This window comes from uncultured Thermosynechococcus sp. (genome assembly GCF_938074695.1).
GTDB lineage: Bacteria > Cyanobacteriota > Cyanobacteriia > Thermosynechococcales > Thermosynechococcaceae > Thermosynechococcus.
This window is the reverse complement of sequence record NZ_CALJEM010000035.1, coordinates 1-48,768: the sequence shown is the minus strand read 5'-3', so window position 1 is coordinate 48,768 and position 48,768 is coordinate 1. Positions and strand designations below refer to the sequence as shown.

46 protein-coding genes, 1 tRNA gene and 1 pseudogene are annotated in these 48,768 nt (G+C 53.8%); 19 read left to right on the top strand and 29 right to left on the bottom strand.

Going from position 1 to position 48,768, the window contains the following annotated elements; all coding sequences use genetic code 11:
* The coding region (gene rpe, locus Q0683_RS05950) for a ribulose-phosphate 3-epimerase (protein ID WP_298617427.1) at positions 1-649 on the bottom strand (649 nt) is incomplete at its 3' end.
* A gap of 196 nt (positions 650-845) precedes the next feature.
* Between rpe and Q0683_RS05945 the strand changes: the two genes are divergently transcribed.
* A complete protein-coding gene (locus tag Q0683_RS05945) occupies positions 846-1,526 on the top strand; it encodes a hypothetical protein (RefSeq protein ID WP_298976773.1) in 681 nt (226 codons plus the stop codon).
* Between the two features lie 2 nt (positions 1,527-1,528).
* Here the strand turns inward: Q0683_RS05945 and miaE are convergent, their stop codons facing one another.
* From miaE to Q0683_RS05925, 4 genes are all read right to left on the bottom strand, one after another.
* Positions 1,529-2,116 (bottom strand): tRNA-(ms[2]io[6]A)-hydroxylase, encoded by a 588-nt coding sequence (miaE, locus tag Q0683_RS05940; protein ID WP_298616390.1) that lies wholly within the window; start codon positions 2,114-2,116, stop codon positions 1,529-1,531.
* A gap of 1 nt (position 2,117) precedes the next feature.
* A complete protein-coding gene (locus tag Q0683_RS05935; RefSeq protein WP_298616392.1) occupies positions 2,118-2,609 on the bottom strand; it encodes a universal stress protein in 492 nt (163 codons plus the stop codon).
* A gap of 180 nt (positions 2,610-2,789) precedes the next feature.
* Positions 2,790-3,467: a bifunctional demethylmenaquinone methyltransferase/2-methoxy-6-polyprenyl-1,4-benzoquinol methylase UbiE gene (gene ubiE, locus Q0683_RS05930; protein WP_298616395.1), complete on the bottom strand. Its 678-nt coding sequence runs from the start codon at positions 3,465-3,467 to the stop codon at positions 2,790-2,792.
* 115 nt (positions 3,468-3,582) lie between these two features.
* Positions 3,583-8,229 (bottom strand): translocation/assembly module TamB domain-containing protein, encoded by a 4,647-nt coding sequence (locus Q0683_RS05925; RefSeq protein ID WP_298976769.1) that lies wholly within the window; start codon positions 8,227-8,229, stop codon positions 3,583-3,585.
* A gap of 224 nt (positions 8,230-8,453) precedes the next feature.
* Between Q0683_RS05925 and Q0683_RS05920 the strand changes: the two genes are divergently transcribed.
* Positions 8,454-9,173, top strand: a complete 720-nt coding sequence (locus Q0683_RS05920) for an SDR family oxidoreductase (RefSeq protein ID WP_298617423.1) — start codon at positions 8,454-8,456, stop codon at positions 9,171-9,173.
* A 50-nt stretch (positions 9,174-9,223) separates the two neighbouring features.
* Here Q0683_RS05920 and clpX read toward each other — a convergent pair whose 3' ends face one another.
* The 3 genes from clpX to tig all read right to left on the bottom strand — a co-directional run bounded on the left by clpX (position 9,224) and on the right by tig (position 12,780).
* A complete protein-coding gene (gene clpX / locus Q0683_RS05915; RefSeq protein WP_298616402.1) occupies positions 9,224-10,534 on the bottom strand; it encodes an ATP-dependent protease ATP-binding subunit ClpX in 1,311 nt (436 codons plus the stop codon).
* Positions 10,535-10,566: 32 nt separating this feature from the next.
* Positions 10,567-11,256: an ATP-dependent Clp endopeptidase proteolytic subunit ClpP gene (clpP, locus tag Q0683_RS05910; RefSeq protein ID WP_298616405.1), complete on the bottom strand. Its 690-nt coding sequence runs from the start codon at positions 11,254-11,256 to the stop codon at positions 10,567-10,569.
* An 84-nt stretch (positions 11,257-11,340) separates the two neighbouring features.
* Positions 11,341-12,780, bottom strand: a complete 1,440-nt coding sequence (gene tig, locus Q0683_RS05905) for a trigger factor (RefSeq protein WP_298976776.1) — start codon at positions 12,778-12,780, stop codon at positions 11,341-11,343.
* A 302-nt stretch (positions 12,781-13,082) separates the two neighbouring features.
* Between tig and Q0683_RS05900 the strand changes: the two are divergent.
* A pseudogene (locus Q0683_RS05900) lies at positions 13,083-13,285 on the top strand (hypothetical protein); the annotation flags it as partial.
* Positions 13,286-13,339: 54 nt separating this feature from the next.
* Positions 13,340-14,800: a glutamate--tRNA ligase gene (gene gltX, locus Q0683_RS05895; RefSeq protein ID WP_298616408.1), complete on the top strand. Its 1,461-nt coding sequence runs from the start codon at positions 13,340-13,342 to the stop codon at positions 14,798-14,800.
* 145 nt (positions 14,801-14,945) lie between these two features.
* Here the strand turns inward: gltX and cysK are convergent, their stop codons facing one another.
* Complete coding sequence (gene cysK / locus Q0683_RS05890; RefSeq protein ID WP_298616410.1) at positions 14,946-15,911, bottom strand: cysteine synthase A; 966 nt, start codon at positions 15,909-15,911, stop codon at positions 14,946-14,948.
* Between the two features lie 62 nt (positions 15,912-15,973).
* Positions 15,974-16,411 carry an Rrf2 family transcriptional regulator gene (locus tag Q0683_RS05885; RefSeq protein ID WP_298616414.1) on the bottom strand — a complete coding sequence of 146 codons (438 nt, stop codon included), beginning with the start codon at positions 16,409-16,411 and terminating at the stop codon, positions 15,974-15,976.
* Positions 16,412-16,606: 195 nt separating this feature from the next.
* On the opposite strand from Q0683_RS05885, the gene tsaD reads away from it, so the two are divergent.
* Complete coding sequence (gene tsaD / locus Q0683_RS05880; RefSeq protein ID WP_298616417.1) at positions 16,607-17,668, top strand: tRNA (adenosine(37)-N6)-threonylcarbamoyltransferase complex transferase subunit TsaD; 1,062 nt, start codon at positions 16,607-16,609, stop codon at positions 17,666-17,668.
* On the opposite strand, the gene Q0683_RS05875 is transcribed toward tsaD, so the two are convergent.
* Entirely contained in the window at positions 17,631-18,467 is an 837-nt protein-coding gene (locus Q0683_RS05875) for a metal ABC transporter permease (RefSeq protein ID WP_298976764.1), read from the bottom strand. The two genes, tsaD and Q0683_RS05875, sit on opposite strands and share 38 nt — an antisense overlap.
* Before the next feature lie 82 nt (positions 18,468-18,549).
* Between Q0683_RS05875 and ispE the strand changes: the two genes are divergently transcribed.
* Positions 18,550-19,485: a 4-(cytidine 5'-diphospho)-2-C-methyl-D-erythritol kinase gene (gene ispE, locus Q0683_RS05870; protein WP_298976761.1), complete on the top strand. Its 936-nt coding sequence runs from the start codon at positions 18,550-18,552 to the stop codon at positions 19,483-19,485.
* On the opposite strand, the gene Q0683_RS05865 is transcribed toward ispE, so the two are convergent.
* The 4 genes from Q0683_RS05865 to Q0683_RS05850 all read right to left on the bottom strand — a co-directional run bounded on the left by Q0683_RS05865 (position 19,482) and on the right by Q0683_RS05850 (position 22,585).
* A complete protein-coding gene (locus Q0683_RS05865) occupies positions 19,482-20,591 on the bottom strand; it encodes an RNA polymerase sigma factor, RpoD/SigA family (RefSeq protein WP_298976759.1) in 1,110 nt (369 codons plus the stop codon). The genes ispE and Q0683_RS05865 overlap by 4 nt on opposite strands.
* Positions 20,592-20,704: 113 nt before the next feature.
* Positions 20,705-21,289: a hypothetical protein gene (locus Q0683_RS05860; RefSeq protein ID WP_298616427.1), complete on the bottom strand. Its 585-nt coding sequence runs from the start codon at positions 21,287-21,289 to the stop codon at positions 20,705-20,707.
* 79 nt (positions 21,290-21,368) lie between these two features.
* Positions 21,369-22,079 (bottom strand): Crp/Fnr family transcriptional regulator, encoded by a 711-nt coding sequence (locus tag Q0683_RS05855; protein ID WP_298976757.1) that lies wholly within the window; start codon positions 22,077-22,079, stop codon positions 21,369-21,371.
* A gap of 8 nt (positions 22,080-22,087) precedes the next feature.
* Positions 22,088-22,585, bottom strand: a complete 498-nt coding sequence (locus Q0683_RS05850; RefSeq protein WP_298616432.1) for an HNH endonuclease — start codon at positions 22,583-22,585, stop codon at positions 22,088-22,090.
* A 146-nt stretch (positions 22,586-22,731) separates the two neighbouring features.
* On the opposite strand from Q0683_RS05850, the gene Q0683_RS05845 reads away from it, so the two are divergent.
* Entirely contained in the window at positions 22,732-23,271 is a 540-nt protein-coding gene (locus tag Q0683_RS05845) for a YqeG family HAD IIIA-type phosphatase (RefSeq protein ID WP_298616434.1), read from the top strand.
* Here Q0683_RS05845 and aroQ read toward each other — a convergent pair.
* From aroQ to sufR, 5 genes are all read right to left on the bottom strand, one after another.
* Entirely contained in the window at positions 23,268-23,714 is a 447-nt protein-coding gene (gene aroQ / locus Q0683_RS05840) for a type II 3-dehydroquinate dehydratase (RefSeq protein WP_298976754.1), read from the bottom strand. The genes Q0683_RS05845 and aroQ overlap by 4 nt on opposite strands.
* A gap of 49 nt (positions 23,715-23,763) precedes the next feature.
* A complete protein-coding gene (locus tag Q0683_RS05835) occupies positions 23,764-23,892 on the bottom strand; it encodes a hypothetical protein (protein WP_298616440.1) in 129 nt (42 codons plus the stop codon).
* Between the two features lie 125 nt (positions 23,893-24,017).
* Positions 24,018-24,350 carry a photosystem II reaction center protein Psb28 gene (gene psb28, locus Q0683_RS05830; RefSeq protein ID WP_298616442.1) on the bottom strand — a complete coding sequence of 111 codons (333 nt, stop codon included), beginning with the start codon at positions 24,348-24,350 and terminating at the stop codon, positions 24,018-24,020.
* A gap of 51 nt (positions 24,351-24,401) precedes the next feature.
* The gene (locus Q0683_RS05825; RefSeq protein WP_298976751.1) at positions 24,402-25,280 is read right to left on the bottom strand and encodes an alpha/beta fold hydrolase; all 879 of its coding nucleotides are present in this window, start codon (positions 25,278-25,280) and stop codon (positions 24,402-24,404) included.
* A gap of 1 nt (position 25,281) precedes the next feature.
* On the bottom strand, positions 25,282-25,941 hold the full coding sequence (gene sufR, locus Q0683_RS05820) for an iron-sulfur cluster biosynthesis transcriptional regulator SufR (RefSeq protein WP_298616447.1): 660 nt from the start codon (positions 25,939-25,941) through the stop codon (positions 25,282-25,284).
* Positions 25,942-26,071: 130 nt separating this feature from the next.
* Between sufR and sufB the strand changes: the two genes are divergently transcribed.
* Entirely contained in the window at positions 26,072-27,508 is a 1,437-nt protein-coding gene (gene sufB, locus Q0683_RS05815) for a Fe-S cluster assembly protein SufB (protein WP_298616450.1), read from the top strand.
* Positions 27,509-27,513: 5 nt separating this feature from the next.
* Here sufB and Q0683_RS05810 read toward each other — a convergent pair whose 3' ends face one another.
* The gene (locus Q0683_RS05810; RefSeq protein WP_298976748.1) at positions 27,514-28,422 is read right to left on the bottom strand and encodes a WD40 repeat domain-containing protein; all 909 of its coding nucleotides are present in this window, start codon (positions 28,420-28,422) and stop codon (positions 27,514-27,516) included.
* A gap of 256 nt (positions 28,423-28,678) precedes the next feature.
* Here Q0683_RS05810 and Q0683_RS05805 point away from each other — a divergent pair, with 256 nt between their 5' ends.
* The 3 genes from Q0683_RS05805 to Q0683_RS05795 are packed head-to-tail and all read left to right on the top strand — an operon-like array spanning position 28,679 to position 30,086.
* Complete coding sequence (locus Q0683_RS05805) at positions 28,679-29,116, top strand: thioesterase family protein (protein WP_298616456.1); 438 nt, start codon at positions 28,679-28,681, stop codon at positions 29,114-29,116.
* A 42-nt stretch (positions 29,117-29,158) separates the two neighbouring features.
* The gene (locus tag Q0683_RS05800) at positions 29,159-29,485 is read left to right on the top strand and encodes a 2Fe-2S iron-sulfur cluster-binding protein (RefSeq protein ID WP_298616459.1); all 327 of its coding nucleotides are present in this window, start codon (positions 29,159-29,161) and stop codon (positions 29,483-29,485) included.
* A gap of 4 nt (positions 29,486-29,489) precedes the next feature.
* On the top strand, positions 29,490-30,086 hold the full coding sequence (locus Q0683_RS05795) for a CPBP family intramembrane glutamic endopeptidase (RefSeq protein ID WP_298617419.1): 597 nt from the start codon (positions 29,490-29,492) through the stop codon (positions 30,084-30,086).
* Here the strand turns inward: Q0683_RS05795 and Q0683_RS05790 are convergent.
* The 5 genes from Q0683_RS05790 to Q0683_RS05770 form a co-directional block, all read right to left on the bottom strand.
* Positions 30,083-31,702: an HD family phosphohydrolase gene (locus Q0683_RS05790; protein WP_298976745.1), complete on the bottom strand. Its 1,620-nt coding sequence runs from the start codon at positions 31,700-31,702 to the stop codon at positions 30,083-30,085. The two genes, Q0683_RS05795 and Q0683_RS05790, sit on opposite strands and share 4 nt — an antisense overlap.
* 60 nt (positions 31,703-31,762) lie before the next feature.
* Positions 31,763-32,683 carry an NAD(+) kinase gene (locus Q0683_RS05785; protein WP_298614922.1) on the bottom strand — a complete coding sequence of 307 codons (921 nt, stop codon included), beginning with the start codon at positions 32,681-32,683 and terminating at the stop codon, positions 31,763-31,765.
* 4 nt (positions 32,684-32,687) lie between these two features.
* The gene (gene kaiC, locus Q0683_RS05780; protein ID WP_298614924.1) at positions 32,688-34,244 is read right to left on the bottom strand and encodes a circadian clock protein KaiC; all 1,557 of its coding nucleotides are present in this window, start codon (positions 34,242-34,244) and stop codon (positions 32,688-32,690) included.
* A gap of 76 nt (positions 34,245-34,320) precedes the next feature.
* The gene (gene kaiB, locus Q0683_RS05775; protein ID WP_298614926.1) at positions 34,321-34,647 is read right to left on the bottom strand and encodes a circadian clock protein KaiB; all 327 of its coding nucleotides are present in this window, start codon (positions 34,645-34,647) and stop codon (positions 34,321-34,323) included.
* A 5-nt stretch (positions 34,648-34,652) separates the two neighbouring features.
* A complete protein-coding gene (locus Q0683_RS05770; protein ID WP_298614928.1) occupies positions 34,653-35,504 on the bottom strand; it encodes a circadian clock protein KaiA in 852 nt (283 codons plus the stop codon).
* Between the two features lie 113 nt (positions 35,505-35,617).
* Here Q0683_RS05770 and Q0683_RS05765 point away from each other — a divergent pair, with 113 nt between their 5' ends.
* Positions 35,618-37,744: a HAMP domain-containing sensor histidine kinase gene (locus Q0683_RS05765; RefSeq protein ID WP_298976742.1), complete on the top strand. Its 2,127-nt coding sequence runs from the start codon at positions 35,618-35,620 to the stop codon at positions 37,742-37,744.
* Here the strand turns inward: Q0683_RS05765 and hemL are convergent.
* Positions 37,735-39,033, bottom strand: a complete 1,299-nt coding sequence (hemL, locus tag Q0683_RS05760; protein WP_298614932.1) for a glutamate-1-semialdehyde 2,1-aminomutase — start codon at positions 39,031-39,033, stop codon at positions 37,735-37,737. The genes Q0683_RS05765 and hemL overlap by 10 nt on opposite strands.
* 235 nt (positions 39,034-39,268) lie before the next feature.
* Here hemL and Q0683_RS05755 point away from each other — a divergent pair, with 235 nt between their 5' ends.
* Together Q0683_RS05755 and Q0683_RS05750 are read left to right on the top strand one after the other, a co-directional pair.
* Complete coding sequence (locus Q0683_RS05755; protein ID WP_298614934.1) at positions 39,269-39,496, top strand: hypothetical protein; 228 nt, start codon at positions 39,269-39,271, stop codon at positions 39,494-39,496.
* A 14-nt stretch (positions 39,497-39,510) separates the two neighbouring features.
* Entirely contained in the window at positions 39,511-40,302 is a 792-nt protein-coding gene (locus Q0683_RS05750) for an A24 family peptidase (protein WP_298976739.1), read from the top strand.
* Here Q0683_RS05750 and Q0683_RS05745 read toward each other — a convergent pair.
* Positions 40,299-40,985, bottom strand: a complete 687-nt coding sequence (locus Q0683_RS05745; protein ID WP_298976737.1) for a hypothetical protein — start codon at positions 40,983-40,985, stop codon at positions 40,299-40,301. The two genes, Q0683_RS05750 and Q0683_RS05745, sit on opposite strands and share 4 nt — an antisense overlap.
* Positions 40,986-41,106: 121 nt before the next feature.
* Between Q0683_RS05745 and alaS the strand changes: the two genes are divergently transcribed.
* Genes alaS through Q0683_RS05730 form a run of 3 tightly spaced genes read left to right on the top strand, consistent with a single transcriptional unit; the run spans position 41,107 to position 47,558 of the window.
* On the top strand, positions 41,107-43,782 hold the full coding sequence (gene alaS, locus Q0683_RS05740; RefSeq protein WP_298614943.1) for an alanine--tRNA ligase: 2,676 nt from the start codon (positions 41,107-41,109) through the stop codon (positions 43,780-43,782).
* 44 nt (positions 43,783-43,826) lie between these two features.
* Complete coding sequence (locus tag Q0683_RS05735) at positions 43,827-45,062, top strand: LL-diaminopimelate aminotransferase (protein ID WP_298976733.1); 1,236 nt, start codon at positions 43,827-43,829, stop codon at positions 45,060-45,062.
* A gap of 3 nt (positions 45,063-45,065) precedes the next feature.
* Positions 45,066-47,558, top strand: a complete 2,493-nt coding sequence (locus Q0683_RS05730; RefSeq protein ID WP_298976731.1) for an O-antigen ligase family protein — start codon at positions 45,066-45,068, stop codon at positions 47,556-47,558.
* Position 47,559: 1 nt separating this feature from the next.
* On the opposite strand, the gene Q0683_RS05725 is transcribed toward Q0683_RS05730, so the two are convergent.
* Positions 47,560-47,633 (bottom strand) — tRNA-Met (locus tag Q0683_RS05725).
* Between the two features lie 196 nt (positions 47,634-47,829).
* On the opposite strand from Q0683_RS05725, the gene Q0683_RS05720 reads away from it, so the two are divergent.
* A complete protein-coding gene (locus tag Q0683_RS05720) occupies positions 47,830-48,435 on the top strand; it encodes a hypothetical protein (protein ID WP_298976729.1) in 606 nt (201 codons plus the stop codon).
* A gap of 18 nt (positions 48,436-48,453) precedes the next feature.
* Positions 48,454-48,711: a hypothetical protein gene (locus Q0683_RS05715; protein WP_298976727.1), complete on the top strand. Its 258-nt coding sequence runs from the start codon at positions 48,454-48,456 to the stop codon at positions 48,709-48,711.
* The last annotated feature ends 57 nt before the right edge of the window (positions 48,712-48,768 follow it).

Genomic DNA, 48,768 nt, shown 5'->3' with positions numbered 1-48,768 from the left:
CGGCGATCGCGGCAGCGTAATCAGGCGCCTTAAAGACGGCTGAGCCGGCCACGATGGCATTGGCACCCGCTTCAAGGACTTGCCAAGTATTGTCCGCCTTCAGACCACCATCCACCTCAATCCAAGGATCTAGGCCGCGCTCTTCGCACAATTGCCGTAGCCGTCGAATTTTCGGCAGCACTGCCGGGATAAACTTCTGACCCCCAAAGCCAGGATTGACACTCATAATCAGGACAAGGTCGCAGACATCGAGAACATACTCAATGAGGTCAAGGGGGCTAGAGGGATTGAGCACGACCCCCGCCTGTTTGCCCAGTTCGCGGATTTGGCACAGGGTTCGATGCAGGTGCGGTGAAGCATTATGTTCGGCGTGAACTGAGATAATATCGGCACCGGCCTTGGCAAAATCAGCGACGTATTTTTCTGGCTCGACAATCATTAAGTGCACATCGAGGGGCTTTTGGGTCAAGGGGCGAATCGCCTCAACAATCAATGGCCCAATCGTGATATTAGGAACAAAGCGACCATCCATCACATCCACATGAATCCAGTCGGCTCCCGCCCGATCCACTGCTTGAATTTCCTCACCCAGACGACTGAAATCAGCAGAGAGGATGGAGGGAGCAATCACGACGGGCTTAGCACTCATGATCAATTGATTCCGTAAATAACGTTACAGTCGTTCTTCAGTTTACCGAGCGATCGCCCCCACGGCAACTCTGCAACGCAAAGACCACTTTGGTAACTGCCTATGCATAGCCACTGCCAGCCGACGGTACATTTTATAGTAGGCAACAAAGAACACGTCTGCACCACCAGACCATCATCCAAAGGTGAGACACCAAATGTTCAAACAGCGCACCAAGATCATTACCATTGCAGCCGGGCTACTGGCCTCAGCAATGAGTGGCTGTGGCTTCATTGTCAGTGAAACAGAAATCACAACTCAACCCGATCAACCCGTTGCTCCCCCCGCAGCCGCTCCCACCCCCCCTGAACCCACCGAAACCAGCGCTGCCGGATTTGCGATTGCCGCCTTGACCCCACCCACCAACCCCAAAACCTACATTGAGGGGCTTGGGAATACTGGTCGCCCGAATCCCTTTGAACCTGTTCCACTACCAAATACGGCTGACGTTAAGAATAGCGGGAATGGTGGCACGGTTGAAGGGGGTGGCACCGGCACTTCTAGAACAGAGGGTAATGGTACAGGCGCTAGTGGTACCGCTAGCCGACCTACGCCCCCGCCGCCACCGCCTCCGCCCCCACCTGTTGATGCTCAAGCCGTGAAAGTTTTTGGTGTGGCTGCGGTGAAGGGTCGTCTCCAAGCGATTATTCGCTCACCCAAGGAGAATGTCACCCGCACTGTGCAGGTGGGGGATACGATCGCCGGCAATGTGATTGTGCGGGCGATTGATGCCTACGACACCACACCCGCAGTGATTTTGGAGCAATTTGGTCAAACCGTACGCCTCACGGTCGCTCAACCCACCACCGCCCAAGAGGCAACACCACCGGCCATCTAGGGCTAACTGTGAATCCGGGGCAAGGGGTAGAGTGTGCTGAGGATCTCACTTTCCAGGGCGGCCAACTGCTGCAATCGCTCTTGCACCACCTCTTGACCAAAGGATTCATAGGCCAAGTACCAATAGGTGCCGTAGTGGCGTGCCTCAGAGGTCACTAGGCTAGCAAAGAACTCCGCTAGTTCCCGATCTGGACAGTGCTGAGCCAACAGTTGTAACCGTTCATGGCTGCGGGCTTCAATCAACGCGCAGACCAATAGGGTATCCAAGAAGCGCTGGGGTTCCTGCTGACGGACAGCAGCATTCAAGCGAGAGGCATAGGGGGGTGCACTCAGGGGGGCAAGGGCAATGTGGCGGCGCTCTAGGTGTTGATTGACCTGGCGAAAATGCTCTAGTTCCTCTTGGGCAATATCGGTAAGGGCATCCACCAGAGGCTTGTGGGAAGGATAGCGAAACATGAGATTGATGGCGACGCCGGCAGCTTTGCGCTCACAGTGGGAGTGATCCAACAAAATCGTATCTAGGTGAGCGATCGCCTGCTCCACCCACTCAGAACGGGTAGGTTGGACAAGAAACTTAATGCGAACAGGCATCTCAATCACGGTGACGCTGGACAGTGAGCACAGAACAGGGGGCATTGTGGAGCACATAGTTGCTGACACTGCCGAGGAAAAATTCACTCAAGCCCTTGAGACCCCGCCGCCCCAGCACAATCAAATCGCTTTCCCAATCTTTGGCCAGATCACAAATCGCACGACCGGTATCTCCCAAGGCTTGCGTAAATTCTGTGGACACGCCCTTTTCATTGGCAATTTGGGTCAAGTTGCGCAGCATATCCAAGCCTTTTTGCTCAAAGTTTTCCCACTGCTCGGCATAGGCACGCATCACCTCTTCATGGAGTCCCACGTACACACCCGAAGCTAAAGGGGTGCTAAAAATCGGGTCAGGATAGGATTCACTAGTGGGCGAGAGGACATGAATCAGCATCATGCGAGCTTGGTAGTGCTGTGCCAAATCCAGTGCCGTTTGAAAAACCTGTTCTCCCAGTTCGCTGTCATCCACCGCAACGAGAATTTTTTTATACATCCTGCCCTCCATATGCCCTGCGGTTTACCTACAGCCTTTTTCACAGCTATTGAGCATGACTCAGAGCGACTTGCCCCCGTTCCTAAAAGCTGAGTATGCCTCGTGAACTGTATAGAAAAAGGCTGTACTTATAGCTTAGAGGATTCCCGGCGGGCTTAAGTCTAACATTTGTAACATGGATTACTTTTGTGCAATGGTAATCGCCATCAGTCCGCCGAGAAGGGGGTAGTGCGTCACCCGCTGAAAGCCCGCTTTTTGAATCAGGTCGCAGAGGGTAGGGGGAGTGGGGAAGGCCTGAATGCTCGGCCAGAGGTAGTCGTACTCTGCCGCCAAGCCGTACTGACGGGCAGTGGGCACTACCCACTGTTGCAAATACCACTGTTGAAATTGCTGGAGTGCAGGGGTTTGCGGATGGCTAAAATCCAAAATTGCTGCGCGCCCACCGGGAATAAGAAGTCGAAACATTTCGCTGAGGGCTTGGGGAATATCTGACACGTTGCGTAGCCCGTAGCCGATGGTGATGCCCTGAAAGGTTTGATCTGCACAGGGTACAGCTAGAGCATTCCCTTCAACCCATTCAATTTGGGAGTAATGGCAACTGCGCTGGCGGGCGATCGCCAGGGGTGCCTTCGCAAAATCCAATCCCACGACCCGCCCCTGCCGCCCCACTTGCCGTGCTAGGGCACGGGTTAAATCCCCCGTGCCACAGCAGAGATCTAAAGCCGCTGCCCCTTTAGGCAGTTCCAGCCAGTCCACAGCCATTTGTTTCCAGACATGGTGAAGGCCAAAGCTGAGTTGATCATTGAGGCGATCATAGATGGGGGCAATGCGCTCAAATAGGGCTTGAATTTCGGTCATGGCTTCAGAGGGGACAGCGGCAGCACCACTGCAACCGCATGTGCACTCATTGTGTCTTGCGTTTTTCCCTATGGTAAGCAAATCTGATGCCGCAGTGGAACTGCTCTGCTACCCCTTAAAAACGGTAGCGAAATTCAACAAAGCCTGTGCCCTCACCCCTGGTGCTCAGCTGCCCGCCAAGACGAATCTGCTCTGTCACCTGAAAGCCGAGGTTAAGCCGTGTCGGATCATTGGGGGCGGTTAGCAATTGCAAGAGGGAAACCGAGGTAAAACGATTCACTTGAAAACCAAGTTCAGCCCCTACGGCAAGGCTTGGGGCTTGGCTTTGGGCTTGGCGATCGGGGGGCACCACGGTCGGAAAAATCCGAAAGGAGGTGCGGTTACCCGTGGCCTGATCAATCAATGCCTGTAGGTTGTTGAAAAGAGCAGATCCGGCGAGACTGGCCACCACTGCTTCTCCTCCCACTTGGTTGAGATCTGCAATTGAGCCACCGCTCATCAAGGTGAGAAGTTCGGCCGTGCTGCGCGAAGGGGTACTGGATAGCTCAAGCACTGCGGGTAAATTCGTTTGGAGCTGACTGATACGACCCTTAAGGCGGGCAGTAATATGCACAGTATTCAGTGTCCCTAAACTGGTGGCCGTTACGGAACCCACATCGGAGAGTCGCGTCACGGTGCCGGGAGTATAAACTTCGGTGGCAGTGGCAGCAAGGGTGAGGTTGAGTTCGGGATCTAAGCCATTGGCGGGGGTAAAGAGCACATAGTTCTCCGCTCGCTGCTGCAGCAAAAAGAGGGTGGTGAACAAATTCAGTTGCCCTCCCGTGAGGCGAATTTTGCCGGCGGGCTGGAGACTGTCGAGACTGCCATTGAGGATCAAACTGCCATTGGCTGTGAGGTTGAGAACGGGCGATCGCGTCACGCGCAAGGAATCCGGAATGGTAATTTCCAAGTTATCAAAGGCTGGGGGTTCAAAGAGACGACTAAAAGGAGCAGCTAACCCATTGTCATTGGCAACACCATTGATAGCGCCCAAATCAAATCGGCCTTGGCTGAGTTGGACACTGCCCCCCAGATTGGGACTCAGGAGTGTATCTGTAATCACGAGTGTGCCATCTACTGTACCGCGATAGATATTGCCGGCATTGACTTGCAATTGTCTCAAGGACGCGGTGAGGGGTGTGGCAGCATCGAGATCATCTGAGGCCAAGGGAGTTTGAATGGGCAACACCCCTGCCATGGTAATTTGCCCTTGGCTAAAGAGACCTTGAATGCCATCCACCCGCAGGCGATCGCGATCGAAGCGGATCCGCGCACTGAGATTTGTTACTGGTTCCTCAAAGACGGGAGTTTTGATGACCGCATCGTCCACACTGAGGACGCCGTTTAGAAGGGGGTCTTCCCATGTTCCTCGCAATTCGACTTGGAAAAGACCTTTGCCCTGCTGCCATTGCACCTGATCCGTAAAGAGATTTATCAACGATAGTCCTTCATCTTTGACACTCACATCCAGCGCCAACTGCGGATCAACCACAGGTCGTGGATCAAGGGGATAGATCAGGGGAACTGAACCCGTAACTATTAGCGGCTCTGGAGTGTTAAAGCGGGCGATCGCCTGAAGGGCAAGCCGATTTTGGGCATAGCGGAAGGTGGCATTGGCAGCTTCAAGGGGACGCTGATTCAATCGCCCATCGGCAAGGGTCGCTTCACCAGTGAGAATAGGCCGCTGCCATGAGCCGGTCAACACCGCTTGGGCATTTACTTTACCTTCAACCTCTACCCCAGGAGGCAAAAGACTCCCCACAAGACTGACGGGAAATTGCTCAAGCCGCAATTGGGCATTTTGCCGGTTGCCGCCCACCGTCCCATTCATGTTGAGTTGGCCCCTGTTGGCCAAGAGATTGAGGCTCGTCAGCACCAGTTGATTTTGGGCAAAGCGACCGCGACTCAAAAACTGATCCAGGTGGTAATTTCCCCACTGCCAATCGGCTCCCTTGAGATCAAAACTGGCCACAAGACCCGACTGGGGAGTTTGACTGAGGTTGATTTGGCCATTAAAAGCCCCCTGAAGTTGATCCAAGGGGGGCAGCAGTTGTGGCCGCCGCACCAAAGCCGCTTGGGCTTGCAGCAGATCAATTTCAGCAAGGCGGCGAATTTGCGTGAGCAGCGAGACTTGGAGACCTTCTCCGGCCCTAGGGAGTCCCAAATCTGCCGCGGTGCCCCGAGCAGTGGGTTGGCCAATCCCAACAGCAGTGGCGAATCCCGTCAAATCCGCTAGATTGCCTTGGGCAATCGTCAACTGCGCCCCCCATCGTTGGGGCTGGAAATCTGCCGTCAATTGATAGCGACTCTGACCTTTTTCAAAGAGACCAGAGTGAATTGTCCAGCGATCGCGACTCAGACGAAATTGTGCCTGCAGGCGATCGCCCCGCCATGCCCCCACCCCCGGTCGCTCGACGGTAAAAGTGCCCTGCCCCCTCGTCCAATTTTGCAACTGTAGGCTGCCAGAGGCGACTCCGGCAAGAATGGCCTCGTTGGGGAATTCTGGAGGACGTAACCGCAGGGATTCTACAGGAAACTGCTGGAGACGCAAATCAAAGTTCTCCCCGTGGCGCTGGCCAATGAGTTGTGCCTGTTGCCGTTGAATGAGTAGGGAGTGGGGGAAACCATCGGCAGCCAAACGCAACGCCAAGCGATCGCCCCCCCCTTGAAGATTGAGGGTTGCCCCCTGTTGCCGGCTCAAAGCCAGTGTTCCCGCAAGCTGAGGAGCAAAGCGCCAACCATTCACAGCTAATCCTTGAGTGAACAGCGACCCCTGAAATTGGAGATTGTTGAGGCGTCCGGTCAGTTGACCTTGGAAGGAGGTGGTGCCCGCAAGGGTAAGGGGAACAGGTAAATTCGGTTTCAAGAAGGTGCTTAAGGTACTCAGGGGGAGATTTCTGGCTTGGATGCCCAATTGAATGTCCGTGGGTTCTAAAGCCGCTAAATCAACGCCAATCGTTCCTTGGGCACGAATGGCACCAAGGGTGGCTTCTTGGACTTGGAGTTGCTGACCATTCCAATGCACAGCGGCAGTGAGGGGAGCACCGCTGGGGGTTTGATCTACTTGGAAATTAGCTTTGGCTCGAATGGCTGGCAGCGTCAGCTGATCCACCCGCCCCTGGGCGATCGCTTGCCCACTGAGGCGACCCTGTAAATCCCTGTGAAATTGCCGCAGAGGAATACCCTCCGCCTGAGCCTGTAACTGCCACCGACCAGCGACGGCTTGCACTTGCCCCCGCAGACTTCCCCCCAGAAATTGCATTTGAAACTCAGGGATGAGCAGTTGCCTTTGCGTGAGACGGGCGGTGCCCTGCAGGGGATACTGGCTAGTAGGCAATTGAAATACCGCATTAGCCTGCCAGCTCTCTGGGCTGCGCAGATTGCCACCAAAGTCCAGTTGGGCAAAACCTTGCCCCAAGGAAACTGGCAAAACCACACCATAGCGGTGGGCGATTGCCTGCAAATTCACCTGCTGCGCCTGAGCTTGCCCACGAAACTCACCGCTGGGTTTTACCCCCACCCTTGCCCAGAGCTGTCCCCCCTCCGCCAGTCGGGCGCGACCTTCCATGACGCCGACCCCTTGCTCAAGGGAGGCGATAAAAGGTAACTGTACCTGCTGGAGTTTCAATCGATCCACTTGCAGGGGAGTGTGGCTGCGCAGCTCGCCCCTGATTTGAGGATTGGCGAGGTCACCCTGCACCCGCAGGCTGGGAATCTCCACCTGCCCCCTGAGAGAAACAGAGGGCGCCATCTGCAATGCCTTGAGGGTGGGAGCCAGATCAAATTTGGCCACTTGGGCATCAATGTTCCAGCCTTCTTCGGAACTCACTGTGCCTTTAGCCTGCCAGCGGAGATTGGCGATCGCCCCGCGCAAATAGTGGAGCTTGGCTTGATTCCCCTGCAATTGGACATGGGCTTGTAACGCCTTAATCTCTTGGGGCACAAAAGCGGTGTGCAGCTTGCCATCCCGTAGCCAAATTTGACCCGTGACTGCGGGAGTTTCTGGCAAGGGAAGCTTAACTCGCAACTGTCCCTCTAGGTGGCCGCCTTGAACCCGGATGGTCTCTGGCAAAATTTCATTGGCCAAGGTAAAGGGAACTTGCCGAAAGTCCAAGGCCAATTCCCCCGCCCCTTGAGCCTGATCCCACACCCCCTGCAACCGCCATTCGCCATCCCGCACCAGTTGTCCTGCGGCTTGACCTTTAAGGGCAAAGTTCTGGCGCTGCGGCCAGAGGGTGAAACGGCCATGGACTTGGCGCAGCAGGTAAGCCTGACGCTGAAAGGGTTGAATCAAGACAGAACCATCCTGCACCTTCACCGTGACCTGATTCAGTTGAAAAGGAGTGGATTCCGCTTCTGGCAGCTTCAATGGTGTGCGCCACCACCGCCCTTCGGCATCCTGAACCACAGTGAATTGCGGTTGATGTAGGGTTACCTCAATATTCAAGGGCTGATGAGTGATGAGTTGCCAAGGATTAAAGGACACGTCAATGTGGGAGACGGTAACACTGTCCTCGCTTTGAGGAGAGCTGGGAATGGCCGACAGACCAAAACGAATAAAATTTAGGCCAAACTGCTGCACATTACCAATTTTAACTGGGCGATTGAGGTGCTGTTGCAGTTTGTGGGAAATTCCAGCAGCCAGCTCATAGCTGATAAACCACCATGCCCCTAGTCCTGAGGCAACGGCAATCAGCACGACGTTTGCGATAGCAGCCTCCACAACTCTCCAACCTAGTTGACGGAGTAGGTCTAACCAATCACGAGAGGGGGGTGGTTGCTGCGTCATGAAGCCCGACTCCACTACAGCTGAACAAGAAGCCCAACAGCTTAATCCTAGTACACACAGAAAAGACCTATCTTTCTAATTTGAGGTTTCAGATACCGGTGGATTCTCATGGAGAACAGAAACGCTAAGATAAAAAATGAACGTAAAGAAATGTAACAATGAGTGTCTTAGCAGATCGTGTGGTGTTGGTGGTGGGCGCCACCGGTGGCATTGGCCAAGCAGTTGTTGAGGAACTGCAGGGCAGCGGCGCCCAGCTGGTATTGGCGGCACGCTCTAGCGATCGCCTGCAAGCTCTAGCAGGGCAACTTTCTCCTGCAACAAGGGTGCAAATTCAGCCCTGTGACATCACCCAGCCCGAGCAAGTCAGCCAATTGATGCAAGCTATTCGTAGGGAGCAGGGACGCCTCGATGTGTTGATCAATGCTGCCGGTGCTGGCCTTCTCAAGCCCTATCAAAAAATTACGGCAACTGACTTGGATCAGATGTTAGATCTGAACCTCAAGGGCTGTTTTTACACTACCCAGCAGGCCGCCGAATTAATGAAGGAGCAACAGCAGGGACATATCTGCACTGTGGTCGGCATTCTCGGTAAGCATTCCATGGCCTTGGCCTCCGCCTACTGTGCCGCTAAATTTGGGGTTGTGGGCTTCAGTAAGTGCATGGCCGAAGAACTCAAGCGCTACGGCATTCGCTTTAGTCTCTTCTACTTTGGCGGTGTGGATACCCCCTTTTGGGATGCCGTCAGCCTCAAAGTGGATCGCCAAAAACTCCTGCGCCCCGCCACCGTTGCCCGCTTTATCCGCGCTGCCCTAGAGACGGATGCCCATGCAGTTCCCCTTGAGCTGAGTTTGATGCCCGATAGCCACGTCTTCTTTTAAGTCTCTTAAGAGCTCCATAGATTTGGGCTGGAGGTGTGGGCGATCGCCCCTTACGCCGACAGGGTTGGCAGCGAAGAAGGATGTAAAAGTAACTCAGCTGTGGAGCGTTTTTGCACCATTTCGGGAGTGATGGTACACTCGCGCAGGTCTTTGCGGGAGGGCAATTCGTACATCACATCCAGCATGATCTCTTCGACAATGGCGCGCAGGGCACGAGCACCGGTCTTACGTCGGTAGGCTTCTTGGGCGATCGCTTCCACAGCAGCCGGTTCAAAGCGCAACTCGACACTGTCCATGCGCATGAGTTTTTGGTACTGCTTCAGGAGGGCATTTTGCGGCTGGGTGAGTATCTGAGCTAGGGCAGCCACATCTAGCGGCTCAAGGACGGCAACCACAGGAATACGGCCAATAAACTCTGGAATCATGCCGTACTTCACCAAGTCTTGGGGTTCCAGTTGCTTGAGAATATCTGCCGAGCGTTTTTCCTTGGGAAGAAGTTCGCCATCCCGGACAAAGCCCATCGCTTTTTTGCCCACCCGCTGCTCAATGGTTTTTTCTAAACCCACAAAGGCGCCACCACAAATAAAGAGGATATTGGTCGTATCAATCTGAATGCAGTCTTGGTAGGGATGCTTGCGTCCCCCTTGAGGGGGCACATTGGCGATCGTCCCCTCTAGCATTTTCAGTAGCGCCTGCTGTACCCCTTCCCCAGAAACATCACGGGTAATTGAGGGATTTTCACTTTTGCGGGCAATCTTATCAATCTCATCAATATAGACGATTCCCCGTTGTGCTTCTTCTACGTCCATATTGGCGGTTTGCAGCAACCGCAACAGGATATTTTCCACATCTTCCCCCACATAGCCCGCTTCCGTGAGGGTGGTGGCATCGGCAACGGCAAAGGGAACATCCAGGAGTTTCGCTAAGGTCTGAGCCAAGAGGGTCTTCCCCGACCCCGTTGGGCCAATGAGGAGGATGTTGGACTTTTGCAGTTCCACATTATCGTCGTCCCCCTGACCGCTATCCAAAAGGCTCAGGCGCTTGTAGTGGTTATAGACGGCAACCGAGAGGATTTTCTTGGCTTCGTGCTGCCCCACCACGTGCTTATCAAGAAATTCCTTGATTTGCCGAGGCTTGGGAACTTGGCTTAAGGGACGACTGCGGGGCGTGCTACGGGGCGATCGCGACGGTTTGGGGTCTCGACGGGGAGTAACGGTGGACAGCTCCTCATCGAGGATTTCATTACACAGTTCGACGCATTCATCACAGATATAAACCCCAGGGCCTGCGATAAGCTTGCGCACCTGTTCCTGTGACTTCCCACAGAAAGAGCACTTGAGGTGAGTATCATACTTGGCCATAGGGAACCTCTAGGGTTGCGCGTCGGGTGTACTTAGTGGCTAGGAAGGGTCTGCCGTGTTACCACTTGATCGATCAGACCGTAGGCCTTGGCCTCTTCAGCAGACATAAAGAAATCCCGCTCAGTATCGGCTTCAATGCGTTCAATGGGTTGCCCCGTATGCTGTGACAGAAGTTCATTGAGCTTGCGCTTGTGGTAGAGGATCTCCCGCGCTTGGATTTCAATATCCACCGCCTGACCTTGGGCACCCCCAAGAGGTTGGTGAATCATGATCCGAGCATGGGGCAGCGCCATCCGTTTGCCGGGGGTACCGCCAGACAGTAGAAAGGCACCCATACTTGCCGCCAAGCCAAAGCAGAGGGTACACACATCGGGGCGAATGTGCTTCATTGTGTCGTAAATCGCCATGCCCGCCGTCACCGAGCCACCGGGTGAGTTGATGTATAGGTAAATATCTTTTTCCGGATCCTCGGCATCTAGATAGAGAAGCTGCGCCACGATGGAGTCAGCAACCGCATCGTCAATGCCCCGGCGATCGCCGGCACCCCCACCGAGGAAAATAATTCGCTCGCGCAGCAGCCGCGAATAGATATCAAAGGCTCGCTCCCCCCGCCCCGACTGCTCAACCACCATCGGCACAATATTGGCATGGGTAGGCGGCAAGTTGAGCGCTGGAGAGCGCAAAATGGAACTCAGGGGATGGTCGTAACGCGATTGCAGCATAGTTGCCTAGAATAATGGTTCGTTTGTTATTAATTGTAACTAGCGGTTTGTCCCCGTAGGCATCCTCCCCTTCATTATGCCGAACTATTCTTGGGATGGGGGGGAACTCGCTTTTTTCGCAGAGGGTTTTTGCGCTTTAGATGGGGCTTCAGCCTCTGCCTGGGCCTCGGCAGGGGTATCTTCTGGGGCTTGAGTAGCTGTGTCGGACTTGGTTGGCTGAAATGTATTCTGCTCTAGGAGCCAGTTGAGGGCTTGCTCCTGCTGCACTTCATCGTAGGCCAATTCGCGAAGTCGTTCTGGATCCTTGACCGGTTGGTTCCCCAACGCTTCTTTGTAGTGGTTTAGTCGTTCCTCAACTGCTTCTGGACTGGGTTCAATGCCCTCTTGGCGGGCGATCGCCTTGAGTAATAGACGGGAGTGCACTTCCCTAGCTGCCCCCGGCTCCGCCTCTTGGCGCATTTTCTCGTAGAGTTCCTCAGTCATGATCTTGTTCAAATCAACGCCTTGGGACTGAACTTGCATCAGCGTTGTCCGCACTTTCACCTCTGCTTCTTTGCGAATCAGCGTTATCGGTAATTCCACCGGATTTTGGGCAATCAGGGTAGCGATGAGGGCAGCTTCTTTCGCTTTCTTATCTTGGTTTTCGGCACGCTCTCGATGATTTTGCTCAAGATGAGCTCGCAATTCTGCTATGGTGCTGAATTCACTGTGCTCAGCAGCAAAGGCATCGTCTAGGGGGGGTAGTTCCGGTACTTTAATTTCCAAAAGTTCAATCTCGGCACTTAACTGTTTGGGGGGTTGAGCCTTACCTTCCTCTGCCTCCTGGGGAACAGACACTGTCACCGTTTTCGCTTCACCAACACTCATGCCGACAATGGCAGCAGGAATCTCCTTGAGCAAAAAGGACTGCTCTTCATCCAGGGGCAGAGAGAGTTCCTCTGCCGACAGTTCCTTCACCACCTCCCCATTTTCATCTTTGGTTACCAGCTTCAGGGTGACCTCATCACCCCATTGCGCCGGCCGGTCTTCGATAGGAATGAGGGTGGCATGCTCCCGTTGATACCGCTGCAGGAGCTTCTCAACAGTTTCGGGATGGTAGGTGACAGGAGTGTACTCAATGGTTAGCCCTTTGTAGGTTGTGACTGTAACTTCGGGTTCGATATCAAAGGTGACGCTGAAGGAAAAGTTTTCGCCGGGCTGAAATTGATCCAGTAACTCTGTAATACTCCCTTCAATTGCGAGGTTACCTAGATAGGGGATATTGTTCTTTTCGACGGCGGTTTTGACGGTATCCTCAATCAGCTTTTCCATGACAACAGCGTGCAGCCGCTCTTTGCCAATCTGCTGCAATACAAGTTGGCGGGGGGCTTTGCCTTTGCGAAATCCAGGCACCTGCGTATGGCGAAGGAGATCGTTGACCACTTGGTTATACACCTGTTGAGAGTGTGTCCCCGAAACCTCAATCGTGGCGAGGAGTTGGCTATGGGAGCGGGGTTCAGTTGTCACGGAAATGATGTCAGTCACGTCAGTCAAGGTGATTCCCCTTCGCAAATGGTGTCAATGTAGTGTCCGTTAGTTGTGCGCGATCGCACAAATTATGATTCTAGCGCAAATTTTCCCTACTCTCTATCAGATCAGGCTAACCTTAAAGCTAAACAACAATGCTCACGATGTCAGGGTTTTATAACATTCATAACAAAAGTAATCGTTAGAATCTCCACTACCGATAGGATTAATCAAATCAAAGTGACCCGCTGCGCGGCAAGCCCGACGACACCATCCGCCCTATCCTTAAGCGCCCTGTTAGCTTGCTCCCGCGCACTAGGTCAATGCTGCACTCCATTGGTGTTGGTAATATGACCCCTGCGGGGGTGAAGCTGGTGTATGTGGATCTTAACCCGGCGGTGGTGACCAAACTAGCGGATTGCGGTTCTGTGGAATCGGTGGGGCGCTCACAGATGTGGAGCTTTTCCTCAGCCTGCTGGTGCAGCAGTTGGAGCGGCTAAATCGTCCCTATACCCTTGCTTAGAAGCCCTGTGGCCAATGCGGTAGGATCAAAAGGGTTTTTTATTCGAGGTCAGCAGTGACAGTTCGTGTTCGTTTAGCGCCGAGTCCAACGGGAAATCTGCACATTGGGACAGCTCGCACCGCCGTATTTAACTGGCTCTACGCCCGCCACTGCGGAGGCAAATTTATTCTGCGTATTGAGGATACCGATCGCGAGCGGTCTCGACCCGAATATACCGAGAATATCCTTGAAGGGTTGCAATGGCTGGGGCTGACATGGGATGAGGGTCCTTATTTCCAGAGCGATCGCCTTGATTTATACCGCCAAGCGATTCAAACCCTCTTGGATAAGGGATTGGCCTACTACTGCTACTGCACCCCCGAAGAACTCGATGCCCTACGCTCAGAACAAAAAGCCAAGGGGCTAGCCCCCCGCTACGACAACCGTCATCGCCATTTGACCCCAGAGGAGCAAGCCGCTTTTGAGGCAGCGGGGCGAACTCCCGTCATTCGCTTCAAAATCGAGGACGATCGCCAGATTGAGTGGCAAGACTTGGTGCGCGGTCGGGTCAGTTGGCAGGGGGCTGATTTGGGTGGCGATATGGTGATTGCGCGGGCTGCCCCCCGAGGCGAGATTGGCTATCCCCTCTACAACTTGGTAGTTGTGGTGGACGACATTGCCATGGGCATTACCGATGTCATTCGCGGTGAAGACCACATTGGCAACACCCCGAAGCAAATTTTGCTCTACGAAGCCCTTGGCGCCACCCCTCCCAACTTTGCCCATACCCCCTTGATTCTCAACTCAGCGGGACAAAAACTCTCAAAACGGGACGGCGTCACCTCGATTTCTGACTTTCGGGCGATGGGATACCTAGCTCCCGCTTTGGTTAACTACATAACACTTTTGGGTTGGTCGCCCCCTGAAGGGATGGGGGAACTCTTTACCCTTGATCTGGCAGCTAAGCACTTTAGCTTTGAACGAATTAACAAAGCAGGCGCCCGCTTTGACTGGGATAAGCTCAATTGGCTCAATCGCCAGTACATTCAGCAACTAGAGCCAGAAGAACTTTTGGCGGAACTCATCCCCCTGTGGCGGGGGGCAGGCTATGCCTTTGATGAGGGGAGCGATCGCCCTTGGTTACTGAATCTTGCCCAACTCCTTCAGCCCAGTCTCAACACCCTTAGGGAGGCCATTGATCAAGGGGCAGTTTTCTTTGTACCCACTGTTACCTTTGATGCAGAGGCCATGGCTCAACTGAGTCAACCCCAAACTGCAACCATCCTAGCCTATTTACTAGACCATTTACCTTCAGAGCCAACATTGGCTACAGAAATGGGGCAACACTTGATTCAGCAGGCCACTAAAGCGGCAGGTGTCAAAAAGGGGGCAACCATGCGATCGCTCCGCGCCGCCCTTACTGGCGCCGTGCATGGACCTGATTTAATGGCCACTTGGCAAATTCTCCACCAACGGGGTTGGGATCAGCCGCGACTTGCGGCAGCCTTGAAACAGGTGCACACTGCTAGGGGTTAGGGGGGCGATGAAGATGGTTTGGCTTAAATTAGCCCCAGTGAGTGCTTCGCTCATGACGGTTTGTGTGCATAAGGGGAGCATTCACTAAGTTCAGAGCGGGTGGCAGGTTCGGTCATGGTTGGTCTGTCCTGAACTCAACTGGTGCCTAATGTTGCAAGTAGCTGGGTACCAAAGGCAGAGCATCCTGAAACAGGGGTGTGCTCAAGTAGCGTTCGCCAAAGCTCGGCTGCACCATGACAATTAACTTGCCGGCGTTTTCGGGGCGTTGAGCCACCTGAATGGCAGCGCACAGAGCAGCCCCACTGGAAATCCCTGAGAGGAGACCTTCTTCACGGGCTAGGCGGCGACCGAAATAAATGGCCTGCTCGTCGGAGACCGTGATCACTTCGTCAATGAGTTCCCGCTTGAGTACAGGAGGGATAAACCCTGCACCAATGCCTTGAATTTTATGAGGCCCCGGCTTGCCACCTGAAAGGACAGGGCTATTGCGGGGTTCGACGGCGATCGCCTGAAAACTGGGCTTCTTGGCTTTAATTACTTCTGCCACTCCCGTAATCGTGCCTCCGGTGCCCACTCCCGCCACTAAAATATCCACTTGACCGTCCGTGTCTTGCCAAATTTCCAAGGCAGTGGTTTCACGGTGAATCTTAGGATTGGCGGGATTTTTGAACTGTTGCAGCATAAAGGCCTCTGGGAGAGAAGCCGCAATCTCTTCAGCCCGCCGGATGGCGCCGCTCATCCCCTCGGTGCCGGGTGTCAAATCCAGCTCTGCCCCATAGGCGCGCAGCATGGCACGCCGCTCTGCACTCATCGTTTCTGGCATCGTCAGAATCAAACGGTACCCCTTTGCCGCCGCCACCATTGCTAAGGCAATGCCCGTATTACCGGAGGTGGGTTCCACAAGCACGGTTTTGCCGGGGGCAATGAGACCCGCTGCTTCTGCCTCCTGAATCATGCTCAAACCAATGCGATCCTTCACCGAAGCTGCAGGATTCATGCTCTCTAGTTTGACAACAATTTGTGCCACGCAGCCTTCAGCTTGGGGAATGCGGTTCAAGCGCACAAGGGGGGTGCGACCAATGAGGGCAGTAATATCAGGGGCAATATTCATGGACGAGCAATCTCCAAATTCAACAGAAAACTTGCGGCGCAATCATTTAACCTTGGATCACTTTAGATGTAGTACATGACATCCGCTTGCTGGTAGGCCTGCCGGCGATCGCACAAGTCTTGCAGCGTATGCTTTCTCAAGACCTCGTTGGCCGCTGCGCAGGCCTCTAGCCATATCGAACGGATCAGACTGCGCGCCAAATCACCACTGTCAGGCAGCTTTTGCTCTAGCTTCGACTCCACTCCTTCAATACAGTTGAGCACATCTAAAATTGAAATTTGCCAAGGAGCCTTTGCCAGCAAGTAGCCACCCCTTGCGCCCCGCTGACTGCGAATGAGACCCTTGCGGCGGAGAGTCGCCATCAGTTGCTCCAAATAGCGATCAGGAATGTTATGCATGGCAGCAATTTGGCGAATTTGCAGCGGCTCCGCCTGCTCATAGGCCATTGACATTTCCAAAAGCGCCAAGAGGGCGTACTCACTTTTGGCAGACAGTTCCACAAGACGTTTGGCACAAGCACGACATTGAGCAAATTGCCCAGGCTGTATTATATCCTACTTCTTGATCGGGATTGAGGAGATTCTTACGAATCTTCACTCTGGGGCAGATTGAAACCCCAGAAATTCGTTCCTTCCTTCCCTTCACAAACAGGCTAGACTTAAAAGAAGCTCTAGCTTTATGCCCAAGTCTGCCCAATGGTCAGAGTTCTAGCCATTGAGACCAGTTGCGATGAAACCGCTGCTGCCGTCGTGCGCGATCGCGCCATTGAAAGTAATGTGATTGCCTCCCAAGTGGGTGCTCATCAGCCCTTTGGCGGTGTCGTACCGGAAGTGGCCTCCCGTGCCCACTTAGAAAACATCAACACAGTCATTGCGGCAGCGATGAGTGAAGCCGCCTGCGATTGGTCAACCATTGATGCCATTGCCGTCACCTGTGCCCCCGGTCTGGTAGGCTCGCTCCTAATTGGGGTGACGGCGGCAAAAACCCTTGCCCTTGTGAAACAAAAACCGCTTCTGGGAATTCACCACCTTGAGGGGCATCTCTATGCCTCCTACTTAGCAGAGCCAAGCCTTGAGCCGCCGTTCCTTTGTCTGTTGGTTTCGGGCGGGCACACCAGTCTCATTGGCGTGTATGGCTGTGGCGAGTACCAGCTTTTTGGACAAACGCGGGACGATGCGGCGGGGGAAGCCTACGACAAGGTAGCTCGCCTCCTAGGGTTAGGGTATCCCGGCGGACCTGTTCTGGATCGCTTGGCGCAGGAGGGCAATCCAGAGGCCTTTGAGCTACCGGAGGGGAATATTCGCCTCCCCGATGGGAAGGTGCATCCCTACGATTCTAGTTTTAGTGGCCTCAAAACCGCCGTGGCACGACTGGTGGAGGAGCTGCGTCAAACCCATGATGAATTGCCGGTGGCAGATCTTGCCGCCAGTTTTCAAAAAGCGGTGGCACAGGCCTTGACCAAGCGGGCGATCGCCGCAGCGGTGGATCATGGATTCAAAACCCTAGCCATCGGGGGAGGAGTAGCGGCGAATTCTGGACTGCGACAACACCTGAGGGCGGCTGCGGAACCCTTGGGACTACAGTTAATTTTTCCGCCACTGCGGTTGTGTACCGATAATGCGGCAATGATTGGCTGTGCGGCAGTGGATCATTTCCGGCGGGGCGATCGCTCCCCTTTAGATCTAACAGCGCGTTCACGCCTCAGCTTGTTGGAGATTTCTACGCTTTATACGACCGCACCCCTCGCAGTGAGTTGAGGGCAATCGAGCCTAAAAAGAACACCAGTTGACAAACCACAATACTCGGCCCCGACGGCCAATTCATTCCTGCTGACACCAGCATGCCAACAATCGCACTGCCCACTCCCACTAGGGCTGCTAAAACCACATACTGTGAAAATTGCCGACTCCACAGGCGTGCCCCACAGGCGGGAATCACCACAAACGCACTAATCAGCAATACCCCCACAGTCTTAATCGAGACGGCAACCACCAAGGCCAATAGGGTGACAAACAGCAGCCGTTGCATTCCCACCGCTACCCCCTGCGCCACCGCCAAGGCTTCATTCACCGTGATTAACAATTGCACCCGCCACGTCAGCAGGACGAAAATGCCCACAATGGTGCAGAGTGTGCCACTCATAACGAGATCGACTGGGCGCACCGCCAGAATATCGCCAAATAGTAAGTTATTCACCCCTCCCTGATAGCGATCGCTGATACTCAGCAAAATCACCGCCACCGCCAAGGAAGCTGAATAGATAATATTGAGGAGGGCATCCGTCCACAGCCGCGTATGCTCCAGCAGATACGTTACCCCTAGGGCAAAGATGACGGCAAAGGGCAACAACATCACTGAAGGATTGAGGCCAAGCATAATCCCTAAGCTAATTCCCAGTAGTGCCGAATGCCCCAAGGCATCGCTAAAAAAGGAGAGTTGCCGCAAGATGGTAAAGCTGCCAAGGGCACCCGCCATTCCTCCGGTTAAGATACCTGCCCACAGCGCCCGTTGCATAAAGGGCAACTGCAACAGATCACTCATTCGTTCCAAGATCATGCGAACTTCTGGCTAGAGCGGGCCAAAGGGTAATAGAAGAATAATATGCTATTCAACAAGGTGGTTGTGAGGATAGGGCTGCGTGTATCGTCTGCTGGCGCCTGCCAAAATTAATCTCTTTTTACAAATTGTCGGCAATTGCTTGGATGGCAGTGGCTACCATGAATTGGTAATGGTAATGCAGGCGGTCTCCCTCATGGATCGCGTTGAACTCATGCCGCGGCGCGATCGCCAGATTAAAGTTCGTTGCACCAACCCCGCCGTCCCCTGCGATCAGCGCAATTTGGCCTATAAAGCAGCAGCGCTCCTACAGCGTCATTTTCCCGCTTGCCAGGGCGTTGAAATTTTCATCGAAAAACGGATTCCCGTGGGGGCTGGTTTAGCTGGAGGGTCAACCAATGGCGCAGCTGTCCTCGTGGGCTTGGATCTGCTGTGGCAGTTGGGTCTGACGCAACAGGAATTACAGCACTTTGCCGAGGAATTGGGCGCCGACGTACCCTTCTGTCTGCAAGGGGGCACAGCCCTAGCCCTAGGACGGGGTGAACAGTTGACCCCCCTCCCTGACCTCCAGGACTTGAGTGTGGTCTTGGGCAAGTATCGCTCCCTCAGTGTGGCTACCCCCTGGGCCTATCAAACCTATCGGCAGGAATTCGCTGCCACCTATGCCCAAACCCCCAGTGAGCAGGAAAAGGCACGCCAAGAGGGGGGATCCGCAACCCTGTTACAGGCGATTCAGCAGCATGACCTTCCGACATTGGCTGCCAGCCTCCGCAATGACTTGGAGAAAGTCGTCCTCCCCCGCTACCCTTTAGTGGCTCAACTGCGGGAGCAGTTTCTTCAAGCGGGGGCGATCGCCAGCATGATGTGCGGATCCGGGCCAACGGTGTTTGCCCTAGCGCCCTCGGCGGATGAAGGCTACACCATCATGCAGCGGGTACGGCGCGCCCTACCAGACCCCGACCTTGATCTATGGGTCTGTGAGTGCTGTCCCCACGGTATTCAGTTGGAAACACCCTAGGCAAACTCCTCCAGATAGTCTTGAATTTCCCGCCGCCGCTGAGGCTGCCGTAATTTTTGCAGGGCACGGTGCTGAATTTGGCGAATCCGTTCCCGACTCAGTCCCAGCAGTGCCGCAATTTCCGCCATCTCAAGGGCAGGTTGTTCCCCTAGACCATAGTGCAGTTCCATCACTTGGCGCTCACGGGGCGATAAATCACTGAGGAGTTGCCTCAAAGCGGTACGCAGGGACTCGCGCATGATGACTTCATCGGGGGTGGGTGCGGTGGATTCAATCAGCTCCTGCAATTCCGTTTCTTGATCGGCGCCAACCCGCTGTTCTAAGGCAACAGATTTGGGAACGGCAATCAGCACCTCTCGCACCTGTGACACCTCAAGATTCAGTTCTTGGGCAATATCCGCCAGACTTGGCATCGCGCCCCGTTGAGCAGCAAGGCGCCGTTGAGCACACTTAATTTTGTTGAGTTTTTCTACCATGTGGATTGGCAGACGGATCGTACGACTTTGACTGGCCACGGCACGGGTAATACTTTGGCGAATCCACCAGTAGGCATAGGTGCTAAAGCGAAACCCCTTTGTCGGATCGAATTTCTCAACGGCGCGTTCTAGACCCAAGGTGCCCTCTTGAATGAGATCGAGAAACTCAACGCCGCGATGTTGATATTTTTTAGCAATATTTACCACTAAACGCAGATTGGCTTGCAGCAGTTGGCTTTTTGCCCGCTGTCCTTGACGCTCAATGCGCTGCAGTTCAGCAAGAGGGACATTCGCCGCTTTTGCCCAAGCCTGACGGCCTGCTTGGAGGCACATTTGTAGCTCAGTCACACTCATATTCAGCAGAGACGCCCATTCAGCACGACTTAGGCGTCGCCCCAACTGCTGCCGGCGATCGCGCTCTACAACAGCGGCCACATAGCGTTTGATTTGAGGATCATCGGACTGATCGCGCACTGCGAGCAGGGCTTGGTACTGCTGAATCTGCTGGGCAAGGCTGAGTTCTTGGCTTGGCGTGAGCAAGGGAACACGGCCAATTTCCTGTAAATACTGCCGCACCAAATCCGTTGTCAATGGACGGTGGGACAAGCGTTGAATCGGGGTAGCCACCATAGGATAACTCAAACTCACAACAGCGAGCATCCAGCTCGATAGGGGTATTCTCTGTCCCGCGTCAGGGCGGCAGCAGTGATGGAGCGGTTGCCACAGTTGTGATATGGATCAACCTATTCTGCGCTTTCCGAGGAACCGGTCATGAGTTTTGTGGCTTGAGACGGCTGCTCCTTGAGAATTGTGGTATCAATTACGAAGGGCAATCGAGCGGCTCTCAGACCGCGCTTGATCAGGGCAAGGGTTTCTGGAAAAAGAACAAAGAGGGGAAACTGCCGATTGGCGCCCTCGCTAAAGACATCCCGATGCTGCAAGGGCATTTCCCAGCTATAACTGCGACTCAGGAGCACTTGGGACTGCCGCCAGCGGGTCAGAAGTTCGGTAAAGCTTTCCCCAGGACGGTGGATAAAGACGAGCAGTTCAATGTCGGTTGTAACCTTCCACGCTGGATCGCACATGACAAAGACTAGATCACAGGGCACTATCACCGACTTCACTTGGGGACGTGGGTTTGTTGTTGTGGCTGCAGGCACTTGAATGCGGGCGATGGGCAGCGGAATTGGAATTAAGCTTTCCTGGGGCCGCCGCATACTGGGAATCATTTCTAGGTACGGGCGATATTGCCGCAGCAGTTCTGTTGCATGGAGCGGATCTGTGTAGCGAACCAAGGTGTGTTCGTAGAGGTTGGGGGCGATCGCCATAGTAGGAATACAGCCTTTTTCTAAAATATGACCTAGCTAAAGTAGGTGACGTCCCTCCTTCTCAACAAGCCAACTACCCTCAACTCACTGCTTGCTGCGCCAGTTGCTCCAGTTGCGGCAAACTAAGAATTTGCAATTGTTGCTTGGCAGCATCGATTTTTAGCCAGTTTTTTGCCACCAGCTTATTCAGCAGTTGCTGAGCCTCCTCCACGCTAATGCTTGCCACATCCGCTAAATCTTTGACGGGTACATTGAAAATGACGGCTGTGTTGGCATTTGCCTCTCGCGGCTGACCATAGCGCCGTGCCAAATTCACCAAAACATGGGCCAGCCTTACAGCGGGGGGTTGGTGCAACAGCTCAATGCGGGCATTGGTCTGGCGTAGCCGTTGTGCCATTAATTGCAGCATCCGATAGTGCAAATCCGGCTCATGGCGCAGGACATGGACAAATTTTTGCGCGGGTACGGCCAAGACTTCCGCCGCACAGAGCGCCACCACATCCGTCGAGCGGGGTGATTGATCAAGAATAGCCATCTCACCAAAAAAATCTCCCGGCCCAAGGATTGCCAGGGTCATGAAATCCCCATTGGCGAGCAGTCGCCGTACCTTCACCCAGCCTGAGAGGATAAAGTAAACCGCATTACCCCACGCATCTTCAATTAAAATGGCACGCCCTGCAGGATAGGTGTTACGCCAAGCCACCGAGAGCATTGAGGCAAGCGCCTCTTGGGAACTAACCTCAAACAGGGGAAAGAGTTGACTAAAGTTTTCGGTCTCAATACTTGACATAACAACCTTTAGACACCAATGACATATTTGCGCCACTCTTGATGAGTGCCCGTGCGTACGTGCTTCGTGACTTCAAAGTACAAGCTGCTAATGGGGCGGCGGGGGGGTTGTCGGAGGGGCATATTTGCTTCTTCGGGAGTGCGATTCCCTTTTTTGACATTGCAGCGAACACAGGCGGTCACAATGTTTTCCCACGTGTCACCCCCTCCTCGCGATTTGGGAATAACGTGATCAAGGGTAAGATCATCGCCGGTATAGCCGCAGTACTGGCAGGAGTGGCCATCTCGATGTAGGATGTTGCGGCGAGTGAGGGGAATTTCTTTGTAGGGAGTGACAACGTAGTGGCGCAGACGAATAACTGTCGGCAAAGGGAAATTGTTATAAACCATCTTGCCGTTGTGTTCGACTTGCTCCGCCTTCCCCTTGATTAAAAGGACAACTGCCCGTTGCCAACTCGTAATATTGAGTGGTTCATAGGAGGCATTGAGTACTAGAACCTTCGCCATATCTGTTGACACGCGGCATTCTCTCAGATGGTAGCATATCCTTTGTTATTGGAGTAACAGCCAAGAGGATTTTTGTAGTGCCCTTCCCTAAGAGCGTGATAGTCTGAGAGAAGTCTTTTCCTCGTTACTTGTTACTTGCGTTTTCAATGACCACCGGGTCTCTAGCAGCACTGCTGCAACCGAATTTAATCCTTGAAACCACAATTGACCAGTTGCCCCCAAGTCTGTTGGAAAAATATCAGCTGCGGGGCATGGTGCTGGATGTAGATGATACGCTCCTCCCCACATGGGATGCGGAGGTACCCCCGAACATTCTGGCGTGGCTCCGGGAGATTAAGCGTCACATGCCCATCTGGCTGGTGAGCAATAATTTGAACCATCGCCGCATTGAGCGGATTGCTCGGCAGGTGGAGTTGCCCTTTTTGATAGGGGCAGGCAAGCCCTCGCGGCGGAAGATTCGTCAGGCCGTGCAAGCAATGAATTTGCCCTATGATCGGGTGGCCATGGTGGGCGATCGCCTGTTTACAGATATTTTGGTGGGCAATCGCTTGGGGATGTTTACCATACTGGTGCAGCCGGTTAGCGCACGGCGCTTTGATGGGAAGTCTTGGCTACGCAATTTGGAGTTCTGGTTAGCACGACAACTGGGAACGCCGCTGGCGATCGCGCCCCCCGCTGAGAATTAGCTTTTTCTCTGCAAATAATTCACCAGCGCCCGTAGCCCCAACAAATAGCTGTCAGCACCAAAGCCGGCAATTTGACCGATCGCCACAGGGGCAATGTAGGAGTAATGGCGAAAAGTTTCCCGTTGATGAATATTACTCAGGTGAACTTCGACCGTTGGCAAAGCAACCGCCGCAATCGCGTCTCGTAAAGCCACACTGGTATGGGTGTAGGCTGCAGGGTTAATTAAAATGCCGTGGGCACGTCCCACCGCTCCCTGAATGGCGTCCACCAAGACCCCTTCGTGGTTGGATTGGAGGCACTCAATGGTTACCCCGAACTCCTCTGCCAAAGCCTGCAGGGATTGGTTGATGCTGGCCAGTGTTACAGACCCATAAACTTGCGGCTCCCGTTGCCCCAGCAGATTCAGATTCGGGCCATGGAGCACCAAGATATGAAAAGCCAAACTTGCGCTAACCGTTCAAAGCTGCAAGGATAACAACATTCTGAATAAACTACTGGCGATCGTGCACCGGAATCGGAATCGGCTCCAGTTCAGGAGTAGGTTCGGCGCCGCCGAGCAGTTCCAAGAGTTTCTTTAGCCACGATTTGAGGGTGTCAAGCAGGCTCTTTAGATAATCCATTGATGTCCCTACTGTATCGCTATAGAACTTGTAGATGCCCCTCTTTTGAATAAGGACAAAAAAGGCATCATAACTTTAAGCTAGCACAATCTTTCTGAATCAGCACCCAATCAATTTAAGAGTTTTTAAGATTTCTGGAAGCCAAGACCGTGGCTAGCGGCGTAGCGATCCATAAAGCGAATAAAGCGATCCCACTCCTGGGGACTGCGCATGGTATAGGTGGCCTCAATGGCCACAGGTTGCCCGTTGATGAATTTGGCGTTTACATCACGGGTAACAATTTCTCCTTCCTCGTCAATCATATACATTCCCGTTACTTCAAGGTTCCCCTCTTGGACAATTTTAGGGTTATCAAAGTAAAAGATGGCCTGACCACTGCTGCCATCCCGTGCCCGCGTCAAGCGCACATCGGGAACGACTTCTTCGTTAATACCGCGAATGAATTGGATTTCTGCCATTGCCCTAACACTTCAAGCAATACTTTATAGAATACCTGTATCGGGGACAACTCAAACCAAGAAATCCCGCCGCAAACTGTAAATCACCCATTCGGGTTGCTCTAGATGGGGCAAGACCCCTGCGTTGGGGATCACTTGCAACTGTTGCAGGCGATCGCGGGCAGTGGCATAGAGTCGCTCCCCCAGAGAAAGGGGTGTGAGCTTCGCCTTTTCTCCCCAGAGGATCATAGTGGGGGTCGTTAACTGGGGCAAATACCGGCTCAAATCAAAGGAGAGATTTCCCTTCAGGGTACTCAGCGCTGCCCATTCGGCATTGGGACGGCAGGCAGCCTCAAGGTAGGCTTCAACCGTTTCGGGGCGCAGCCGCTGTGGATCGGCAAAAATAAATTGGCTGAGGAAGTTGCGCACCGCCAAGGGGTTAGCGGCAGCAACCGTGTAAATCAAGCGATCAAGGATTGGAACACTCAGCAGGGCATTGGCCACAGCCTGCCCCTGATCTTCGCCAAAGTCATTAAACCCGCTGGGACAGACCAAGCACAGCCGCTGAAAAAGATGGGGCTGCTGAACCGCTAACCGCACGACAATCCCTGCTGTGAGGGAGGAAGCAACCACAGTGACGGGCGTGCCCAGCATGCGCAGCAGTTCGGCAATCATGAGCCAGTAGTCACTACTGGTGTAGTCGCGGGCCGGATGGTCCGACTCCCCCCAACCAATGAGATCCGGAGCAACGACGCGGTAACGCGCCGCAAAGGCAGGATACACCTGTGACCATTCATAGTGACTGGAGCCACCCCCCAAACTGTGGAGAAAGACGAGGGGCGGTCGAGATTGCACCCGACCCCAGTGGCGATCGCTGGGGGTGTAATAGACCATGCGACCCAGACTGGTGCGAAAACTTTGCTGCACAAACGTGGGCGGGCAAAAAGCCATACTATTTCAAGGGGCGAATTAAATAGCCACAGCGATGCTCGCCATCTACAATCCAATGGGTACGCTCAACGGCACAGTCCCCAAGGGCGATCGCAAACATCTCTAACTCATGATGACAGACGCTGGGAAAAGATTGGGCAACGGCGGAAATCGCACAATTATATTCCGTGAATAAATATGTATCTTGGGAATCCTTCACTGGGTAGAACTCCGCCATATAGCCCTCCTGCCGCCGCAGCGCCACCAGTCGAGCCAAGCGTTCTGCTAGGGTGCCCGTTCCCATTTGCTCGCGGTAGGCCATTGCCTTGCGCTGCCAAGCTGCCTGTAACACATCTTGCATCTGCTCAGGGCCAAGGGTTGCGGCTACGGATTCCAAGAGTTCAACCGCAAAGCCCTTTGTCTGACCGGATTGTTGGCGCAGTTGCAGTTGCCGCAGTTCCTCCCGTCCCGCTTCGCTAATCATGTAACGGTATTGGGGACGCCCCACTGTGCCCGACAGGACTTCATAGGTGACCAGTTGCTCCGCCTCCAAATCCTTAAGATGCCGCCGCACCGCTTGCGGACTAATGGCCAGTTGTGCTGCCAACTCTTGGGCACTGAGGTGACCGTCCCGAAGCAGGCAGTGTAAGATGTCCTGTTTAGTATCGGATGTGAGGGTCACACAACGCCCCCTTGACTAAAACAACGATTTTGTTGCTAAATTAATTCTAGAGATAAGGCAACCATTCTGTTGCTTAATATACTCTACCTACTTGCCCTTTTGCCCATTCCTTTACCCAAGAGAACACTCGATGTCGGCAACACTCCAATCCCTCGTCAATCAGCCTTACAAGTACGGCTTTGTTACCCAAATTGAGACAGAGACCATTCCGCGGGGTCTTAATGAAGACATCATTCGCCTCATCTCTGCCAAAAAGAACGAGCCAGAGTTCATGCTGGAGTTTCGCCTGCGTGCCTATCGCCAATGGCTGAAGATGAGCGAACCCACGTGGCCACGCGTAAGCTATCCCCCCATTGACTATCAAGACATCGTCTATTACTCGGCTCCCAAACAGAAGGAAAAACTGAAAAGCTTGGATGAAGTGGATCCCGTTCTGCTGGAAACCTTTGAAAAACTGGGGATTCCCCTCTCGGAGCAAAAGCGGCTAACCAACGTGGCCGTAGATGCCATTTTCGATAGCGTGTCGGTGGCCACCACATTCCGTGAAGAGTTGGCCAAACAGGGGATCATTTTCTGCTCCATTTCCGAAGCGATTCACGAATACCCTGAGTTGGTGCAGAAATACTTGGGCAGTGTTGTTCCCATTGGGGATAACTTCTATGCGGCTTTGAACTCCGCCGTCTTTTCCGATGGCTCTTTTGTCTATATTCCCAAGAACACCCGCTGTCCGATGGAGCTATCCACCTATTTCCGCATTAACAATGGTGAGTCGGGGCAGTTTGAGCGCACGCTGATTATTGCCGATGAAGGCAGCTATGTTAGCTACCTTGAGGGGTGTACCGCTCCTATGTTCGACACCAATCAACTCCATGCAGCAGTGGTGGAACTCGTTGCCCTTGACAATGCGGAAATTAAATACTCCACCGTGCAAAACTGGTATGCCGGGGATGAAAACGGCAAAGGGGGCATCTATAACTTTGTGACCAAACGGGGACTCTGCCTTGGCCGCAACTCCAAGATTTCTTGGACACAGGTGGAAACGGGTTCAGCCATTACTTGGAAGTACCCCAGTTGTGTCTTGGTGGGGGATAATTCTGTGGGTGAATTCTACTCCGTTGCCCTCACGAATAATTACCAGCAGGCGGATACGGGTACCAAGATGATCCACATTGGTAAGAATACCCGCAGCCGCATTATTTCCAAGGGAATTTCGGCGGGGCACTCCCAAAATAGCTACCGCGGGTTGGTGAAAATTGGGCCAAAGGCCACGGGAGCGCGTAACTACTCCCAATGCGATTCGATGCTTATTGGTGATACGGCAGCCGCCAATACGTTCCCCTATATTCAGGTGCAAAATCCCACCGCACAGGTGGAGCATGAGGCCTCAACGTCAAAAATTGGTGAGGATCAACTCTTCTACTTTGCCCAGCGGGGAATTTCTGCCGAAGATGCGGTCTCAATGATGATTAGTGGCTTCTGTCGCGATGTCTTTAACCAGTTGCCGATGGAATTTGCGGTCGAGGCCGATCGCCTCCTGAGTTTGAAGCTAGAGGGCAGTGTTGGCTAGAGGTTTTAGGAGCTTCCCGGAAACAGACGCCACACCTTGATGGTGCTGTCTTCACTGGCGGAGATCAGTTGATCTTGGCCAAAGACCACACCGTACACAGCGCCAGAGTGTCCCTTGAGGTTGCGCAAGAGCTGACCAGAGCGAGACCAGAGTTTGACGGTTTGATCGCCGTGACCACTGGCTATGGCACTGCCATCGGGACTCACAGCCACACTAAAAACTTGTCCGCCTTCACTGCCAAACTGATGCTGAAGTTCGCCCGTGGTTAAATTCCAGACTTTGATGCCGTCCTTGTCACTGCCGCTGACCAGTTGACTGCTGTCGGGTGTGAAGGCAAGGCTATTGACATCGCTGGTGTGTCCTTCGAGGGTACGCAGGAGGCGGCGGGAGGGGAGATCCCAAATGCGGATTAGCTTATCCACGCCCCCGGTGGCCAGAAAACGCCCATCTTGACTGATGGCAACACTGAGCATGATGCCTTCATTGCCTTTGAGGGTGGTGATTTCCTGCCGGCTAGGGACATCCCACAGTTTAACGGTGTGATCATAGCTGGCACTGGCCAGGGTGCGGCCATCGGGGCTGAGGGCTAAACCATTGACAAAATCTTGATGACCCCTGAGGGTAGCTTGGAGCTGGCGATCGCCCACCCCCCATAGTTTGATGGTTTTATCTTTGCTGCCGCTAATCACCGTTTGACCATCCGGCGTGATCACAAGGGCATAGATCCAGTCGGTGTGACCCTTGACTTGTCCTAGGGGAGTTCCCGTGGCCAAGTTCCAAAAGTGCAACATGCGATCGTCCCCACCACTGACGAGTAAATTGCCATCGGGACTGAGGGCGATCGCGTTCACTTCATCCTGATGGCCGCGCAGCGTCGTAGCGAGGGCAATTTTTTGCCATTTGGAGGAAGTCATCTCTGAAGTTGCGTTCCCGTTTTGCTCAGGGGAACGGGATGTCCAGTATTGGCTGAGTTGCCAATAGGCCAGTCCTGCGACCAAGCCGCTGATCACAAGCGTGCTCAAAAGAAGTCGAAGATCAGAACTGCCCTTGTTACTCATCTGTTCCGTTCCTCCATCGCTTGCAAAAGGGCTGTGCCCTAGATTAACAATAAAGGCTGTGGCGTGTTTTTGCTTATGGCTTGTGTTGGGCAACGCTATGGGATGGCGATAGATGACAACACCCCTTCATGACTATGAGCGCACGGTTCATTTTGCTGACACGGATGCGGCGGGGGTAGTTTACTTTGCCAATCTACTGCGGTTTTGCCATGAGGCCTATGAGGATGCCCTTGCCCAGTTAGGGGTGGATCTGCGGCAATTTTTCAGCAGCAAGGGTCTAATTGTTCCAATTACAGAGGCACAGGTGCGGTTTTTGAAACCCCTCTACTGTGGCGATCGCCTACGGGTGACTATTGATCCCCAAAGACTGGATAGCAGCCGTTTTCAACTGACCTATACGCTCTACGATGCAGAGGGCAGTCGCGTCGCCATTGCCCACACCCAGCACATTTGTTTGCAATTACCAGAACGCCAGCGGGTGGCCATTCCTAAACCCTTAAGCCGCTGGTTAAAGTCTGCTCCAGAGGAGGCCAGCGATCGCGAGGATTAAGGGGATAATAAAAGGAATGTAGTCTCATCGCTCACTGCCAGCATGACCCAAACTTTTCGTGTTGAGATCCTGCACCAAGGACAAACCTACACGTTTGAAGCCAGTGCCGATAAGCCCATCCTGCGATCGGCCACCGCTGCGGGAATTGATCTCCCCAGTTCCTGTAATGCCGGGGTGTGTACCACCTGTGCCGCCCAGATTTTGCAGGGCACTGTTGACCACGGGGATGCGATGGGCTTAAGTCCCGAACTGCGGGAAAAAGGGTATGTGCTCCTCTGTGTGGCCCGTCCCTGCTCGGATCTGAAACTGATCTCTGAAAAAGAAGAAGAGGTCTATAATTTCCAATTTGGTCAATTTCAGAAAGCTTAGGCCTATGGCGGAGTCTCCCCTGCCCGATGAGCCTCTCAGTCGCACGCAGGTCTTAGTGGCCATGGCGCTGACAGCCGTCCTGTGGCTGATTTTGGCGCGGGTGTGGCTATTTACCCCCTTTTCGGGGGGACTCCTACCGCTGCGCTGGGATGGCTGGGCGGTGGTTGTTGGCATTGGCCTGTGTCTAGGGATTACAGGCATGGGGGCGATTTTGTACCGGCTCTGGCCCGCCTATCGCCATGCTTCGGATACCTACCTGAAACTAGTGCTTTCACCGCTACTGTGGCCGGATTTGTTTTGGATTGGCATTTTGCCCGGCCTCAGTGAAGAACTGCTCTTTCGGGGGGTGCTTCTGCCAAGTTTAGGTTTGAATTGGGCAGGAATTATCGGCAGTTCTGTGTGCTTTGGCATTTTGCACGCTGGATCGCGGCAGCAGTGGCCCTATGCCCTGTGGGCAACCATTGTTGGTGGATTGTTTGCCTATAGCGTCGTGGCAACGCATAATTTACTGCTGGCAATTGTTGCCCATACCTGTACCAATTGGCTGGCGGCAACGCTCTGGAAAGTTGCGTTTTGGCACTCCTCGCCCCATCAATCCTAGCGCTGGTGCCCTAGGACGCGAAAGACCTCCTGCTGCTCAAAGAGTTCGACCAGATCGGGGTTGATCTTAAATTCCTTGGCTTCTTGCCGCAAAATCTTGAGGGCGGCAGCCACCGGCAGGCTTTTTTTGTAGGGGCGATCTTTTGCAGTGAGGGCATCGTAAATGTCGGCGATCGCCAGCATCTGGGTTTGCAGGGGAATTTCTGCTGCCCCAATGCCGCGGGGGTAACCACTGCCATCTAGACGTTCATGGTGGCCATAGGCAATTATGGGCACATTCTTTAAGTGGGCAGTCCAGGGAATGCGGGAGAGAAAGTGGTAGGTGTAGGTAACGTGAGCTTCAATGAGCCGCCGCTCTTCCCGGCTGAGATTGCCGCGGCGCACCAAGAGTTGTTCCAGTTCTGCCGCCGTAATCAGGGGATGCATTTGCCCATCCACACCGCGGTAGTAAAACTGGGTCAATTCCTGCAGACGAGCCAGGGGTTCTTGGTCAAGGATTTGGGGTTCATTGGCCTGCTCTAACAACTGCCAGTAGTGCTCTAGGGTGAGTAGTTGTTGCTGTAGCTGTTCATCGAGATGACGCAAAAAAGCACAGTGGGAACAGGCCTGTTCGGCAGCGTGCGGGCTGTGGGGATGGGAGAGCAAATAGTTTACTTTGGCTTGCGCCGTTTCCATTTCTAGGGTGCGCCGCACCAGGGCAAAGCGCTGGCGAATGACCTCCAGTTGCTCCGGGAAGAGTTTTTTCTGCTTGTTCAGGATGGTCTCCGGTACGCCGACTTTACCAAAATCATGGAGCAGAGCCGCATAGCGAATCTCTTGTAGTTGGCGATCGCTAAAGGAGACTTCGCGAAAGATGCCCCGCGACGTTGCATGGGTGATCTCCGCTAGGCGCACAGTGAGCGCCGCTACCCTTTCTGAATGTCCTGCCGTGGTTGGATCCCGCACCTCAATCGCCTGCACCGAGGCAGTGACAAACCCTTCAAAGAGCTGTTCAATACTCTCAAGAAGCTGATTGCGCTCAATAATCACCGCCGCCTGACTGGCTAGCGATCGCACAATGTGTTCTTCCCAAGCAGTGTAGGGCTGGGTCAGACTGACCGCCGTTTCTGGCGTCAGCAGGGTTTCTGGCGATCGCTTGCGGTTAATCAGTTGCAGAACACCAATCACCTCACCACTGACATTTTGCATCGGCACCACCAGCACGGAGCAAGTTCGATAGCGCAGGGCTTCATCAAAGGAGCGATTGAATTGGTACACCTCGCTGCCCTCGAGAGCATAGACATCGGCAATATTCAGGGATTTCCCTGTCAGGGCGGCATAGCCCACTAAGCTCGTTGGCGTTAGGGGAATTGTAGTCTCCTGCACCTGCTCCGGTAGGGTCACGCTATCGTTTTGGGCTGCCTTGAATTCAAGTACCGTCGGGTCTGTTTGCCGCTGCACCAGAAAGATCGTGCCGGCATCGCTAGCGGTAATTTGGCGACTTTTCGTGAGAATGAGATGCAGTAGTTCCTCTAGGGATTGGCTAGCGGAAAGGGCAATGCCAATTTCGAGAAGCTGATCAACAAGCGTTTCCGCATCTGAGCCAAGCACCGCTTTTTCAAGGGAGCTGCTAATCATCGCAAAAGACCCGCAAGGAATGCGCCCATTATAGATGTGTTGCAAGCATCCGGTTGTGATCTAATTGCGGTGGTTGTTGTGGTAGGGAATGCGTGCTCCCGCCCAAGCCAACTTCTCCCGCAGGATCTGATAAAAGGAGTAGTGATCTCGCAGGATGATAAAGCGGGCTTGACAATCGGCCATTGTCACCTGAACCCGCTGTCCCGGCCAAATAGAGGTGGCCAGTACGCCATCCATCCACAGTTTGGTATTCAAGCTGTGATCCTCCAACGGCCAAATGCTCACCGTCGAGCGGGCAGGCAAGACGATCGGGCGGCTCGACAAACTCAGGGGGCAAATGGGGGTAACCACAAGGGCTTCCATCCCCGGATGCAAAATGGGGCCGTTGGCGGCCACCGTATAGCAAGTGGAGCCGGTGGGAGTGGCCACCAGCAACCCATCCCCTTGGTACTGATCCACCACATCGCCGTCAATTTCCATTTCGAGGATGGCGGTAATCATGCGATCAGCAGAGGCGGGTTTAATGCACATTTCATTGAGGGCGTAGTAGCGATCGCCCACCACTTCAGGATGCGATTTTGACCCCTCAAAGACTTGAGCTTGCAGCATCATCCGCTGTTGCATGGCATACTCATCCCGCTCAAGGCGATCCCAAACCGCCTCCGTATCGCGAAACAGCTCCAAAGGCTCCGTCAAAAACCCCAAGTGCCCCCCCACATTCACGGCCAAAATCGGCACCCCCGCCGCCGCCAAGTGCCGTGCTGCCGCTAAGGAAGTCCCATCGCCTCCCAAAACAACAGCCAGATCAATCGGCTCAGTCACCGACGCCATAAAAACGGGGTAGGGGTTGTCTTTAGGGCCGCTCGGACCCACAAGGACGTTGGCACCCCGCTGTTGCAGTTGCCGGCAGGCGCGATCCGCCCATTCCTTGCTCTGGCGATCGCCCGCCTTGTGCACCACAATCACTTGGTTCAACTGCATGGGGCTACTCGTTTTCCAGGTTCTGCATTCCTTTGGCAATCCGTGACAACTCGGTTTTTTCGTCCACGGAAATGCGGGTGGGGGTACCGCTGATAATGCCCTCGAAATTGCGGAAAGAGTCGCGGATCTCCGCTCCCTTCTCAGTGATGACATACTCGCGGATGCCCTTATCGTGCCAAGACCCCCGCATCTTAAAGACGTTAATTGCCCGCGACATTTCCCCGCGAATTTCTACATACTGCAACAGCAAAATGGTGTCTGTAATTGTCGAAATGTGGGACTCCGTAATTGAGTTTGACCCCATAAACTGATCCGTCGTGTTGGTGAAAAAGCCCGTGATTTCCTCCTGCTTGGCAAAACCCGTAACACCGATAACAAATTGACGGAAGGCATTATTGCTCACCCCCCGTGCTAAAGCAGATAGGGAGTCAATGGCCACCCGCGACGGCTTAAAGTCAGCAATCTCGGATTTAATAATCTGCAAGTGATCCTCTAGGCCCGCCGACTCTGGATAGGCGCAGATAATCCGCAGGAGACCCCGCCGCTCTAGCTCCTCAAAATCAATGCCCCAAGAGGAGGCATTTCGCGACAACTGCGCCCGCGACTCTTCATAGGCAAACAGCAGTGCCCGTTCGCCCTGTTGGCACCCCGTTTCCAGAAACTTGCTCACCAAAAGTGTTTTACCTGTGCCGGTTGCTCCTGTGGCCAAAATAATTGAATCTTTGAAAAATCCACCGCCACACATTTCGTCGAGGGTTTTAACCCCAGAGGAGACCCGCACATTCGAGGAGCGTTGGGTCAGACGCATGGCTCCCAAGGGGAAGATATTGATGCCATTGTTAATCGTAAAGGGATATTCCCCCTTCATGTGGGTCGTGCCCCGCAGCTTGAGAATTTCAACGGTACGCCGCCGCCGTTCCCCCTCAAGGACATTGCGCAAAATCACCACATTGTCGGAAACAAACTCTTCGACACCAAACCGCGCCACAGGGCCATACTCATCCACCCGCTCGGTGGTCATGATTGTGGTCACCCCCAACTGTTTAAGGCGGAATGCCAAGCGGAAGATTTCCCGTCGCACCACTGAAGCCGCATCATACTGCTGGAAAACAGCCGTCACCGAATCAATGGAGACGCGGGTGGCTTTGTATTTGCGAATGGCATACTGGATGCGCTCAATGAGCGCCGACAGATCAAAATCTCCCGCCACCTCTTGACCATCGGGATCCGGCGAGGCATCGAGGATAAACAGCTTCCCTTGATCAATAAGACTTTGGAGATTCCAGCCAAAGCTGAGGGCGTTTTTGATAATGTCTTGGGGAGACTCCTCAAAGGTGACAAAAATACCTGCTTCATTAAAAATCGTGATGCCATTATAAAGAAATTGCACCGCAAAAAGGGTCTTTCCGGTTCCTGAGGTACCGCTGACCAAGGTGGTGCGTCCTTGGGGGAGTCCGCCATGGCTAATGTCGTCAAATCCCTCGATCATTGTGGGGATTTTCTTTACTTCCGCAGGAGACTGCCCAGGGGTGCTTAACTGACTTTCTGGTAGGTTCGTCATAGAAGAGTTTTAGACCGAGTATTCTGCAAAAAATTCCAAAACGTTATTCTAAACTGAAGTATTCTAACCACTGTGCCTATTCCAGTCCAAGTTCGTCGTCGGACTGCTCCCCAATCTCTTCGTACAGCAAGTCGAGGCCGATAAGCACCTTTTCACGGTTGGATAAATCACCAATGATACGGCGTACCGGTGGGGGTAAGACTTTGGCGAGGGTTGGGGTAGCCAGAATTTTATCCTCCTCGGCCAATTGGGGGTTTTTGAGGACATCAATCACTTTCAGGGCATAGACACCCTTAAACTCTTTTTCCAGAATGTTGTTGAGGGTTTTTAGGGCCCGCACGGAGTTGGGGGTATTGCCGGCCACGTAGAGCTTGAGAACGTAGGTTTTCCGCAGAGGAGTCATAGGGGTTACACCTCACGCGGAATGGAGCGACGATACATTTCGCATAGATGGGCGATGACATCAATCAGTGTCAGGCGATAATCGAGCAAAATGTCCTCACTGCGACCTTCCAGTTTAAGCTGCTTAGAAAAATTATCCATGAGTTCAACGTGAATCTCTAGGACTTGGGAGACGGAAATATCGGCAAAGAATGCTTTACTCACAAATTCGTCAATGCGCTCATTGACTTTGGCATCAGTATTAAAGTATTCAAGAACAATGGTACGGTAGATCGAGCGTAATTCGTCGAGGAGCTTGCGCCTATCGGCGGGGGACATGCGACGGAAGAAGAAGGCGGTATCCCGCTTGTAATAAACCCCCAGGTAGCCGAGTCGCTCTTTTAACTTTTGGGAGAGACGGTGCTGGGGATCGAGGTTCCCACTGTCTTTAAGAGCGGGCATGCGAAACATGACGTGGGGAGGAACAGCACACCCTGGACAGAGCTTTACAAATCCAGTAATCGCCTCTTCAATTTGCTGGTTAAGCTGTTGCAGCTGATCGGTGGTGAGAATGACTTCGGCTATGTGGTAGTGGGGGCCAGGGGGTGGGGAAGACGGTGCCGCAGGAAAAATCAGGATGGCAGGCAACAGCGTGGCGCTGTGGTGAAGATACGTAATGATTTGCGGCGTGCCCTCTCCCCATTCTAAAATTAAACAAGCAATACTATTTCGTCGTTGCTCTAAATAGGTGCAAAACTCCCTCTCATTGGAAAAGTAAACAAGCTCATCAATGTCGGACTTATGCAAACGTACCAGTTCTTGGCCAATAGCGGGCGAGTAAACTAAGCCACAGATTGTTAATGCGGTTGACTGCGCCACGGGCTTTCAAGACTTGAGTTTGCATCTGATAGCATCCTATCATCTTCTCGCGGGTGGTGGCAGTGTTTTCTGAAGGAGTGTTGCCATTTCATCATGCCCCATAGGAATGATTGATGGATTCCCTATTCTTAGCGTCCTTTGCTCAACCCTCCCCAGCAGTGGCGGCAACTGCTTGTCTGAGGGAGGTGTATCAGCGCTGGCAAGAAACCCTTGCAGAGGCGATCGTCATTGTTGATGAGCAGCAAGCTCCCCTGGGGGTGGTGCAGGGGTGGCGGTTGGCGTTAAGTTTGGAGCGGGAAGAGCAGCTAGCCGATTTAGTGGTGGGTAGGGTAACAGCTTCTTGGCGATCGCCGGTGGTGGTGGTACCCGCCGCGTGGACGCTCTTGCAGTTTCAGGGATGGTTGCGCAGCCAAGCCCAGATGCCAGCCTATGTTGCGGTCGTGGATGCAGCGGGTTCCTTTTTGGGACTGCTAGATCAGCAAAAGTTACTGCATTACTGGGCCTGCCAGCCCCCTTTGCCGTGGCTGGAGGTGATTGAACAATTGCCGTTGCCGATCCAAATTCAAAACGCTCAAGGCAGCGTCATTTGGCACAATTGTGCTTGGGCAGAACACTTCACGGATTTTTTGCCTCTTGTACAACCCAAATTTGAGGGTTTGAATTGTCAGACCCTAGAAGGGCGATCGCTCTGGCAAGTGTGTTCGTTTCCTTTGCATCTCACCTCCTTAGAATCGGGTCAAGCTGAGGGCAATGTAGCGGTGGCCAGCGATCGCTATTGGCTCTTTTTTGCCCAACGGTGGCCAGAGGTTGATTCGACGACTCCCACCCGCTTGTACCAACTGCGTCTGCATCAGCAAAAACGCCTGCTTCTCGGCTTGGGGCATGAACTCAAAAACCCCCTCACGGCGATTCTCAGTCTTACCCAACTCCTGTGGCAGCACCCTCTGCCGGCACAAGAGGAGTACCTTGCCCTGATTCAACGCAGCGGCTGGCAAATGAATCGCCTGATTCAGGCGTGGCAGGACTACACCCGTGCCCTCTGGGGTGAGTTGGAATTGCAGTGGGAAACCGTGGAACTGGCCAGCCTGTGGTTGCGATCGCAGGAATTGGCGGAGCATCTGTATGGCCCGAACATTTCCCGTTGGCAATGGCAAATTGAGGTTCCCCTCAGCAACCTGTACCTCTATGGGGATACGCTACGGCTACGGCAGATTTTTGCCCACCTTCTAGGGTGGCTGATGCTCTTTCCCAGCGATCGCTATGGGCTGCGCCTGAGTCGCTGGCAAAATTGGCTGGTTCTACAACTGTGGGAAGAAGGACGCGGCATTCCTCTGAAGGATCACGAGCGCCTGCTGCACGAATGTCTCGAGGACTACGCCGAAGTAACCATGGGGCTGATGCTGGCGCGCCAACTTTGTCGGCTGCACAGTGGTGAGCTTTCTTTTATCGCCCAACCTGACGATTCCAGTGAATGGACAGTGCTACTGCCCTTTGCTGAGGAACTTCCCCCTGAGTTGCCCACTGTGGCTCAATTGATCCTTTTGGTCAGTAATGATGCCCCATGGATTATGAAGACCACTGCTGCCTTGCGACACAATCACTACGGCTATATCATCGCTCGCCATCCCCTTGAAGCCCTTGATAAGGTGGAACAACTGCAACCCACAGCAATTGTTGTACGCCCCGCCAGCAGTCTCATCTTGGCCGATGTGGTTGAGACTCTTGCCACCAGCTCCTTCACTGCAACTGTACCTTTAATCATCTTGTCCGATGAAGCGATTCCCTTGGGCTTGACTGGTTTTGTCCAACGGTTGCCCTTGAATAGCCATCCGAGTCTGCTGATTGATGTCCTTGATCGCTGGTGCTTTCCCCGCTTGGCGCCACCAGCCCCAAAAGTATCATTCGGGCCTCCCCTGCCCAATCAAACGGTGCTCCGCCTTGGTTTAGGTCACGAGATCAACTTACCCCACCTGCGACTGCTCGAAGCAGAAGATCTTGAACAGGCCGACCTCTTGGTGGAGATTTGGCAGCCCGATGCTTTGATTTGGGATTTACCCGCTGACGAAGTTGCCCATCTAAAAAATCACCCCAAACTGCGAGCACTCCCCATAATTACCTTGGCCGAAGACAGCAGCCGCGCGATTCATGACTTGGGGGATGTCATGGTCTTTCCCTGCCTCAACCTTGAGGATTTAATGGAGGTGGTGCTCCTTGCAGCCACCGTCAAACCTCAAAGCTGACTCAATACTGTCCGCGCTGCCGCAATGGTGCGTTCAATATCTGCCTCGGTATGGGCAAGGGAGGTAAAGCCGGCTTCAAACTGGGACGGCGCCAGATAAATCCCCTGCTCCAGCATGCCGCGATGGAAGGCGGCAAACTTTTTCAAGTCAGACCGCTTGGCTTGCTCATAGTTGGTCACCGGCCCAGCAGTGAAAAAGAAACCAAACATGCCGCTGATGTGGCCACCACACACCTCGTGGCCAAATTCCCGTGCCGCCTCTAACAATCCCTGCACCAGCTTGCCCGTAATCCGATCCAGTTGTTCATAGGTGCCGGGGCGGCTAAGGATTTCTAGGGTTTTGATTCCTGCCGTCATTGCCAGGGGATTGCCGGAAAGGGTACCCGCTTGATACACCGGCCCTGCCGGCGCCACCATCTTCATAATGTCAGCACGACCCCCATAGGCACCTACCGGCAGGCCACCGCCAATCACTTTTCCGAGGGTAGTGAGATCCGGTGTGACGCCAAATTTTTCTTGAGCGCCCCCATAGGCAATGCGAAAGCCTGTCATTACTTCATCAAACACCAACAGGGCGCCGTACTGATTTGTGAGTTCCCGCAGCCCTTCGAGAAAGCCGGCATCCGGGGGAATAAAGCCGGCGTTGCCGACCACAGGTTCAAGGATCACACCCGCAATGTCATCGGGATACTGTTCAAAGAGGCGACTAACCGCTTCGAGATCGTTGTAGGGTGCTGTCAATGTGGCCGCGGTGGTGGCTTTCGGCACGCCGGGGGAGTCGGGTAAGCCTAGGGTGGCCACCCCAGAGCCTGCTTTGACCAAGAACATATCGGCATGGCCGTGGTAGCAGCCTTCAAATTTGATCACTTTTTCCCGCTGGGTATAGGCACGCATGAGCCGCAGCACTGCCATACAGGCTTCGGTGCCGGAGTTCACAAAGCGCACCATCTCCACACTGGGAACAGCGGCAATCACCATTTCCGCCAAGATATTCTCCAGCACACAGGGGGCGCCAAAGCTGGTTCCCTTTTCAAGGGCAGCATGGAGAGCGTTAATCACTTCGGGATGGGCATGGCCGACGATCGCAGGCCCCCACGACCCCACATAGTCAATGTATTGGTTGCCATCCACATCCCAAATATGGGCACCCTTGACATGATCAAAGACAATGGGTTGGCCGCCGACGGACTTAAAGGCACGCACGGGTGAACTGACGCCACCGGGCATGAGTTTTTGGGCAGCGGCAAAAATTTCTTGGGATTTTGTAGTTTGAAGAACGGTCGTGGTCAACGTCAACTCCCTCAAGCATTGGCGTGCTCAAAGTATTATAGGCAATTCTTCTGCCCCTTAACCCTAGAAGTACACATGTTGCAATTTTTTACGCATAGGCAGTGGCGATCGCGCCCGCCGTACTTGGCAAGGGAGAACGACTTTTGCATAGGTAGGGCGCTTGGCGAGAACTGATGATTGGCTCAAAACCCAGCATTACTGTTTCTGATTGTTCGATTGCCGAGGAGTGAGGCTCATGCCAGTTTTACCAACTATGGAAACCGTTGATACTCCCCTACTAGCCACTGCTCAATCCATCTATAATCTCTACCAGCAGGTTCATGGGGCGAAAACGGTGCCTGCGGGTGTGGTTGTTAATCGGCAAACCCTGCGGGGCTATGTGCTGTTTACTAGTCAGCCGGTGCTGCTGCCCCAAGAATGCTTTATTCCCTATGATCATCTGCCGGAAGTGACACGCCTATAACTGCACTGACTGTTTTGACCTTTGCCAGCTACTGCCTTGTCTTTGCCCTTGGCGCAGCGGTGGGGAGCTTTCTTAATGTGGTAATCTACCGTGTACCAAGGGGGCGATCGCTCCTGTATCCGCCGTCTCGCTGTCCTATCTGTTTGACAACGCTCAAGCCTTGGGACAATATTCCGGTTTTGGGCTGGTTCTTCCTGCGGGGGCAATGTCGCTACTGCCATGCGCCCATCTCTTGGCGGTATCCGGCAATTGAACTGTTGACGGCGCTGCTGTACGTCCTGATTTTCGCGGTGAGTGGTTGGCAAATCGAAACCCCTGTGCTTTGGCTATTGAGCGCATGGCTACTGGCCTTGGCTTTGATTGATCTAGACACGATGACGCTGCCCCATCCTCTCACCAAATGGGGGTTGATTGTCGGCTTGTTAGTCAGAGGGTTAACGACAGGTCTCGGCGGACTCACGGAGGGGATCATTGCGGCAGTGATCGGCATTTGGCTCTTTGATCTAATCCGCTGGGGGGGCGCGATCGCCCTAGGTCAGGAGGTCATGGGGGGAGGGGATGGTAAACTGGCAGCCATGATCGGCGCCTGGTTGGGCTGGCGAGGGTTGCTCGTCACCTTTTTCTTGGCCTGTGCCCTCGGCGGCCTGATGGGTGGACTGGGGATTGCCCTAGGGTGGATTCAACGTCGGCAACCCATTCCCTTTGGCCCGTTTTTAGCAGTGGCTGCTATTCTCAGTGCTCTCTTTGGCCAGCAATTAATTCGCCTTTACTTCAAAATCTTTTTGCCGGGTGTATTTGTTCCCTAAGCTCTGTCAAAGAAAGATAACTTCACTAGGTAAGCTAGAATTGCCCCCACAAGGGCTACGATAAATCCCCATAGACGCGCATCCACCACCCGCTGGCGATCGCTGAGATCAATCACTTTGTCATCTAACGCCTTCAGTTCAGCACGCACCAACTGAATCTGTCCCTTGAGGTCGGTATCAACAGCTTTTACCTCTGCACGTACTGACTGAATATCCTCCTTTAGCTCAGTACGGATGGCTTGAGCCTCTGTGCGCACTAACTGAATATCCTGCTTCAGTTCGGTATGCACCGCCTGAATTTGTTCCTTGAGCCGAGTGTCAATTGCTTGCACCTCTGCACGCACTGATTGAATATCTTGCTTTAGCTCAGCGTGAACTGACTGGATTTCTTCCTTTAGCTCAGTGCGAACCGACTGAATCTCCTCCTTTAGCTCGGTGCGAACGGATTGAATCTCTTGCTTCAGCTCGGCACGAAATCCTTGTACCTCTGCCTTAAGTTCAGCCCGGACAGTATTGATCCTTTCCTCTAGGGTGTTGAATTTTTCATTGGTAGTTGCTTGATTGGTTTTAACTTCAAGGGTTAATTCATAGATCTGGGTCTGCATCGCCCTCATGTCAGCGCGCATTCCTCTAATTTCGTCGAGGATTTGACCCAGTTCAGAACGGGTAGCTGGCTCAGTCATGGCGCCTTGTGCAAATCTTCCCTAGGGATGGCCTTACTCCTAGAGTACAATCCAGTATGATGAAATAGTGTCTTTGCCGGCCTCTTGGCTGTTTGTTGCGCTCCGTTGAGACCTTGCTCCAATGACCTCGTCTCCCTCTGCGTCGGCGAAAAACGCCCTCACAGGTGATCAAATTCGCCAGAAGTTTCTTGATTTCTATGCCGCCAAAGGGCACACGATTTTACCCAGCGCCTCACTGATTCCCGAAGATCCGACGGTGCTGTTAACGATCGCCGGCATGCTCCCCTTCAAGCCGATTTTCCTGGGTCAAGAAGCACCGAAATTCCCTCGTGTCACTACTGCTCAAAAATGTCTGCGCACCAATGACATTGAAAATGTTGGTCGCACGGCTCGCCACCACACCTTTTTTGAAATGTTGGGCAATTTTAGCTTTGGGGACTATTTCAAGGCGGAGGCGATTACGTGGGCCTGGGAACTGATGACCACGGTCTATGGTTTACCCCCTGAACGGCTGTTGGTGAGTGTTTTTGAAAGTGATGATGAGGCCTATGAGATTTGGCATTGCCAAGTGGGCTTGCCCAAGGAGCGCATCCAGCGCATGGGCGAGGAGAGCAACTTTTGGACGGCTGGGCCAACGGGTCCCTGTGGCCCCTGTTCTGAGATTTACTACGACTTCTATCCCGAAAAGGGGCTAGGTGCCGTTAATCTCGATGACGATCGCCGGTTTATTGAACTCTACAACTTGGTGTTCATGGAGTTCAACCAAGACGATCAAGGGCGCCGCACTCCCCTCAAAGCAAAAAACATTGATACCGGTATGGGCTTGGAGCGTATGGCCCAAGTTCTCCAAGGGGTACCCAACAACTACGAAACAGATTTAATTTTCCCGATTATTGAGGCGGCAGCGCAGCGAGCCGGCGTGGACTACCGCAAGGCCAATGCTAGAACCAAAACTTCCCTCAAGGTCATCGGCGATCATACCCGTGCAGTGGTGCATCTCATTGCCGATGGCGTCACCGCCAGTAATGTGGGGCGGGGCTATGTGCTGCGGCGGTTAATTCGGCGCATTGTTCGCCATAGTCGGCTGTTGGGGATCAATGAACGAGTGACCCCTGCTCTGGCTCAAGTGGCGATTGATCTGGCTGCCCATGTCTATCCCAATGTGCGGGAGCGCCAAGGGGTGATTCTCAGCGAACTGCAACGGGAGGAAGAGCAGTTTCTCAAAACCTTGGATCGAGGTGAGAAGCTCTTGGCGGAAATGCTGGCTCCCCTGAAGAGGGCTAAGGGTAAAAAACGAGCGCAAGCCCAGCTTGCGGGGCAGGATGCTTTTCTTCTTTTTGACACCTATGGCTTTCCCTTGGAGTTGACCCAAGAAATTGCAGCCGAACAGGGGATTAGCGTGGATGTGGCTGAGTTTGAAGCCTGTATGGCCAAGCAGCGGCAACGTTCCCAAGCCGCCCACGAAACTATTGATATTACAGTGCAAGAGGGGATTGACTCCCTAGCGGATCAACTGCATCCGACGCAGTTTCGCGGCTATGACGAGTTTAGTTTAACCACGACAGTAACAGCGATTTTGCTGGGTGGCCATCCAGTCACCACGGCAACGGCAGGGACAGAGGTGCAGGTCATCCTTGAGGAAACCCCCTTCTATGCTGAATCCGGCGGTCAAATTGGGGATCGCGGTTACCTTGCCAGCGGTGAAACCCTTGTGCAAATTCACGATGTCCAAAAGCAAAAGGAATTGTTTGTCCACTATGGCAAAGTGGAGCGCGGCAGCCTTACGGTGGGCGATCGCGTCACTGCCCAAATTGATCTCAGTTGTCGGCGGCGAGTTCAAGCGCACCACACGGCGACTCACCTGTTACAGGCAGCTCTGAAAAAGCTAATTGATGAAAACATTTCCCAAGCAGGATCCCTAGTGGCCTTTGATCGGCTGCGGTTTGACTTTAACTGCCCCCGTCCCCTCACGCCCGAAGAACTGCAACAAATTGAAGATCAAATCAACACTTGGATTAGCGAAAGCCACCCCACCTGCACCAGTATCATGCCACTCCCGGAAGCCAAGGCCAAAGGCGCGATCGCCATGTTTGGTGAGAAATACGGTGAGCAGGTGCGCGTCCTCGACATTCCAGGGGTCTCTATGGAACTCTGCGGTGGCACCCATGTCCACAACACCGCTGAAATTGGTCTTTTTAAGATCATCAGTGAAAGTGGGGTGGCCGCCGGCATTCGTCGCATTGAAGCCATTGCCGGACCGGCGGTGCGAGACTATCTACAACAGCGCGACAGCATTGTCCGCCACCTGTGCGATCGCTTCAAAGCCAAGCCAGAAGAGGTTCTCGATCGCATCGGTCAACTGCAAGCGGAACTCAAAACCCAGCAAAAGGAACTGGAACACCTCAAAGCTGAACTGGCTCTCGCCAAAACCCAAGCTCTTTTGGAACAAGTCAAATCCGTGGGGAATACCTCCCTACTTGCCGCCACCTTGGCAGGCGTGGATCCCCAAGGACTGAAAACTGCTGCCGAATGGCTGCTCAATAAGCTGGGCAGTGGTGTTGTAGTTTTGGCTACTCAACTCACCTCGGAGAAGGTGAATCTGTTAGTGGCCGCCAGTCAGGATGTAGTGCAACGGGGAGTCCATGCTGGCCAATTGGTGGCAGAGCTTGCCCAAGTCTGCGGTGGACGCGGTGGCGGGCGCCCCAACTTTGCCCAGGCGGGGGGATCCCAACCCGAAAAATTGCCCGCAGTGCTGGAACTTGCCCAATCTCGGCTCAAAGGACTTCTCGAATCCTGATCAAATCCTGATATAGTGACCTTCTGTTCTCACGCAACCGCACTATGGCCCTTGTCAACACAAACTATCTCAAACTCAAGGCAGGGTATCTCTTTCCAGAAATTGCCCGCCGTGTGAATCAATTCTTGGAAACTCATCCTGACGCACCGTTAATTCGCCTAGGAATCGGTGATGTCACTGAACCCCTGCCGGCAGCCTGTCGGGAAGCCATGATTCAAGCCGTTCAGGAAATGGGCGATCGCGCCACGTTCAAAGGCTATGGCCCGGAGCAGGGCTATCCTTGGCTGCGGGAAAAAATTGCCGCCCATGATTTTCAAGCCCGCGGCTGCGACATTGATGCCAGTGAAATCTTTATCTCCGATGGCTCCAAGTGTGATACGGCCAACATTCTCGACATCTTTGGCGAGGGTAACCGCATTGCCGTTACAGACCCTGTCTATCCCGTCTATGTAGATACCAATGTAATGGCGGGGCACACGGGGGAAGCCAATGAACGGGGCGAGTATGCTGGACTTATCTATTTGCCCATTACCGCTGAAAACAATTTCACAGCCAGCCTGCCCCAAGAACCTGTGGATTTAATCTATCTCTGTTTCCCCAACAATCCCACCGGTGCTGTGGCGACGCGCGAGCATTTACAGACGTGGGTGGACTATGCCCGTGCCCACAAGGCCATTATTTTCTTTGATGCCGCCTACGAAGCCTTTATTACTGATCCGTCAATTCCCCACTCCATCTATGAAATCCCCGGTGCCCGTGAGTGCGCCATTGAATTTCGCTCCTTCTCAAAAAATGCTGGCTTTACGGGAACCCGCTGTGCTTTTACTGTCGTGCCCAAGGCTCTTAGGGGGCACACCCCCAGTGGGGACGCGGTAGAACTCTGGTCGCTGTGGCAGCGGCGGCAATCCACCAAGTTCAATGGGGTGTCCTACATTGTGCAGCGGGGCGCCGAGGCGGTGTATTCCGCAGCCGGTCAAGCCCAAGTGCGGGAATTGGTGGCCTTTTATATGGAAAACGCGCGTCTGATTCGCGAAAAACTCACCCAAGCCGGCTTTGAAGTCTATGGTGGGGTCAATGCCCCCTACGTTTGGCTAAAAACCCCCCAAGGCATGGGCAGTTGGGACTTTTTTGATAAGTTGCTGCACACCTGCTATGTCGTGGGTACTCCCGGCGCCGGGTTTGGGGCAGCGGGCGAAGGTTACTTGCGGCTCTCTGCCTTTAATAGCCGCGACAATGTGGTTGAAGCCATGGCGCGGATTGAGCAGATGTGGCGGGGATAGTCCATGGCAGCAGAGCGAGCCATTCGGCAAGAGGGAGTTCTCTTAGCCCTCCTGACAGCAGCGGGGTATGTTCTCTTTACTTTGTTGCCCAATAGCCACAGCCTCATGACTACTTGGCCGTGGATGCTGCTGTGGCAAGCCGCCGTCGGTGCGCCGTTGCTCTGGTTACTTTACTTTTTTGCCTATCAACGTCGCTTACCCCCCCTTGGCAATGGGATCGATGGCGTAGTCGGTCTGCTATTGCTAGGGTTGGTGGTTTCGATTCCCTTTAGCCGCTTTTCGCAGCAAGCCCTCTGGTACAGTTGGGCAGCCCTAGGGGGGTTGGCCGTCCTCTATCCCCTCAGCAGTTGGTTGCGCACCCCCGAACGTCGGCGCCGCTGCCTCTACTTTCAAGGGTATGTGGTGGCTGCTCTCATTGTGCTCAGTGCTGGCCTTTGGCTGGGGAGAGAAATTCTGCCATCACTGTGGCAGGGCACATTGGTCTTTGATCCAAATGGGCTAGAGTTTCGCAATGGGGAGCCGTTTGGCCATCAAAACTACCTTGCCGGCTATCTGCTTTTGGGATTGCCCCTGCTGGCGCTATTGGCTTGGACTGCGCCCCCTCAGACCCCTTGGTGGCGATCGCGCCCCTTTTGGCTCGGAACCTTGATCTTGGGGCTTGTGGATTTGTACACCACCTTTTCCCGCGGCGCGGCCTTGAGTGTTCTGCTCACGGCAATTCCCTTGGCTTGGCTGGGGTTGAAGGGCAACCGCTGGCGGCGCTCTGGGCTGTGGATCGCCCTCGCATTGGGAAGTGCTGCTGTCTTGGCCATTGCCAATGAACGATTGCGCCAGACGGTACTGAGTCTATGGCGGGGGGAAGCAGGGGGAGAAATGGCCTATCGCTGGATCACCCACCTCACTGCTTGGGAAATGGGCAAAGCGCATCCTTGGACTGGCCAAGGCTTGGGGAGTGTGCCGCTTCTTTACCAAGCTTACCGTCCCGACTGGGCAGGGGAGGAAGCAGCATGGATTTATCAACTCCATAGCACACCAGCGCAACTGTGGGCAGAACTAGGGATTTGGGGCATTGGCGCTTGGCTTTTGGCCATTGGCCTTCTGGGTTACTGGACCCTGCGGTATCGCCGTTGGCTGGTTCCTCTGGCCACCGAAGATCAACAATTGGCTCTCACCCTGCTGGGGGCGCTCTGGGCCTATGGGCTATTTAGCCTGAGTGATTTTCAAGTGGACAATGTGGGGATTGCTGGGTTATTGGCCACAGAAGTTGCCCTTCTAGCTGCACTGCTGCGCACGGGGCAAGGCCAAGCCCCTCAAGGGCGTCTGTTGCCGCGCTACACTTTGCCCTTAGTTGCCCTAGGCTTGGTAGGCATTATTGCGATGGGCGTTTGGCTTGCCCCCATTCACCGCGCCCGTGCCCTCAGCAGCGAAGGATTCTGGGCATTGGCCATGCGGCCTGTGCAATGGCAACGCTTTACGGAGTTCCTCTTTCGCGCCCAAGAACTGGTGCCTTGGGAACCTTTTTACCCCCTACAGTTGGGCTGGAATTACGGCCATCGCGGCTTCCAAACGGCCAATCCGTCAGCTCAAGCCAATCTGTTCCAGACGGCGGTTGCCGAACTCGAAAAAGCTGCCGATCGCGCCCCTGCCCTTGAGTTTGTGCACACCTGCCTAGGCTGGCTGTATTGGCAGCAGCGACGCTGGCCCCTAGCGGCTTCCCACTTTGTCCAAGCAATTGAACTCAATGGCCCGCAGCCGGGAAACTTTTTGGGTCTTGGCTTGAGCCTTCTTGCCCAAGGGGAGGAGTCCCAGGCCATTGATGCCTTCACTTTGGAAATTCTCACTTTTCCCCACGTGAGCACCAGTCCCTTTTGGCGATCGCCCCTCCTAGCGCCCCACTACCCAAAAGTTCTAGAGCAGGCCAAACAGCGCTATGCTGCCCTAGAGCAAACCCTTGCCCCCCATCGTGCAGCGGCTAGTTACGCCCGCCAAGTGCATGGCCTTCTGGCTTGGTGGCAGGGGGACTGGTCAACCGCAGCGCCGCGCCTACCGCTAAATCTCCAACCCGCCCTTTTGGCTTTACAAAACCCCACAGCAGGCACCGATTCCCTACCCCGGTCGCTGCAACAATTTCTTGAGGGGTGGCGTCAGCCGGCAAAACGCGCCCAATTGTGGGCCAGTCTTTGGCAAGGAGAGCAGCTCACCGCAATGCTCCGTTCTAGCGAGGGCATTTCACCCACGACAACCCCACTGGCGTGGCTGCGATCTCAAGCACCGGCCAGAGCGATTCAATTTGAGCGGGTCGGCTTTAACTTGAATATGCGCCATGCCTTTGGCTCGGTACCGGTGGACTTCTACCGCGAGCTGCGCAATTTGCCCTTGACAACACTGTTCCCAGACCTCTGGCCGTCACGAGGCTTCCTTCCAGCGCTGGAAAAAGCCCTTCTCGAAGACCGCCAAAGACTTTTTAGGAGTCTTGCTCTACCGACAGAAAAGTGAATGGCGGGGCATGGATTTGAACCATGGACCTTCGGGTTATGAGCCCGACGAGCTACCAGACTGCTCTACCCCGCGTTACCTCAGCTTATCTAAATTAGCGTATAAGTTAGAGGATTGGCAAGCGATCGCAAAAAGATTGATAAAACTTTATCAAAATGTTCGGTTTTTTGGGGGTGCACTGTAACCGTCTTTACCTGACATCATTGCGAAACGCAAGTATAAAGAAAGTATTAAAAATTTACTGCCACCAGCTAAGCTTACCCCTTCAGCCATGCTACTCCCTCCTCTTCTTCTAGATGCCCTGAGAGACATTTGTCAGCGTCGAGGCTCAGCCCTTGCCGTGAGTCCGCTGAGAAGTGAAAATCAACTTCTTCTGCTGGTTGAGACACTCCCTGAAGCCACCCGTGTAACCCTAGAAACATTGCTCATGTCCTACTGTCGGACTAGAGCGTCTCTACCCGTAAACTTTGCTTACCTCTTGGCACTGGAGACTGCAATCTTGTCTCTCATTGGACTTATTCCATCCAAGTCCATCTCACCCGAATTTCCCGGTTGGAGCAAATTACAGGAATACCTTCCATGGTTCAGAAAAGCCAGTCAAATTGCCCAGAATCATCTAGATTGCGCCCTTGTGCGTAACTATTGGTTGATTACTCGCCCCACCAATCCTTGGCTGCGTACCCTGCGGGTAGAGCTATTCTACAACGAACAACTGACGGCCGGCGATCGCTCCCTCAACGCGGAGCAGCAGAACCTGCTACTGAGATGGCTAGAGCAATTTGTGCTTTACTGTAGTCGCCTTGTCCCCACATTCCCAGCAGAGGTGGTCGCAGCGGGAATTCCTATCCCTCCTCAGTTACGATCAACAGCGGCTTAGTTGACCTACCAAGGCGAAATGGAAACGAAGCTACAACAACTCGGTGCCCAACTTGACCAACTCAAGGCAAAGGCCAATCAAGCCGGTGAAGATATCAAGGTGGATATGGAGGCCAAAATTGAAGCTCTGAAGGCCAAACGAGATGAAATTACCCAACAATTGGCTGCTCTCAAAGAAGCCGGCGATGATGCTTGGGAGTCGCTCAAAGTAGGGTTCCAAAGTGCTTGGGATGAGTTGAGCAAGGCTTTTGAGGAAGCAGCCAGTAAGGGCGCATAATTGTTTGTCTTTAATTGTTTTCTGAGTGCCAGCCCTCAATAGTGACATCCACGCGAT

Coding starts and splice junctions, on each gene's coding strand:
- sufB (WP_298616450.1), top strand. CDS start 26,072: ATGTCGGCAACACTCCAATCCCTCGTCAATCAGCCTTACAAGTACGGC.
- tsaD (WP_298616417.1), top strand. CDS start 16,607: ATGGTCAGAGTTCTAGCCATTGAGACCAGTTGCGATGAAACCGCTGCT.
- Q0683_RS05850 (WP_298616432.1), bottom strand. CDS start 22,585: ATGGCGAAGGTTCTAGTACTCAATGCCTCCTATGAACCACTCAATATT.
- Q0683_RS05785 (WP_298614922.1), bottom strand. CDS start 32,683: ATGCAGTTGAACCAAGTGATTGTGGTGCACAAGGCGGGCGATCGCCAG.
- alaS (WP_298614943.1), top strand. CDS start 41,107: ATGACCTCGTCTCCCTCTGCGTCGGCGAAAAACGCCCTCACAGGTGAT.
- miaE (WP_298616390.1), bottom strand. CDS start 2,116: ATGCCTGTTCGCATTAAGTTTCTTGTCCAACCTACCCGTTCTGAGTGG.
- Q0683_RS05920 (WP_298617423.1), top strand. CDS start 8,454: ATGAGTGTCTTAGCAGATCGTGTGGTGTTGGTGGTGGGCGCCACCGGT.
- Q0683_RS05805 (WP_298616456.1), top strand. CDS start 28,679: ATGACAACACCCCTTCATGACTATGAGCGCACGGTTCATTTTGCTGAC.
- Q0683_RS05835 (WP_298616440.1), bottom strand. CDS start 23,892: ATGGATTATCTAAAGAGCCTGCTTGACACCCTCAAATCGTGGCTAAAG.
- Q0683_RS05735 (WP_298976733.1), top strand. CDS start 43,827: ATGGCCCTTGTCAACACAAACTATCTCAAACTCAAGGCAGGGTATCTC.
- Q0683_RS05860 (WP_298616427.1), bottom strand. CDS start 21,289: ATGGCGATCGCCCCCAACCTCTACGAACACACCTTGGTTCGCTACACA.
- Q0683_RS05800 (WP_298616459.1), top strand. CDS start 29,159: ATGACCCAAACTTTTCGTGTTGAGATCCTGCACCAAGGACAAACCTAC.
- Q0683_RS05715 (WP_298976727.1), top strand. CDS start 48,454: ATGGAAACGAAGCTACAACAACTCGGTGCCCAACTTGACCAACTCAAG.
- Q0683_RS05935 (WP_298616392.1), bottom strand. CDS start 2,609: ATGTATAAAAAAATTCTCGTTGCGGTGGATGACAGCGAACTGGGAGAA.
- Q0683_RS05795 (WP_298617419.1), top strand. CDS start 29,490: ATGGCGGAGTCTCCCCTGCCCGATGAGCCTCTCAGTCGCACGCAGGTC.
- kaiC (WP_298614924.1), bottom strand. CDS start 34,244: ATGACGAACCTACCAGAAAGTCAGTTAAGCACCCCTGGGCAGTCTCCT.
- Q0683_RS05765 (WP_298976742.1), top strand. CDS start 35,618: ATGGATTCCCTATTCTTAGCGTCCTTTGCTCAACCCTCCCCAGCAGTG.
- Q0683_RS05875 (WP_298976764.1), bottom strand. CDS start 18,467: ATGATCTTGGAACGAATGAGTGATCTGTTGCAGTTGCCCTTTATGCAA.
- Q0683_RS05745 (WP_298976737.1), bottom strand. CDS start 40,985: ATGACTGAGCCAGCTACCCGTTCTGAACTGGGTCAAATCCTCGACGAA.
- Q0683_RS05730 (WP_298976731.1), top strand. CDS start 45,066: ATGGCAGCAGAGCGAGCCATTCGGCAAGAGGGAGTTCTCTTAGCCCTC.
- cysK (WP_298616410.1), bottom strand. CDS start 15,911: ATGAATATTGCCCCTGATATTACTGCCCTCATTGGTCGCACCCCCCTT.
- psb28 (WP_298616442.1), bottom strand. CDS start 24,350: ATGGCAGAAATCCAATTCATTCGCGGTATTAACGAAGAAGTCGTTCCC.
- clpX (WP_298616402.1), bottom strand. CDS start 10,534: ATGGCCAAGTATGATACTCACCTCAAGTGCTCTTTCTGTGGGAAGTCA.
- Q0683_RS05945 (WP_298976773.1), top strand. CDS start 846: ATGTTCAAACAGCGCACCAAGATCATTACCATTGCAGCCGGGCTACTG.
- Q0683_RS05790 (WP_298976745.1), bottom strand. CDS start 31,702: ATGATTAGCAGCTCCCTTGAAAAAGCGGTGCTTGGCTCAGATGCGGAA.
- Q0683_RS05865 (WP_298976759.1), bottom strand. CDS start 20,591: ATGGTGGCTACCCCGATTCAACGCTTGTCCCACCGTCCATTGACAACG.
- kaiB (WP_298614926.1), bottom strand. CDS start 34,647: ATGACTCCTCTGCGGAAAACCTACGTTCTCAAGCTCTACGTGGCCGGC.
- Q0683_RS05845 (WP_298616434.1), top strand. CDS start 22,732: ATGACCACCGGGTCTCTAGCAGCACTGCTGCAACCGAATTTAATCCTT.
- clpP (WP_298616405.1), bottom strand. CDS start 11,256: ATGCTGCAATCGCGTTACGACCATCCCCTGAGTTCCATTTTGCGCTCT.
- Q0683_RS05720 (WP_298976729.1), top strand. CDS start 47,830: ATGCTACTCCCTCCTCTTCTTCTAGATGCCCTGAGAGACATTTGTCAG.
- Q0683_RS05825 (WP_298976751.1), bottom strand. CDS start 25,280: ATGGCTTTTTGCCCGCCCACGTTTGTGCAGCAAAGTTTTCGCACCAGT.
- ubiE (WP_298616395.1), bottom strand. CDS start 3,467: ATGACCGAAATTCAAGCCCTATTTGAGCGCATTGCCCCCATCTATGAT.
- Q0683_RS05810 (WP_298976748.1), bottom strand. CDS start 28,422: ATGACTTCCTCCAAATGGCAAAAAATTGCCCTCGCTACGACGCTGCGC.
- Q0683_RS05855 (WP_298976757.1), bottom strand. CDS start 22,079: ATGTCAAGTATTGAGACCGAAAACTTTAGTCAACTCTTTCCCCTGTTT.
- Q0683_RS05755 (WP_298614934.1), top strand. CDS start 39,269: ATGCCAGTTTTACCAACTATGGAAACCGTTGATACTCCCCTACTAGCC.